Raw genomic sequence first — 57,671 nt, 5'->3', positions numbered from 1 at the left:
ACCCCGTCGCGCCGACCGAGGGTGGCAGCCCATATCGGCTGCTTAGTGCCCCAATTCGGCCATTCGCGATGCTGGACCTAAATCCCGTAACCGGTCGCTCGCTGCGCCGACGACGACAAGCCAGTGTCTTTGTACAACCCTTGTCGTCCAAGTCTGACGCGAACAAACTACGCTGCTGAATCCAGTGAAGATTTCAAATCGTGATTGTTCAACCTGACTGGATATACAATGCTGTCTGATTTGTATTTGACTGCTGCTGACTTGCGATGAGTTGGGTGGCATCCGCTCCGCTCATGGGCCGTCCGAACAGGTATCCCTGGATGAGATCCGGCTTGAGGGCCGCAAGCACAGCCATCTCCTCACGGGTTTCGACGCCCTCGAGCACGCAGCGCAAGTTGAGCTTGGAGCACAGGGCAATGATCGCGGCGACGATTTCGCGCGATGTGAGGCTGTGGGCAACCTTGCGGATGAAGCTCCTGTCGATCTTGACCTTGTCGAGCGGAAGCTGATCGAGATACTGGAAGCTCGAATAGCCAGATCCGAAATCATCGAGTGCGACCCTGCAGCCGCTACTTCTCAACCTGTCGAGAACAGCGCTCGATGTTGTGAGATCGGACATCACCGCTGTTTCGGTGATCTCGAATTCCAGACGACCCGGCGAAATCTCCTCCTTCATGATCTGACCTAGAAGCGAGAGGACAAAGGTCTGATCCGAAATGTCCCGTGCTGACAGGTTGAAGGACAGACTGATGTCGTCAGGCCATTTCTTCAGCTCCGCCAGGCCCTTGCGGAACAGGATGGCGGTGACCTTCTGAATGAAGCCGGAGCGTTCGGCGACACGGATGAAATCGTCAGGACGGACAAGCCCGAGCCTGGGATTTTGCCAGCGGGCCAGTGCTTCGAAACTGACGATACGCTGCCTGCTTGGCGAGTATTGCGGCTGAAACAGCAGGAACAGCTCCTGCTCGAGGTTGCCTTCGCGCAATTCCCGTTCGATGGCGATGGCGTTCTCCATCTCCTTGCTGTCGGTGGTGTCGAAAACGATGCACTGTCCGCGGAACCGGGCCTTGGCTTTGTAGAGAGCAAAGTCGGCCTGCTCGTAGAGCTGTGTGCTCGCCATTCCCATGTCCGGATAGTGCGAGAAACCCGCGGAAGCGCCGACCGAGAGCTCCTGGTTGTCAATGATATAGGGCGCAGTGATCGCCTTTAGCCAACTGCCGGCAAGCGCTCTGACCTGCGATTCTGTGACGTTGCCGGTCAGAACGACGGCAAACTCGTCACCACCGATCCGGCCAATCATGGCCCCCTCGAAATGCAGCTCCGTCGCCCGCGCCACGGAGGCGCGCAACAGGCGGTCGCCCATCGAGTGACCGTACACATCGTTGATGCCCTTGAAGCCGTCGAGATCGAATATGCCCAGCCAGAATGGCGTACGCTGCTCGATCAGCCGGTCGATCTTTTCGAAGATGGCGCGCCTGTTCGGGATCCCGGTCAGCATATCGGCATCCGCAATGGCCCGCGCCTTCACCGTCAGCTCATCGGCCAGCAATCGTGCGTCGATCTGGCGAATGATCGCATGCCTGAGCAGTCCCGTCATGCTCACTGAAGCGAAGGCAGTCGCAACGACAATGGAAACATACTCTGCGTAGAGGTCCTCAGGGAGAGACGTGGAGAACCAGTAAAGGGTGGCCAATGTCAGTGGAACGCTGATCATGACCGTGCGCGTCGTGGCGCCGGTGATTGCAAAAATGAAGGCGAGCAACACGAAGTATATGTAACGCGTTTCCACATTGTAGACGAGCAGGTAGCTCAAGAGGTTGAGGTACATGAACAGATGCATGGCCAGATTATGCAATTCGAGCTTGGCCAGAGACATTGTCCGGTTGTTCGCTAGAAACTTGTGAAACAGATAGAAGCCGAAAGCCGTCGTCATACTGATGAGGGAGAACGCGACCAGCATAAGGCCGGTCTGCGTCTGCCAGTGCTCCCAGGTGACGAAGAGATAGTAGCCGCAGGCGGGGATCAGGATCGGTCGCAGGATCGGGATATAGGCATCCACCATTGCCTGCTGTCGTGCCGGGTCGGTCGATATCCTGAGCTGATTGAGCAGATCGGCAATTTTCATGGAGAGAGTTTTTTGTTTTCGCCTGATCCGGAAGTTTGGCGCTCTGATGGAGATAAACGCATAGATTTTCCCCGTTTATTGTCTGCCGTCAAAGCGTGTAGTCGCGGTCCAGCCCGACTTCGTGTGATTGTCGGGATATATATCAGTGAGATTTAAAACAGGTTTACGGCATGCCCATTTTGGAGCAGCGCGAAATTTTCCCAAGCCAATGCGTGCGCGATGATCGAGATCGTCAGTCTCAGCAAGGCCTATGGCGCCAGCACGGTTCTGGACGATTTCAGTCTGACCTTTCTTGCCAAAGGCGGGTTGACGGCGATCATCGGACCGAACGGCGCGGGCAAGTCCACCCTCCTGTCGATCATCGCGCGCCTGATGCTGCCTGACGCTGGCACGGTTCATCTCGAAGGGCTCGATGTCTTCCAGGCCAAGGGCGAGCTGCTCGCCCAGCGCCTTTCGATCCTCAGGCAGGATAACCACATGGCCGCACGGCTCACCGTCAGCGATCTCGTCGCCTTTGGTCGCTATCCCTATTCGAAGGGACGGCTGACGGTTGCCGACAAGGCAAAGATTGACGAGGCGCTGGCTCATCTGAAGCTGCGACCGCTTGCCGATCGTTATCTTGATGAACTCTCGGGCGGTCAGCGACAGCGCGCCTTCGTCGCGATGATCCTGTGTCAGGACAGCGATTACATGCTGTTCGATGAACCGCTCAACAATCTCGATATTCCGCATGGCGTCGCCATGATGGCGCCCTCAAGCAGCCGAGCCGGGATCTCTGCAAAACCCGCAAACGTTGGTGCGCACAAGCTCTTCCCGTTGATCCTCGAGCCTGTCGAGCTCCTCGTCAAACCCTGAAATCCGACAGCGGCCTTCCGCCACCCTCTGTCATATCCGGGCGATGATGCTCCCTTGCAATCTCGCCGGTTCTGCTCAGGCTTTGTGATCGAGGAGAGCTTCAGCGAGACGAACTGATCCACCGAGCCCAACAGCCACACATACTGAGCCAGACAGAAGATGGGGTCACGCAGACGCATCTCGACACGGCTGCGAATGGTGTGGAGCATGGCTTCATGCCGATACCGATGAGCAGTGACCTCATACAAGTCGAGATCCAAATACGGGGTCCTCGATGCGTCGATGATCAGCCAGATGAAGGCTCTGGAGGATGAGAGCCATCTGATGAGGAAGATGTATGCCGAGATGAGCGTGCAGGCCGAGCTTCTGAAGGAGGCTCTTGGGAAGTAACGCGGCTATCTCAACGACGGGAGATGGCTGGGCAAGCAGTGGTGGGGGTGCACGGGGTGAGCATTGCGGTTGCCTGCCGTTGCTTCCATGTCAGTAAGACCTGCTCTCTTTATAGCGCCAAGCTGAACGACGATAACGAGGAGGTCGCCGATCTCTCCGTCGGGCTGACGCGGGCGAAGAAGACCTGGGGCTTCGGCCTGTGCTTCCTTTACCTGCGCAATGTCCGGGGACATCGCTGGAACCACAAGCGTGTGTACGGCATCTGTCGCAAGTTCGACTTGTATCTTAGGATCAAGCCACGCTGGCGTTTGAAGCAGGACAAGCCCGATGCGTTGACTGTGCCGGAAGCAACGAGTCTGGTCTGGTCCAGGGGTTTCATGGCGGATCGTTTGGAGGATGGTCGGCAATTCCGACTGCTGAAAGTCTTGGATAACATCAACCGCTCGGGCCTGGCATCCAAGTGAACTTTTCGACGCCTGCAGAACGCGTCATCCGGACACTGAGCCAGATCGTAGAATGGCGCGGTAAACCGACGATGATCCACCGTGACAATGGCTGCGCGCGCCGTCGGCAATGTTAGAGCAAGATTGCCGATAACGAACGGCCGAATATGGGCATTGGCAGTTCGGAAAAAGTCGGCAATGAACTTGATGTCGGCGAATGCTGCGATCGCTAAGGGTAGCCAAGCTTATTCAGGTCAAAGACAGCCTAGCTCGTCATGGAATTTGATCGGTAAAAACATGATAATAGAACTCATGTTTAAACTTGACTCCTTTGGTATCCTTTAATACGACCCGCTCTGTCCACTAGTTCTGAGGGGTTGAACCATGAAATTCCGGGCCATAGCGACGCCTTGCGCGTCCACGCGTCACCGTGTCCAATTTCTTGCTGCAAGTGTTGCAGTGATAGGCATTTGCTTGCCGAGTGCCGGTCAGGCCGACGATACGATCCTTGATCAGATCGTGGTTTCGTCGCGATCGGACAAGAAGCTCCTCGATGTGCCGCAAAACATCACGGTCGTGACCCAGGAGCAGTTGGACGATTACAACATCCGAGACATTCAGGATCTCGTGCGGCGGGAGCCCGGCGTATCGGTCTCAAGACAGACTTCAAGCGTCAATCCTTGGGGGCAGCTGACTGGCTTTACGATCCGCGGCATGGGCGGTAACCGCGTGCTGACCATGGTCGACGGTTCGCGCGTTCAGGAACTCATCACCGACGGCAGCCGCGACTTCTTCGACATGAGCAATTTCAAGGCGGTCGAGATCGTCCGTGGGCCCAATTCGGTCCTGTGGGGTGCCGACGCACTCGGTGGGTCCGTCATGTTCCGCACGCTCGATCCCTCGGATCTCCTTGCAGATAGCGACAAGCCCTGGGCGTTGGAGATGAAGACCAGCTATGACAGCTTCGACGATAGCTGGAACAAGCAGGTGACCGGCGCCTATGATTTCGGAGACCTGCAGATCCTAGGCAGCTACGGCCAGACCTCTTCGCATGAGGCCGAGTTCAGCAATGCGCGTGCCGACGGCGGGATCTGGGGCTGCAGCCGGCTCTATCTGGGATGCAACGAGCTCTTCCCCGCGGACACAGATGTCGACAACGCACTTCTCAAGATGGTCTGGGCGCCGGATGCCCAGAACACGGTGAAGCTGACGGGAGAGCTCTTCGGTCGCGCGACGGAAGTTCTCCAGCTCTACGACATGAGCGCATCGGGCACGGGCATCCCGTCCACCAGCGCCTATATCAACGACCCCTATGTCCGCGATCTCGACATGAGCCGCAAGCGGTTCGCGCTTGAACACGAGTGGCTGGCGGATCTGCCCTGGCTCGACAGCCTGAATTGGCGTCTGTCTTATTCGCCCCAGGAGCGCGTAACCGACAGCGATCAGCGCCGCGTCTATTCGAACCGCGTCGAAGTGCGCAATCAGTATCGTGACTACAGCGAAACTTTCCTGGAAGGCGACATTCAGCTGAAGTCGAGCTTTGATCTCGGGCCAACCCGTCACAGCCTTACCTACGGCTTCGATGGCGATCATACCAAGGGTGATTACGCGGGTATCAACACCACCTACAACTCCCTGACCGGGACGACGACGGTGGCCACCAACCAGGGTTTCAGCTTCCCCCGCGTCGAGACACAGCGCGCCGACGTCTACATCCAGGACGAAATCGCGCTTCTTGATGATCGCCTGACCCTGACGCCGGGCCTCAGGCTCGCCACCTATTCGATCGACCCGACAGGGGATGCGACATATCCCGGGCTGCCCGGCTATGCGCCCGCGAAAAAGGAAAGCACCGAGCTGCTGAAGGCCTTCAGCGCAACCTACAAGCTCGACGAGACCTACTCTGTCTATGCGTCCTACGGAGAGGGCTTCAAGATGCCGACCTCGGCGCAGCTCTTCCAGTCGAGCACGGACCTCTTCAGCGGCTCCTCCATCATCCCTAATCCCGACCTGCGACCAGAATCGGTTCAAAGCTACGAGATTGGACTTCGTGGTGAGTATGAGCGTGGCTTCTTCAGCGTGAACGGCTTCTATGCCGACTACAAGGACTTCATCCGCAGCCTCCAGGCAACAACGATCCTCAATAGCAGCGGCACGCCCGTCACGGCCTATACCTCGAACAATGTCGAGGATGTCAGGCTCTGGGGCATCGAGTTCGGTGGCGAATACGAAGTTCTGGATTACACCACGCTCTCGGCCAATCTGAGCTGGAGCAAGGGGCGCCAGAAAGTCAGCGCATACTCTGCCGAAACGGCCTTCGATGGTGCGGCACCGTTTACCGCGGTTCTCGGGGTGAAGCACGAACTGCCGGAATACCACCTGCAATTCGAGCTGTTCGGCACCTTCGCTGCCGGCCGAACCGAGGCAAGCAACAGTGCCTATTACCTGCCCTCCGGCTACGCGGTCTTCGATGCCTATGCCAAGTGGACCCCGCGAGAAAACCTGGAAGTGACCTTCGGGATCGAGAACATCTTCGACCGCCGATACTTCCCGAACACGCTGACCGGCTACAACACCGTCGCCGGCTCGGCGGCGGTTGCCAATGTCAATCCGCTGGAACTGCAAACGGGGGCCGGTCGCACATTCAAGGTCGGCGCGACGGTCAAGTTTTGAGCCATACCGGTGCCGGGCAAGCAACCGGCACCACCCTTTTCAGAGGGAGCATCATGTCGACCCTGTTTCAACAGTTCAAACGTCTGATCGTCATTTGCATCTCGGCTCCGGGAGGCAAGTTCAGCGTTGCGCTTTATGCCCTGGCCATCGCTCTCAACCTCGGCAGCGTCTACGCTGCAGTTCGTCTGGTCGAGTGGACGGGTCAATTCTATTCTGCCATCGAAAAGGTGGACGGACCCGAAGTGCTCCGGCAGATTGGTATCTTTGCCCTGATCATCGCTTTGAATTCCGCGCGCGGCTTATCTTACGAATACCTGCGCAAGGTGCTGGAGATCCGCTGGCGGAAGGCTCTGACTGACCATGCGATCGCCTTGTGGACCCGCAACAAGGCCTTCTGGCATATGGCGGCTGACCCGGTCGATCGCATCGACAATCCCGACCAGCGAATTGCGGAAGACTGCCGCCTGTTTGCGCGCGGCCTGCTCGGCGAGACATTGGATTTGATCGGCGAGATCGTCGGCCTGTTTTCCTATCTGACAGTGCTATGGGGACTGTCCAACTTTGCCCTGTCGCTGGCTCCCCTCGGGCTGGACCTCGAGATCCCGCGCTACATGGTCTGGGCGGCCTTCCTCTATGTGGCGATCAGCAGCCTGATTACCCATCAGCTGGGTAAGCCGCTTAAAGGTCTGCTTGCCGAGCAACAGCACAAGGAGGCGAGCTTTCGGTTCGGCCTCGCTCGCTGGCGGACGGCTTTCGACGAGGTCGCACTTTCGAATGGCGAGGCGGCCGAACGGCGAAGCTTTTCGGCGCGCTTCGACGAGCTGGCTGCCAACTGGCGGCGACTGATCCGCGCTGAGCTCGTTCTGGGCAGCTTTACCTTCCCGTTTCGGCATTCCGTGCTGCGGATCCCGCTCTTCGTGGCGCTGCCGGGCTATCTGGCCGGTCATGTTGCTTTCGGTGGCTTGATGCAGCTCAGCATGGCCTTCTCCCAGGTAGTCACCACACTGTCCTGGTTCATCTTCTCCTATCGGGATCTCGCCGAACTTGTGGCCACGGCATCGCGCCTCGACGGCTTCCTTCAAGCCGCCGAGCGCCACGGATCGCATCCTTCGCCACTATCCAGGATAAGCCAATCACAGTCTCTCACGCTGCAGGACATTAGGGTTTGCTCGGCCCAAGGTGAGCTTCTCCTGAAACTGCCTGATATCTCGCTTGATCCCGGCTCTACCTTGCTTCTTCGGGGGCGATCTGGAATCGGCAAGACGACGATGGTCAAGCTTCTCGCCGGTTTCTGGCAGCATGGCTCCGGTTCAATCACGCTTCCTTCGGACAAGGTGCTTTTCCTGCCGCAGAAGGCCTATATGCCGCTCGGCTCCCTGGCCGATGCCGCCGCCTATCCCCGCACAATCGTTGATTTTGGACAGGAGACTGTGGCAGCGGCCCTGCACGCCGTTGGTCTCGAACGAATGACGGAACGTGCCGCGATCGAAGCCGAACGCGACCTTGCCTCACTGTCGGGCGGTGAAATGCAGAGGCTCGCACTGGCCCGTATTCTGTTGCAACGGCCGGATATTGCAATCCTCGACGAGGCAACCAGCGCGCTCGACCAGGCGGCCGAAACCGAGCTTCTGGCACGGATCCGCGAGCATTTGCCCGACATGATCCTGATCCTGATCTCGCATCGCGTCCCCCAGACGCCATCAGACATGCAGATCCACGATATCGACACCCATCCGAAAGTGCTGGCTGTCGCCAGCTGACGCCATCCTCCATCGAACCCATGACGGAACAGACATGACCATCAACGAACCCGTAACCCGACACCACCTGCAGGCAAAGGCAGAAGATATCATCCGGCGGCTCCCCGACATGGGCAAGTTGATGATTATCGGAAAGGGCAAGGGCGCCACCCACGAACGCATCGGCAAGGTCGAGATGGTAGGGGAAGTCTCTGGCCGCTTCGTCTGCGGTGGCGCCCATCACAAGTCCAGTATCGATCCGACCCTGGTCTGCGAGATCGTCTTCGATATCTCCAGCATCATGCAGAACCAGGTTTATCCGCGTCTGGAATTCAACAAGGCTGACGGCGGCACGCTTTTCGCAGTGGTCGGCTTCGAAGGGCTCGAACCTTTCGCAAATGTCTTGTCGGATCTGCAGAGGACTGTCGATCCGAATAAGCGGGACCTCACCCGGCCTGACAGACCGGATCTGGACCCTGCCGATCCGGGACGTCTGCCACTGGATCTAGCCCTGGCCGAGGGCTCTGCGATCACCATTCGTTATGACGAGCCCGGCTTCAGCCAGAGCTGGACGGGACCGGTTACCAAAGTCAGCCCCGGCATGGGCTTCATCAACATCATGACCGAGGATTTTCATCTGCATCTGCTCGGCGGCACGGTCGCACGCTGGGAAGAGACAGAGGTGGCCGAGGGACGGATGCAGCTTGCCGCCATAAACCACGAAGGGCAGCTGGTCGGCTTGACCCTACTGGTTCCAGCATTTGAAGATGCAGTTTGACGGTGGAGAAGGGCATGGTGGAACATCAGCCGGGCAGTTGGCGGGACGGTCATACGGGCGAGATCCTGCAGCATCAGGCGCTAATGCAGACGCTTGCTGAAAAGCAGGCGGTCTTGCTGGGCGAGACCCATGACCGATATGATATACATCGTTGGCAGTTGCATGTCCTTGCAGCGTTGCATGCTTACAAGGCTGATATCGTCGTCGGTTTCGAGATGTTTCCGAGACGCGTTCAGCCGGCGCTGGATCGCTGGGTTGCTGGTGCGCTCACCGTTGAGCAGTTTCTCGAGGAAGCGGAATGGGCAACGGTCTGGGGCTTCCAGGCCGAACTTTACCTGCCGATCTTCCACTATTGCCGGCAGTTCCGTCTGCCGATGAAAGCGCTCAATTGCCACCGACAACTGGTGACGGAGGTTGGCAAGCTCGGGTGGGAGGCGATCCCGGATGCGGAGCGGGACGGGTTGACGCCGGCACAGCCAGCGACCGCAGCCTATCGTCGCTTTCTCTTCGAGTATACGGGAGGTTCAAGGCCGGAACGTGCGGCTCAACATGCGGACGATCCTCAGTTCGATCGATTTGTTCGGGCCCAGCAGACCTGGGACCGTGCGTTTGCCTGCAATATCGCAACTGCGCTTGAGGCAGACCCGTCGGCTCTGGTCGTCGGCATCATCGGACGTGGGCATCTGGAATATGGTCACGGTACTCCAGCGCAGCTTGCCGATCTGGGGATTGAGCACGTTGCGGTTCTGTTGCCCGAGGACAGCTTGGAATTCGAGATTGAAAGAAAGCCCGGCATGGCCGATGCCCTCTTCATGCTTGCTCGACTCGACGCACCTGAATGAATCGCCAAATTCCACGGTGCTTCTTTGCGCAGCACTCGTCTCTTGGCGATGTTCATCTCAACTGGCGCTCATCTTTTGGCTCTCTAGACAGAGATGGTCCGTAGAGGCGAGAGGTCGTTGTGGGGCCGAGCCGGCGACGTCTCATGTCGCTCAATCCTCAGTTGGACGACATGTCCCTGGGAACTGTCGATGGTGTCGACATGTTTCCGTCGGTGCCACTTGGCACTCCCACCCAATCGAGGGGACGGCCCCAATTTTCCAAGCGCATCCTGCCCTTCGATCTAGCTACTTCTCAATTCCAATCCGAACTGATGGTTTGCTCGGGTATCTTGGAATGCAATTGGCACTGCTTGTGGCTATACTGCAGGCACCGCGACGGCAAACAGCCTCACGATCGCAAACCGCAACATAAGCCCTTTCGAGGCTGTTGCGCTGAAGGTGATCAATTCCTTGTCCGCATGTTACTCTTCTCTAAACGCCCTGGTGATCTGGTCGGTAAAGGGCTTCGCGAGGAACGAGATGACAGTCCTTTCCTCGGTCTCGATATAAACCTCGACGGGCATGCCGGGTGTGAGCTTGGCCGCGAGGTCGCCGAGGTCATTTGGGGAGAAGGTCACGCTGGTCTTGTAGAAGGGCAGGTTTGTTGCCTTGTCGACGATGGTTGCGCCTGGGATCATGTCGACGGCACCAACGATTTCCGGCGTGGTCTGCCGATTGAAGGCCGTGAAGCGCATGCGCGCGGTCTGGCCCACGAAGACACGATCGATGTCGGTGGGGGCGACCTTGACATGGACGTTGAGGGCACTGTCCCTCGGTACGATGGCCATGATCACCTGGCCCGGTGCCACAACGCCGCCGACGGTATGCGCCTGCAGGTCGTAGATCGTGCCGCTTTCCGGCGCCTTGACCACCGTGCGGTCGAGCCGGTGGGTGAGCTGAAGGGCACGTTGCTCCAGTTCTGAAAGCCGGGCTTCGACCGAGACGATCTCCTTTTGCAGTTCCGTCCGGCTGGTCTGGTCGACCGACATCAGTCGGACCTTGAGTTCGCTGATCTGGCCTTCGGCCTCGGCAACACGGGCGAGAAGATCGCCGATCGTGCCCTCGATGCGAACCATCTGGCGGCGCAACCCGCGCAGTTCAGCCGCCTTGGCGAGGCCCTTCTGCACAAGACCTTCCTGCATGGCGAGTTCTTCGGCGAGCAGTTCGCTCTCGGAGTGGTTCGCCTTTTCCTGTTCTCTCAAGCCGTCGATCTGGTTGCCCAGCTGCGAGATCTGCATTTCGATCTGCTGCTTCTGGTTTGCCCGCATGTCCCGGTTCTCGGCAAACAGCTTGCTCTCCTCCCGCGTGATGTCCGGGGAAAGATCGAGACCGTCAAAGGACAGGACGTTTTTACCGTCGCGCTCGGCAACGAGGCGCGCGCGCATCGCCTTCAGCTGGGCGACCTGCGATGTGACTATACCGAGCTCAATGCGCAGCTGCGTGTCGTCGAGGCGCAAGACGACGTCGCCCTTGTCGACCAGAGAGCCTATCTTCACCGGGATCTCGACGATTGTACCACCATCCACATGCTGGACCTGTTTGGTCTCGCCGATGACGACGAGTTCGCCTTGCGAGATGACGGCGCCCGCGAGCTTCGCCTGGGCGGCCCAGCCGCCAATCCCGACCGTCAGGGCAAGACCGAGTACGGTCGCTGCGAGCATGCGTCCCTTCAGCCCCTTGCCGGAGAGCGAGACTTGCGTGTTCTTGTCATCAAGGCGCTGTGTCATGGTGTGTCCCCTTACGCAGTTTACAGGTTCGGCCCGAAGCGGTGCCGATCACGAGCTTCAGATCAGGCCACGAGGCCCTCGACCTGGCCCGGCAGATGGAAGGCCGTCAGGATCAGGTCGTCTTCATCGAGGTCGTGCGCACTGATGATGACGATCTCGTAGTCCTGATCACCGTCGATGTCCGTCACGAGCTGCAGCACCTGATGGCCCGCATCGTCGTCGTCGATCATCTTCTTGTAGAGTTTGACCAGGGTCTTGTGGTCGTGGCGGTCGAGTTCCAGCGAGTTCTCGCCATCGTCGAAGTAGAGCCGGCCCAACTCCCGTTCGAGCTTCGACAGGTCGACCTTGTCGCCGACGTCGAAGTCGCGGATCTCGTCATGCCCTGCACCGTAATTGCTGATTGAGGCGACGGAGCCGAAAACGAAACTGTCCTGACCGCCCCTGCCATAGAGAATGTTGACTGCAGAACTCGCGGTGATCGTGTCATTTCCGGCCCCACCGACGGCATTCTCGATCGAGGTCAGGCGATCGCTGCCGATCTCCGCCCCCGCTGCGACGCCCGCCTCGAGATCGATCCCGACCGCCATGGTCGCGGAAGATGCATCATAGGTGTCCGCACCTTCACCACCATGGATGACGTCGTCGCCGTCATCGATGCCCGGTGTCGGCGCATCCAGCGGCATCTGGGCCGAGGTGCGCGCTTCAAGAACGGTCTGGACACCTGCGACGAACACATCGTCGCCCTCATCACCGACCATGACGTCATCGCCAGCACCGCCGGCAAGCGTGTCGTGGCCCGTGCCGCCGTCCAGCACGTCATTCCCTGCGTCTCCCGTCAGGACATCATCTCCAGCCTCGCCGAACAGCCGGTCGTCGCCGTCACCACCGGACAGAATATCCTGCCCGTCGCCCCCCATCAGTGTGTCGCGTCCGGCCTCGCCGAACAGCATGTCGTTGCCGGCGTCGCCGAACAGGACATCGTCGCCCTCGCCGCCGAAGATGCGGTCATCGCCATCACCACCATGAATGACATCGCGGCCTTCGCCACCGATCAATACGTCGTCACCCAGGCCGCCGAGGATCAGGTCGTCGCCCTCGCGCCCATAGACCGTATCGTTGCCGGCTCCGGCGTCGATCAGATCCTTGCCCGGTTTGCCGAGGAGAATGTCGTCTCCATCGGTTCCGGTGATCTCGGTTTCGGCATGCGCACGCAGATCGAGAAAGCCCTGGCCCTGGACCGAGGCCTTGCCGTCGCTCAGCGTAAAGGTAAGGTTTACCAAGCCTTGGCTGTCGCGTTCGGGGACATAGATCCAGGCATCGTCGCCATAAGCGCGGATCTCGCCCGATGTCGCGCGGATGGCGGAGATCGTCAGCGGATCGCCGTCCGGATCTACGGCTGCGCGCGCAAGGTCGGCCCACATCAGGAGCATCGACAGGTTGACGAGGCCCGTTCCCAGATAGATCGGCCCACGGGACAAGGGGGCACGATTGGTCGGCGCCGGCGGGTTCCCGGAAGTGCCTCCACTCGAGGAGCCCCCGCCAGACGAGATATCGACCGGTAGACCGCCGTCATCAGGCGCATCGCTGTTGCCGTCTCCCGCCTGACCAGCGGCCGGGGCATCGTTTGCAGCACGCGGAAGCCCGAAGGCTGCAAGCTTCGGCTTGGCCACGCTTGGCGTGACGAAGCGGAAGTCGTTGGCCGCGACATCAATCGATACTCCCTGGAACGGGCGTCCGGCATAGCCGCCTTCGAGCGTAAAATCCTGAGCGTTGAAGCGGATCGAGGAGTAGAGCCGGCGCGGTGGCTCGATCTGCTCGACCACGTCCTCATAAGCCCGCTGGATCTCCTGCCAGAAGGCGGCGATGTCCAGCCCGGCCTCGGGCGCATCCAAAACCGGTGCTGTCGTGCCGTCGTCGAGAGCCACGGGCTTCTGTTCGTCCGGGGCTTGTGCATTGGGCGACGGATTGACGATCTCGCGCAGCCGCCCGAGATAGGCGCCGAGCCCCATGGAAAGCACGGCGAAGATGCCCGGCGACCAAAGCGTGCGATCAGGCGTATCGGGCAGAGCAAACCTGCGCGCCGGCGCCTTGGCCGATTGGGCATCGCCATGGCCGAGCTTCAGGGCCTCGTCATGATCGGTAATGGAGCTTGCCATGACCCCTTACTCCGCCGCGATCGGCATCAAGCGGGTCGGCCGCAGCGGCTTCTCCTGCGTGTTGGCCGGGACCTTGATGATCTCCTCCTTCGGACCGAAGGAGACGAGCTTGCCGCCCTGGACCACGCCGACCATGTCGACAGCCTGCAGCACGCTCGGGCGATGCGCAACTATGACGACGATGCCGCCGCGTTCGCGCACCTTGACGATCGCCTTCATTAGCGCCTCTTCGCCCTCGGCATCGAGATTGGAGTTCGGCTCGTCAAGCACCACCAGGAAGGGATCGCCGTAAAGCGCGCGGGCAAGCGCCACGCGCTGCCGCTGGCCGGCCGAGAGCGATTGGCCACTCGGGCCGATCTGGGTCTGGTAGCCGTTCGGCAAACGCACGATCAGATCATGAATGCCGGCGGCGCGTGCGGCCCGGAAGATCATCTTGGAATCGGCATCCGGATCGAAACGGGCGATGTTGTCGGCGACCGTCCCGTCGAGAAGGGCCACTTCCTGGGGGAGATAGCCGACATTCTCGGTGAAGAAGCTGGTCGGCCACTGCTTGAGATCGGCGCCATCGACGCGAACCGAGCCGCGCAAAAGCGGCCAGATACCGAGGAGCGAGCGCGCGAGCGTGGTCTTGCCGCCGCCGGACGGACCGATCAGCGCCAAGGCCTGACCGGCCGAAAGCCTGAAGGAGACGTCGCTCAGAAGCACGGTACCGGTCGTGGGGGCAACCGTCGTCATGCCTTCGACGACAAGGTCCTCGCTCGGCGCCGGCAGGTCGAACTGTGTCGGCGGACGGTCGAGCACGGCGAGGGTGTCCTTGATCCGCGACCAGGAGCGGCGTGCCGAGATCACGCCCTTCCACTGGGCGATCGCCTGGTCGACCGGGGCAAGGGCACGGCCCGTGACGATCGACGAGGCGATAATGGCGCCGGCTGACATCTCGCCCTGGATGGTGAGATAGGCGCCAAGGCCAAGTGTTGCCGACTGCAGCATCATGCGCAGGACCTTGGAAATGCCGGCAAAGGTGCCGGCGATGTCGGAGGTCGCCGTCTGGGTATCGAGGTGACGGCGGTTGGCGCTTTCAAAGCGGTCGATCGCGCGGTCCGTCATGCCCATCGAATGGAGGATGTCACCGTTGCGGACATGATTGTCCGAGACGTTGTTGCGCTGGATCGCGGCCCGCGTCATCTCCTTGGCGTGGCGGCGCGAGAGAAGCTCTGCCGCGATTGTCAGGCATGCGAGGAAAAGCGCGCCGCCGAGTGTCATCATTCCGAGCACCGGATGCAGCATCCAAACGAAGACCAGGTAGACCGGGATCCAGGGCAGGTCGAACAGAGCGACCGGGCCTGCACCCGACAGGAAGGAGCGGACCGTATCGACGTCGCGGCCGCGCTCAGACGCTTCCGCCGAGGAATAGCCGAAGCGCGGCATGTCGATCACCACCCGGTGGACGAGCGGCGCGATCTGGCGATCGACATTCGAGCCGAAACGCACCAGCATCTGCGATCGCAGGATGTCGAACATACCCTGGAACAGGTAGAGGCCGACGGCGATCACCGAGAGCCAGATCAGGGTCGGTACGCTGCCGCTGGTCAGCGCCCGGTCGTAGATTTGCAGCATGTAGAAGGCGCCGGTCAGCGCCAGAATGTTGATAATGCCCGAAAGGCCGAAGACGAAGCCCGTCACGAGGCCGATACCGGACAGTTTGTAGCTTGACTGCTTGTTCATGGCTTCCCCCACTCAACGTCTGTCTGCCGGCCCGGGCGGGCCGGCAGTGCTGCCATGTCGTCCTCAGGATACGCCGAGGAAGTCGTTGATCGTCAGGTTGTGGCGGCCTTGCAGCGAGAGTTCGAAGTCCGCCGCATTGTCCCCTTGCGTATTGCCCCTGATCACCGTGAACTCTTCGCCGTCGCGCATCTCATGCGTGATGGTCACGTCGCCGATCGCATCGATGGTCTGGCCAGCCTCGAGCTTCATCGCACCCATGCCGGAGAAGTCGATCCGGTCGCCGGTCTGGAAGCCGTAGATCGTGTCGCCATTCGCATTGGCTGCCGAGGTGAACTTGAAGATATCGTCGCCAAGCCCGCCATCGATGACGTTGACCGCCGAAGAGGCTGTGATCGTGTCGTGGCCGGAACCGCCGATGAAATTCTCGAAGCCGTAGAAGGTATCCGAGCCCGTTGTCCCGCCGCTCACCGAGCCACGCTGGTTGAAGCCATTGCCGAGATCGACCGTCAGGTTGGCGCTGGTCGCTGCATAGTCCAGCGTGTCGGTGCCGTCTTCGCCATAGTAGACGTCATTGCCGTCATTCAGCGTCGCAATCACCGTGTCGTCGCCGGCACCCGCCCAGACACGGTCGTCGCCTGCTCCACCCTCGATCACGTCATTGCCGGCATCGCCGAAGATGAGGTCTGCACCGGCCCCGCCGAAGACGATGTCGTTGCCACCGCCGGCATGCACCTCGTCATCGCCGAGCCCGGCATTGATGACGTCATTGCCGTCACCGCCCGACACCACGTCGTCGCCGTCCTCGCCACGCAGAATGTCCGAGCCGCTCTGACCGACCAGAACATCCGTCCCAGCACCACCCAGGATCGTGTCGTCACCACCGGCGCCAACAAGTGCATCCGCAGAGGCTGTGCCGATCAGCGTCAGTGCTGCAATCGGAACCGGCGTTGGCGTCGTTCCACCACCCGTGCCTGTGCCGCCGCCTGTACCGCCGCCTGTGCTGCCACCAGAGCCACCACCTGTGCCAGAGCCGGCGCCATCGCCGTCCCCTTCGCCTTCCGAGGCGCCGTCGTCCTCATCTTCACCGTCTTCACCACCGTCGTCTTCATCGTCGTTGTCGGTCTGGCCGTCATCGCCGCCGTCACCGTCGTTATCACCGTTGTCTTCCCCGCCATCGGTGGGGCCATCCTCGAGATCCGACGAGAAGATGTCTTCCGGCAGGCCGGTGAGACCGGTGTTGCGGGTGACGATGTCAGAGAAGCCCTGGCCATCGATGAAGTTCTCATAGAGGTCGAAATTGTCGAAGCGCTCCAGATAGTAGAGGCGATCCGCTTCCTGCAGGCGATCGAACTGCTCATGCAGGACGACCCAGAAGGTATCGCCGGCCATGCCGCCGTTGAAGTGCCTCTCGGCAAGACCACCGACCCAAAGGTCGACGCGATCAATGCCCTTGACCAGACCGGTGCCATCGGGCTGGACCGCGACGACATTGCCGTTGATTGCCTTGAAGGCTGCGATCTGGTCGGCCTGCAACACGAGATCCGGATAAGCTGCGATGAACTGCGCAAGTACGACATCGCTGAGCCCGTTGCGCTGCTGGAAGTCCTGCCAGCTGGAGTAGGGGTTCATCGAACCGCCATTGGCTTCGAGGAACTCGACAGCGAACTTGATGTAGGGATCGGTCGAGGCCTGCAGATCGGCCTTGACCTGATTGAGCGTGCCGAGACCGACGTCGCGTCCACGCGCCACGTTGAAGGCGAAGAGATCGGCGCGGATACGCACGAGGTCGTTTCGAACCGCATCGACGATGTTGAAGTCTACGTCTTCCGCCGGTTGCTCGACGATGCCAGCAAGGATCGCGCCGGTGCCAAGCTGCTCATAGCCGGGCTTCGGATCGTAACCCATGGCCTGCAGCTGCGCGACCTGTTGCGGTGTGAACACATCGTTGGTCGGGTTCAAGAAGGCATCGAACAGATTGACCGAGACGTTTTGCCCATCCGGCCCCTTGACCGTGATCGTGTCGCCGATCAGCGAGTGGCCGATACGGTAGACCGCAGCCGCAAACTCGTGGCTGATGCCGGCGTTTGCCGTGTCGTTGTACCCTTCGAAGCCATGGCTGCCGTTGCCCTGGATGCCGCCGATGAGCGCATCGGCGAATTCCGTGAAGACGACGCGTTGATACTCGGCTTCATTGACCATCTTGGCCGCCTGGAAGAGTTCCTCCGGGGTGCCCTCAAAACCTGCAGCCTGCAGCTTCTCGACATGGAAGTTGTGGTTGCGGGCCCAGATGGTGTGCATCGAGGTCAGCGTGAAGTTTTCGTTCGCACGACCGTCACCGCCGATATAGTGATCAAGCGGGCTGATCATCGGGTTGGCGTCGAGCAGAAGTGCGTGGCTCGAGCCCATGAAGTCACCCGCGAGCTGCCGGACGACGGTCATGTTGTAGCCGTCCGCCTGCGTCCACAGGGTCGGATAGTACTCCATCAGGGTCTTGCCAGTGCCGAGGCCCGGCCCTTCGAACACGGTTGCGGCCGCCCGGTGATGGTCGAGCAATTCGCGCAGCGTCGACATCAGGTGGAAGCCAGGTGCCGAGGGATCTTCCGGACCCATCAGGATATGCGAACCGACGCCGCCATTGCCGTCGCTTTCGCGCAGGAACTGCCCGACGATCACATTCGAACCATAGACCTGGTTCTGGTCGACGTAAGGTGAGGTCTTGTTGGTATGCTGGGGCGTATCGCTCGCCGATTGCAGCGGGCTCGCCAGAGAGCCACGGGTGAGATCGGTGAAATTGGCCGCCGTCGGTCCGGGGATGTCCGCACCGTCGATGATCACCTTGCCGGCCCCACCCTTTGGCAGGAAGTCGAGACCGTGGTCGAAATACTGACCGAAGGCCATGAAGAAGATGTTGGCCTCATTCGGCGCCTTCGGCAGGTTTGCCTCCTGCGCACCGATGGCATTGGAGATCGCCCGTGGATCGAGCCCGTCGAAGATCGGGTTGAGGGCCCGGTTGATGATGTTGCCCTGGGCATCCAGCTCGACGCCGGCTCCATAGCGGGCTTCGGTCAGGCGGAGGAAGGGCTCGTCGGCGGAGCCGAACGTCGGATTGTCGATGTTGTTGCCGTTGCCCGAGAGATCACGGATGCCGCCAGCACCTGCCGTATCATCATCTCCCTCGAAGGCGGGCAAGCCCTTGAGGAGGTTGGTGATGCCCTGGATATCACGCGCCGTGTATTCAAAGGCGCCTGCGGGACCGGGAATTGTACCGGGGTTCTCGACCCCATGTTCGCTCGGGACAGCAAGCTGTGGCACCTCGCCCGAGAAGGTTATCGAGTGCGGCCCATTCGAAAGCGTTTTCGTGCCGTCGCCGTTCTCTGTCAGCGCATAGTCTGTCGGATTCGCGCCTTCGGGGATCTCAACGACATCCTGTGCACGCAGGGTACCGATGATCGTGTCCTGGCCCCCGGCGCCTCGGAATAGAATTCGATGCGCGGACTCCAGATCCGCAATGTTGACCGTGTCGTCTCCCTCGGAACCTTCGATCGTAATCGTATTGAAGTTGAGGTTGGTCGGGTTGAAGTTACCGATCGGGATGACAAGATCGTTCCCCGGACCGGTGTTGATGATGATTTCCTCGATATTGTCGAGCTCGGCGATCACGTTGTTGTTGGCCGTACCATTGCGAGTGATAACGATCTCGGTGTTGGCATTGAGAGTCCGGCCAGGCAGCGCGAGCCAGTCGGCTCGGGCATAGATGCGATAGGTTTCTGCTGTATTGTTTCCGTTGACGATGAAGGTGTCATTGGTGCCTGCGCCACCATCGATGAAGTCGCGACCATCTGTACGGGTAAAGACCGGTATGCCCAGTACCAAGATCGGATTATCCACCGTCCAGCTAATGGTGTCATCGCCAGCGCCAGCGTTGATTGTGTCATTGCCACCATTGCCTGCGATGATATCGGCCCCATTCGTGCCGTTGATGCTAGTGCCGAGACCACTTCCGCCGATCGTGTCACCGACGGGAGTGGTCGGTGCGGAGGTCACCGTCGTCAGCGCACCAGCGCCATCGGTATATGTCACTTGAACCCGCAGCAGATTGCCGACCTGTGCCGCAACTGGCGTAAACGTCGACGCGGTGGCAGCTGCGATGTTACCCCAGGTCGCCCCATTGTTGGTCGACACCTGCCACTGATAGGCAAATGCACCGAGGCCATCCGGATCTGCAATGCCTGCCGTATTGACGGACAGTTGCTGGGGCCGCGTGGGCGTCAAATCGGAAATCACGGGAACACCGCTCTGACCTTCCTGCGCGTTCGTTACGGTGACCGTGAGAGCCTGGGTGTCGACTGCAATTCCGTCCGAGACCTGGACCACTACGTCATAGACGTTGTTGCCGCCGGCATCCGTCGGTGCTTCGAAGTTCGGCGCAGAAATGAACGACAGAACACCAGTGTTCTCATCAATCGAGAACAATCCGGCATCTGCCCCACCGCTGATCGAATAGGTCAGCACCTGACCCGCATCGAGCTCCGTTGCGGTTACGGTGGTAACGACGGTCAAGTTTTCGGGACGAGAGACTGCGGCCGTATCACCGCCGCCGTTCGACGTGATGACGGGTGGCCGGTTCAGCAGATCCTCGAGCAAGACCGTTGAACCGTCTCCGAAGCGCAAGGCTTCGATGTTCGAAAGGCGGTCCGTTCCGTCAGACGTAACCAGCCCAAGCGTACCGTCTGGATCGACCGATACATGGGTGACAGTGACGCTACCGTCCGTGTTGACTTCAAACGAGTAATTTTCGCGCACATCAGAGTAGACTGCGACGTCGACATCTCCCGATTTGCCGCCGTCGACGATTTCGCGAACGATCTTCATCTGGCCTGGCGTGATCGTACGCTCAAGCAGAAGGTCGGAGAGAGCCTTGCCGCCGAAAGCCGGCGCCGTATTCGCCGGGATTTCACCATTGACGAGCTGCGACTGCAGATAGACGGGACCTGCGAGGCTGTCGGCCGTATAAATGGGTCCATCTGGCGTTGGCGAGATCCTGATCCGCACATTCAACCAGGCGTCGCCATCAATGACGTCGTCGCCACCGCGGCCTTCGATGAGATCGCTGCCGCCGCCGCCGAGCAGGATATTGCCGTCGTCGAAGGCGATTTCGGCTTCGCGGGCGGCTTCGCCTACAGTTGTGGATGTCTGGACGAGGTTGCCCAGCAGTTCCCGCAGGCCGGCGATGCGATCGATGCCTGCCTGGCTGAGGTGGTGCTTGACCATGGTGTTTTCGGCGCCGGCAAGGTTCGCACCCGGCTCGGCCTCGGGATCCGGCGTTGACGGGAAGGCCGTCGCGCGATTGTCACCGCGAAGCACGTCGTTCTGCTTGTAACCCGAAAGACCTTCGACAGCGTCGAAGCGGTTGCGCAGGATGTCTTGCTGGTCGGTCGTGAAAATCGGCTTGGTCAGATCCGCATCGGCATTTTCGCTGTTGCCCTTGTAGATCGCCCAGTCATAGCCCCACATGCCTTCATTGCGCATGACGCTTTCGCCCTGCACCATGATGTCGTCGCCGGACTCGGCGTCAAAGTCATGTTCGTTCTCGCCGGCGAACATGACGTCGTGGCCGAGGATAGTCGAGTTGAAGAACAGTTCGGAATTGTCGCCGGCTGTCGTGTCGAAGCCGTTGCCGCCTTCGATCCAGTCGTCGCCTTCGTTGCCGAGCAGGAAGTCGCCGCCTTCGCCGCCGAGCATGAAGTCGTCGCCTTCGCCGCCGAACATCTCCTTGCCATCAGGGCCGGCGATCAACACGTCAGAGCCCTGGTTGCCAAAGACAAGCGCCAGGCCGGAGCCGCCATGGATGACGTCGTCTCCTTCCTCACCCATGAGGAAGTCGGTTTCGCCGATGTCGGTGCCGGAATTGGTGATGATATCGTCGCCTTCACCCCCGTGGATCTTGTCGACACCATAGCCGGCTTCGATCCGGTCATTGCCGCCACGGCCCCAGACGGTGTCGTCGCCGCCACCAGAAATGATGATGTCGTCACCGTCAGTGCCCTGGATCAAGGCGTGATCGAGACTGTTGAACTGGAGGAAATTGGTGCTCGCATCCCGCTTCACCATGGGCGACAGCGCGTTCTGGAAGAGATCGGTACCCGTCGGATCGTCGTACCCCCACTTCTCCTGCTCTTCGAGGTCGACGTAGAGCACATGATCCGGGACGGAGAAGATGTCGCCCGGCACGGCATATCCGGTCTCGCCGATATCGGTGTTGCGGATGACCATTTCGGCGAAGGAATTGGCTTCCAGTTCGTTGAGAAGGTTCAGACCCTGGGTGCGCGACAGATAGTAGAAACGGTCGCCGTTCTGCAGGTTTTCAAGCTGGAGTTCGAAGACGAAGGAGAAGGTCGAGCCCAGCATGCCGCCGAAGGCCATCTTCTTCTCGGCCAGACCGCCAATCCAGAGATCGACGTCGTTGAGGCCGCCAAGGCTCTGCGCATATTGCCCTGTGCCATTGAGGAAGGCCTGGCGATCCGTCTCATCCAGCGTGCTGTCACCGAAGACGAGCTTCATCGCTGCATCACGTTTGGCCTCAGCAGTCGTGGCACCGGTAATCGTCGCATGCGTTCCATAGGCAGCGATAAAGTTAACGATCGATGCCGGGTTTTTGAGGTTCATGCCGAAGTCGACCCAGTTCTTGTAGGGGTCGAGCTGTGTGTCGCCGTTGGCGATTTCCTTGAACTGGGCGCGCGCAGCATTGAGGCCCGGAAGACCGGTCTCGCGGCCGCGAGCGATGTTCAGCGCCGCAAGGTCGAGCGGAATGCCAACCAGATGGTTGCGCAGAACGTCCGTGACGAATTCGTCGATCTCGTTGCCGATCTGACCGGTCATGCCGCGAATGACGGCGCCGGCGCCCTGATCGGCCGTGATCTCACCCGGTGCGTAAGCTGTCGGGTTCAGGAAGGCGGTGAACAGGTCCATCGACGACTTGGCACCTGAGGCGCTCACGCTGTCTACCGTCTCATTCAGCATCGAATGGCCGAAGCGATAGACGACATGGGCGAACTCGGCGAAGATCGCCGGATTGATATCCATCGACGGATTGAAGACGAAGGCGTCGACATCCGGCTGGACCTTGCGGGCGAACTCTTCGAAGACCAGATGCTGGTACTGCATTTCGGTGGTGAAGCGGGCTGCCTGGAACAGACGCTCGCCATCCCAGTTCAGCGTGGCAAGGTTACCCGGCAGAGCCGTCACGTCCGTCGCGAGCCATTCGTTCAGGAAGGCGAAGTTGCCGCTTTGGGCCGCAGCGATCGCCTGAGCCTTCACCTGCTCGACAATGCGGTTGTGCTCGGAGTGAAAAATATGGTGAACCGCCGTCAGGCCGATGTTTTCGTTGCCACGCCCGTCACCCGTGACGAAATGCGCGTCGAGCAGTTCGTTGTCATAGGTGGTGGCCTGACCGAACTCATTGAGCGGGATGGCATTGTTTGCGACAGCATCGGTATCCGCCGTCTTCATGATGGCGGGGGTGGCCGGGTTACGGTCGTGATCGACCAGGCCGGGCACAGCATTATGCGCGATGTCGTCGAGGAAGGCATGGCTGGTCAGGACGGCATTTGCGAGGCTTATCGGCGTCGTGAGGTTGCCTTCAACCCAGACGATGTTGTTCGGAGTGCCAGTGGCGACCATCGGAAGGCCATTCGGGCCGCGGACGAATTCGCCGTAGGCGTCCATCTTGAACAACGGCACGGCCCCGACGAACTCATCCGTCAGGTTAATGCCAAACATGTCACGCGCCTGTTCCTTGACTTCCCCCCATGTCGCGATCCCCTTGGCCCCTTCGAGCAGGTGACCCGTCGATACGGGCTTGCCGTCGACCAGCTTGTATTCGCGCAGGAAAAGTTGCTTCGAAGCGACGGAGGAGTAGGTCTGGTTCTGATCGACGAACGGCGTGGTCAGGTTGAGCGGCTGTTGTGGCGCGCGTGTCAGCACCATGTAGTTGGTGAAACTGCCGGGCACGTAAAGCGGGTCATCAGGGGCGAGCGGAATGTAGATCTTGTCGTTGCCGCCCTTCTGGACCAGATCGAGGCCGTGATCGAAGAACTGGCCGAACAGCGTGAACCAGGAATTGTAGGGCGCCGATAGGCCTTCGTCCGGCGCCACGTTCTCGATCAGTATGGAAGGGCCATCGAAGGTGATGCCGTAGGTCGTCTCAAGCGCAGGCGCCACCGTCTTCGTGACGTCAGCAATGAGCACTGCAACAGTCTTCTGTTCGGCTGCCGGAAGCAGACCGTTGGCCGTCTTGGCCGAAGCCAGAAGCCCATCGAACTGCGTCTTGATTGCCGTCACAGCGTTGAGGACATTGCCTGTGAAGCCGGCCTGCAGGAGGGCCGTGTAGATCGCAGCGGGGTTGGACAGCGTCTGATCGACGATGAGGTTAGAGATCAGTCGGGGATCCGCATCGGCCACGGCGCCGGTCGGGTTGTAGGCGCCGCCGATCGTTGTGAAACTGTTCTGCCCGGTCCGGATCTGAAACGTGTCCCCGTCGCTGACGCGCCACTCGTCGCCAAGCAGGTCGAGGAACGGCTGATCGACGGCGCCCCAATTCTCGCGACCGGCGCCCAGATTGTTGTAGCTGCCGTCGACGGTGCGCAGACCGTAGGGTACGTGCTCGGCGCTGATCGCGAGCGTTGCGCCGGCAGTGCCCGCCGGCACCAAGTTGCCGAGCTCATCGACCCAGATGTTCATCAGGGCCTTCGCATCGGCCCCAGAATGAGCGATCGAGTTTGCTTCGGCGATCTTGATCTGCCGCAGGATGAATTCGAGATCGTGCTGGTTGACCTGGACCATGCTTTTATCGGGGAAGCCCCCGCCTCCGATGTTCGCCCCTGTACGTCCTGTCAGGGTTTTGTCAGGAGAGCAGGGTCTCACAGCCACGCGGAATGGTAAGGGTACTTGGTCTCGCGAAATCATGGATCAAAGTCCAAACTTAGTTCAGACCTTGGTCTGAACTTCTGCAGAACGCAGTCGACAAGAAGACTTAAGCGTGCATCAATTCGAGCCCAAGTGTAGGCAGGGAAACTGCATCACTATACTGGGTGCCTCTGGAAGGCGCGGGGGAAGGGAAAACCGATGCTTATGCCCTGGGCAGAACTCGGCCCGGTGTGATGAACACCAAGTCGAAGAAGATTGCACATGAAATTGCGCCGCTATCCTTGGTCCAGAGCGCCTGGACAAGGCTGAAATCCCTGTCGCTGTCGGCACAGTTCCTGATTGCGGCATCCCTGATCGTCTTTGGCCTGATGACCGGCGTGAGCCTGTTTGTCGCCGCACAGGTCGAAAAGGCGGCCCGGAATGCGGCGGGCTCCGCAGGAGGCGTCAGACTGCAGACCCTCGTCGCCCCCCTGTTGGAGCGCGCCGAAGACGGGGAGTTTCGCTTCGATGAGAAATTTCAAGCCAATGTTTCGAGCCTGATCGGGACCGGGCCTCCGGGACAGCGGATCATCAACATCAAGATCTGGTCTGCCGATGGCCGACAGGTCTATCCACCTGATGCCTCCGGGGAGCCCCTGCTGTTTGACGAGCTCGAACAGGCCCTCGCCGGAAGGACGATCGTCTCCCGTACCACGGTTGCCAAACACGCCTATACGGACGAAGAGGAAGCCCAGTCTCTTCTCGAGGTTTATAGTCCTCTCGTCAGGTCGTCCGAAGGTGTGGTTTTGCTGGCGGGTGAGATCTACGAAGAATCCGAAGTGCTCGAACGGCAGATTGCAGAGACCCGGCAAACGTCGATGGCTGGCGTCTTTCTTCTGTCTGTGCCGATGCTGTCAATGCTCTATCTTGTGGTCAGGCGAGGCGCGCAGCTTATCGAACAACAGCGCCGAACTCTGAAGGAAAGCCTCCGCAACGCCATCGAGCTGTCGGTTGAGAACAATCGCCTCCGCCTCCTCGCCGACAATGCGCGGACAGAAGCCGGCAAGCTGAATGAGCGCATCCTGGATCAGATCGGTGCGGACCTGCATGATGGTTCGGTTCAGCTTCTCACGCTCCTGAAGCTGCGTTTGAGCGATCTGGTCACGCCGCGGCCGGATGTCTCCCCAGAGATGCGGGATGCCCTCACCAAGATCCTGGATCTCGTGGGCAGTGTTCTCGATGAGGTACGTAACCTGTCGGCCGGGTTGGTGCTTCCCGAGCTTGAGCATGCCACCATTGACGAGGCTCTCCAGTTGGCAACCAAGCGTTACCTTGAGATCACGGGACGTGAAACGGTCTTGACTGGGGGCGCGGGCACGGATCTGCGCATTCCTGATCTGTCGATCTGCCTCTACCGGTTTGTTCTCGAAGGGCTGATGAACAGCTACCGTCACGCCCACGGTAATTCTCACATGGTGCGCTGCAGCTTCAAACGCGGACGTCTGTTCGTCGCGGTGGTGGATATTGGCCAACGCCCGGTCTTGTCGTCGAAACGTGAGGTGCAGAGGGCGCGATTGGGCAAGGTCAGCCAGAAGCGACGCGTTCGCACATTTGGTGGTCGGGTACGCTATTTCCCTCGCCGAAACGGTTCATTTGTTGTGGCGAGCTTGCCGATTGGAAACGTCGACTGATACCAAGTGTTGATGACAAGAAGCCATCCTATCTGTTCCTATCATCGACACTTGGTACGATCGTCAGCTTGCGATCCGGTCCCGCGGCGACGTCCGGTTCCTCACGGCAATCACGAGTTCGACGCGATTGCGGACGTTGAGTTTGCTCATCAGTGAAGTCATGTAGTGTTTGACCGTCTTTTCGCTGATGTTCAGGCCGACGCCGATTTCCCTGTTCGTCATGCCCTTGAGCAGGCCGCTGACGATCTGCTCCTCGCGATGGTGTAGCTGCTCACGCGGCTGTGCCTTGCGCCGCAGCTCCGACGTCTTCATCGACACGATGACTTTGGTTGCAAAGCCGGGTGTGATGTAGGTCTCGCCGCTGTGAGCACTGATGATGGCGTGATGCAAATCCGAAGATGATGCGCCCTTGAGGACATAACCGCTGATGCCAGCTTCGATGAGTTCGACGGCGGGCTGGATCGCGCTGGAAGCCGTGAAAACGATAACCTTGGTCGCGGGATAGGAGGCCAGCATAACGTCGATCGCTGCGAAGGCATCTCCCGGCATGCTCAGATCCATGACGATTACGTCCGGATGATGGTTTTCCAGGATGTTCAGGGCATCCACGCTGTTATGGCCCATCGCCACGACATCAAGATCAGCCTTGGTCCTGTACAGGCTGACCAGTCCCTCCAACAGTATCGGATGATCGTCTACAAACGCGACACGTACAAGCATTACCCCTACCCCTCTAGGGATATATTTACCATGGCAAATACCTTTCAGGAAGCAGTTGTTTAAGTTTCAGTTAATACTGGCGCGGCCTTTTCTGGTAGAGTCGGCGAGCCGGCGCCTCGGCTGCAGTTGCTGGTCTGCGCTGGGCCACGACTACTGTGATACCAGTTTGACCCTCAAAGCGATTTACGGCGGGCCAGCTTATATTCTAAACCGTATATGTTTATTATCTAATATTGACTTCTTGGAAGCCTTTAGTTGGCGAGTGATGAGCTTGGCGTTTGCGCTTACTGTCGGGTTCGACCAGACAATCTGGAAAGCCCGTCATTGGGAATTGCGCGCTGTCGGTGGACGAGCTTCAACGCAGCCTAACGCGCAATCGCCAGAGGTTTCCGCGTTGGCTCGTGGATCATGACGTCCATCGGCAAACCATAGATGCGCTGGAGTGCTTCAGGCGTCATGATCGTCTCTCAGGCTCCCTGCATGATCACGCGGCCTGAATGGAGCGCCGTGATGGTGTCGCAAAAGCGGGACGCCATGTTGATGTCGTGCAGCACGATGATGATGCCGAGACCCTTCTCCTGAGACAGCTTGCGGACCAGTGAAAGGACCTCGATCTGATGGGAAATATCGAGGGCCGAGATCGGTTCGTCGAGCAACAGGTATTCCGTATCCTGAGCCACCAGCATGGCGAGCCAGGCGCGTTGTCTTTCACCGCCCGAGAGCGTGTCGACGAGGCGGTCGGCGAGTGGGGCGACACCGGTCAATGCAATTGCTTCCTCTGTCTTTTGTCTGTCCACCTCGCCGAAACGACCGAAGGCGCCTTGCCAGGGATAGCGTCCAAGCGACACGAGTTCGCGGACGGTCATTCCGGCAGCCGAGGGTAGGTGCTGCGCCAGATAGGCGACCTTGCGCGCCAGCGCCCGGTCGCCCCAGGTGTCGAGCCGTCGTCCGTTCAGGGTGATGCTGCCGCTCGTGGGCATTTGCTGACGTGCCAACAGTTTCAGAAGCGTCGATTTGCCTGAGCCGTTGTGCTCTATCAGCCCGAGAACCTGGCCATCCATCGGGATATCGAGCGTCAGCGGTGCAAGAATGGGCCGCTCGGCCACATCGAAGGCGACGTCGCAAAGAGAGAAGGTCGATCTCTGTCTGTTCAAGATTTCATCCTTTTTACTCGATCTGGGCAGAGACTGCGGCAATCCTCGATGCCCGGAATGCGATCCCTCAGACAGCAGACTTTCCGGCGACGCACGCGCATCCGTCTTCCTCGACGTAGCGGATGGCATCCGTCATCGGGGCGGGTAGGTTGAAGGCTGGGTTTTTCCCGGGAAGCTGCCGGACAATCCACTCGAGATAATGCGCCGCATTGCCCCAGAATACTTTTCTCGACAGGCCGCTCTGCCTTGCCAAGGCATCAATGAGCGGGTTCAGGTGCGTGGACACCAGCAGAGAGGCTGCCTGGTCTGCCTCTTCTGCCGTGAAAGCGTTGGGGAGACGCAAGGCGACCGGCTCGCTGTCGTCGTCGACGACGATCGCTGTGTTCTCGATCTCGGCATGAACGGCTTTTCCCCCGATCAGGGACAAGGACATGATGGGGATAATCACGGTCGCCAGATATTTCTGCGACCATAGGGAAACCAGATAGCCATCGGGTTTGACGCCAAAGCGACGTGCGTAGTTTTGCATGAGACAAGCAAAGGCATCGGCTTCCAGCACCTGTGCGGATGGCTCCACCCTGCGGATTTCCGTTCCATGGGACAGTCTGTCCCTGATCGGCGACAGCAGGCCGCTCAATCGTGCGAGCAGATCCTCCGGGCGGCTGAGGCCTTTCATGGGTGCCTCCGGTAAAGGAGCCAAAGGAAGTAAGGTCTACCGACGAAGGCTGTGAGGACGCCTGCGGGGATTTCGTAGGGGAAGTGAATGCTGCGACCGAGCCAGTCAGCCGCGGTCATCAAGGTTGCCCCGATGGCTGCGGCGCACAAGGCCCGGTTCAGCGGTTTCGGAGGCGTGGTCATCGCCGCGATATGGGGCGCGATCAGTCCGACAAAGCCCAAGGGGCCGACGATCAAGGTTGCCGCGGCGGTGAGGACGGCTGACAGCGACCGGAGCCACGTTCGGCACCGTCGTGGGTGAAGCCCCAGTTCGCGCGCCGCCTGGTCTCCGAGTGGCAGGATTTGCAGCCAGCGTCGAAAAAGCGGAAGCAGAGCAAGAGCGACCAGCAAGATCGCCAATCCCGCCAACCCGGTGATTGCCGTGGCGCGGTAGGTCGGCCCCATCGACCAGGCCAGCACATAGCCCGCACGCGGATCGCCGCTTGCCAGCACGACAGTGATGAGCGTGGCGGAAAAGGTGCCGATGGCGGCACCTGTGAGCAAGGCCGGTCCGGGCGCATGGGCGGATTTGGCGGTGATGGCCATCATCACCAGAAATGTCGCGAGCGCCCCGCCAATGCCGCCGAGCAACATGACCAGCGGAGAGGACAACACTCATGGCGGTGCGGGTCACAAAGAAACATGTCTTGAAAACTCATGTTAAACTTTTGCGGGCGCTGCATGCAAGCACAAAGCCCAAGCCGCGAGCCGGTATCGCCCAAAGGAGTTGGCGTGAGCCACTGTCGATCCTCTCGCAAGCAGACAGCCAACGCCCAGCAGGACCTGATATCGGTTGGAACAAAGTCGGGTCGGGTGGCTTTTGCAAACTTGGCGCGGCTGTGGCTGGTCGAGTGTCGGTCGCATCCCGGCGAATAGGCCGGAACCGTTCCCGTGGGGACGCGATAACGAGGTGAGTTGATGAATGAGACTAGCAAGGTTCGCCTGACGGTGAACCGGATATCCCGCGAGATCGACCTCGACAACCGAACCACATTGCTCGACCTCTTGCGAGAAAACCTGCAGCTCACGGGCACCAAAAAAGGCTGCGATCATGGCCAGTGCGGCGCATGCACCGTCATCGTCGACGGACGTCGGATCAATTCGTGCCTGACACTCGCCGTCATGAACGAGGGCGCTGAGGTCACTACGATCGAGGGGCTGGGCGCGCCCGGCGATCTGCACCCGATGCAGGCCGCTTTCGTAAGGCATGACGGGTTCCAGTGTGGTTATTGCACGCCCGGCCAAATCTGTTCCTCCGTCGCGATGCTCGAAGAGATCGCGGCCGACGTCCCCAGCCACGTTACCGATGACCTGATGAACAAGGCACGACCGACCGCCGAGGAGATCCGCGAGCGGATGAGCGGCAATATCTGTCGCTGCGGTGCCTATTCCAACATCGTCGATGCCATTACCGAGGTCGCGGAAACACGCTCATGAAAGCCTTCACCTATGAACGCGCGGCCTCGGCCGAAGCGGCAGCGCAAATTGCCGCGTCAAATCCGCATGCCAAGTTTATTGCAGGCGGTACCAATCTTCTCGATCTGATGAAGCTCCAAATCGAGACGCCGACCCATCTGATCGATGTCAACGGGCTGGACCTCGACGAGATTGAACCGACGGCGGAAGGTGGCCTGCGGATCGGGGCCTTGGTGCGCAATACAGATCTGGCAGCCCATGAGATTGTCCGTCGAGACTACCCGCTGCTTGCGCGGGCGCTGCTTTCCGGTGCTTCCGGGCAATTGCGCAACCGCGCCACGACCGGCGGAAACCTTCTGCAGCGGACCCGCTGTCCCTATTTCTACGACACCAATCAACCCTGCAACAAGCGGCAGCCGGGCAGCGGCTGTTCGGCCATCGGCGGCTTCAGTCGGCAGCATGCGGTCCTCGGGGTAAGCGACGCCTGCATCGCGACCCATCCCAGCGACATGGCCGTTGCGATGCGCGCGCTCGATGCCGTCGTCGAGACTGTGAAGGCGGATGGCAGCCGGCGGGTCATTCCGCTTGCCGACTTTCACCGTCTGTCGGGAGACACGCCGCATATCGAAACGGTCCTGGAGCAGGGCGAGATCATCGCGGCAGTCTGTCTGCCGCCGCCGATCGGCGGCACCCAGATCTATCGCAAGGTTCGCGACCGCGCATCCTATGCCTTCGCGCTCGTGTCTGTCGCAGCCGTGATCCAGCCGGACGGGTCCGGGCGGATCGCTCTCGGGGGCGTTGCGCACAAGCCGTGGCGGATCGAGGATGCGGAGGCACAATTGCCGAACGGTGCTCAAGCGACGGCGGCAGTCTTGCTCGCTCGCGCCCGACCCACGGACCAGAACCGTTTCAAGCTCGCTCTCGTGGAGCGCTTGCTGAGCGCCGTCATTGCGCAAGCCAAGGATTAAAGCTCATGAAGTTCGACAGGCCAGAAACGACCAATCCCATCGACAATCTGAAGGTGATCGGCCGGCCGACGCACCGGATCGACGGCGAGCTCAAGACGACGGGTGGCGCCACCTATGCCTATGAGCACTGGGATCTCGGTCTCAAGATCGCCTATGGCTATCCGGTGGCTGCCGGCATCGCCAAAGGGCGCATCATTAAGATCGACAGCGAGAGCGCCCGGCAGGCACCTGGCGTCATTGCCGTGGTCACCACACTTGACGTCGGAAAGCGCGAGAAGGGTGAGCACAATACGGCAACGCTCTTTGGCGGAGATGTCGTGCAGCATTATCATCAGGCAATCGCGCTTGTCGTTGCCGAGACATTCGAACAGGCGCGGGCAGCGGCTTCGCTGATCGACGTTTCCTACGAGCGCGAGGAGGGGGCTTTCGACCTGTCCGAGGCCATGAAAACGGCAGAAAAGCCTTCGGAAGATGAGACGCCCGACACTGCCTTCGGCGAGTTCGATGAAGCCTATGCTCGCTCGCCTGTGACGCTTGATGCCGATTACAGCACGCCGGACCAGTCGCATGCGGCGATGGAGCCGCATGCCTCGATGGCAGTCTGGGACGGTGATGAACTGAAGATCTGTACCTCGAGCCAGATGATCGACTGGTGGCGGACGGATCTTGCGACCTTCCTTGGCATGGACAAGGAGAAGATCCGGCTGATGTCACCCTTCATCGGCGGAGGCTTCGGCGGCAAGCTGTTTCTCAGGGCGGATGCGGTGCTTGCCGCGCTGGGTGCCAAGGCTGCTCGATGCGCGGTCAAGGTCTCCCTGCCGAGGCCGGTGATCATGAACAATACCACCCATCGGCCGGCGACGATCCAGCGTGTCCGGATCGGTGCCGATACCCATGGAAAGATCGAGGCGATTGCACATGAGAGCTGGTCTGGCAACTTGCCGGAGGGAAGCCTCGAAACGGCGGTCAACCAGACGCGACTTCTCTATGCGGGCGAAAACCGCATGACCTCCATGCGCCTGGCGATGCTCGACCTGCCCGAGGGCAATGCGATGCGCGCGCCGGGCGAAGCGCCGGGTCTGATGGCACTCGAAATTGCCATGGACGAGATGGCCGAAAAGCTCGGCATCGATCCTGTCGACTTCAGGGTCATCAACGACACGCAGGTCGATCCGGAAAACCCGGATCGCCCCTTCTCGAAACGCGACCTGATCGGTTGTCTGCGCCTCGGTACGGAACGCTTCGGCTGGAGCGACCGAGGAAAGCCTGGAGCGCGGCGCGACGGCAACTGGCTTGTCGGAACCGGGGTTGCCGCAGCCTATCGCGACAACTTGCTGGTTGAGTCCGGTGCCCGGGTCCGCCTCGAAAGCAATGGTCGGATTACCGTCGAGACTGACATGACCGACATCGGCACGGGCAGTTACACCATCATTGCGCAGACCGCAGCCGAAATGATGGGGGTAACGTTGGAGGATGTCGACGTCCGGCTCGGCGATTCCAGCTTTCCGGTATCCGCCGGCTCCGGCGGTCAGTTCGGTGCCAATTGTTCGACGGCTGGCGTCTATGCCGCCTGCGTCAAGCTGCGCGAGGCCGTCGTCAAGAAACTCGGTCTCAATGCTCAGGACGTTCGCTTCGAAGGCGGTCAGGTTCGCTCGGGCAATCATGCGATCCCGCTGTCGGATGCTGTCGGTGCTGATGCTCTGGTCGGCGAGGACACGATCGAATGGGGTGATCTCTCCAAGACCCATCAGCAATCGACCTTCGGCGCGCACTTCGTCGAAGTGGGTGTGGATATCGTCACCGGAGAATGCCGAGTTCGCCGTATGTTGGCCGTTTGCGCCGCCGGCCGCATTCTCAACCCGATTACCGCGCGGAGCCAGGTGATCGGTGCGATGACCATGGGCATTGGGGCCGCGCTTTCGGAGGAGCTTATCGTCGACACGAGCCGAGGCTTTTTTGTCAACCACGATCTCGCCGGATATGAAGTGCCCGTGCATGCCGATATCCCAAGCCAAGAGGTGATCTTCCTCGACGAAACCGATCCGATGTCGTCACCGATGAAGGCCAAGGGTGTCGGCGAACTGGGGCTGTGCGGCGTATCCGCGGCGATTGCGAATGCCATCTACAACGCCACGGGTGCTCGTATCCGCGACTATCCGGTTACGCTGGACAAGCTGATCGGACATCTGCCCGCCGATTTTTGATCTCGGACCGCTAGAGGGCGCGCGCGGCATCGATGTCGGGCGCGCCTTTGCTCCCCGTGTGAGGGTGCCGCAGTTGGGGTGCCCAGAGGCTGAACAACGCACCATCCTGCAGCACTGCGCCGCGCTGATCTCGGGAACTTCACCACGTTCGGGTGCCGCCTATGGAAGGCGGAGCGTTGCGATCCTGTCGAGTTTGAGGATAGCATCGCCGCCTCGGAACTGGCGTACTTTTCGCGGTGCGTCGGCAAACTACGATGGCGAGGTCACAGGGCCGCCTGTTCGCGAATGCCTTCGGGAGAGGCCAAGTGCATGATCGAAAGACCAGAATTTTTCCTGCGCCAGCTGTTCGACCGTGCCGTCGAGGTGGCGGATCCGATGCGGACGCTCAAGGATTTTCTGCCTGAAAAGCCGAAGGGTCGGGTGATCGTCGTCGGAGCTGGCAAGGCGAGTGCGCGGATGGCGGAAGCGGTCGAGGCGGTCTGGGGTCCCTGTGAAGGCCTCGTCATCACGCGTTATGGTTATGGCAGGCCATGTCATGGCATCGAGATCGTCGAGGCGGCCCATCCGGTTCCCGACGAAGCAGGCCTGAAGGCGACGGCGCGTCTGTTGGATCTGGTCGAAAGTGCCGGCGAAGGTGATTTCGTGCTGGCGCTGATCTCGGGCGGAGCCTCGGCGCTGCTGGTCCAGCCGGTGCCGGGCGTCTCGCTTGCCGAAAAGCAGGCGGTCAATCAGGCGCTGCTCGCGTCAGGCGCTCCGATCGACCGGATGAACACTGTTCGAAAACATCTCAGCCGGGTGAAGGGTGGGCAATTGGCCGCCGCAGCCTGGCCGGCTCAGCTCTTCGCCTTGGTGATCTCGGATGTGCCGGGAGACGATCCGGCCTTCATTGGCTCCGGTCCGACCGTTGGCGATCCGTCGAGCCCGGACGACGCTCTGGCCGTGATCGATCAATGGAAGATAGCGCTTCCTGGCGGGGTTCGCGAGGCATTGGCACGGGGCTCCGGGGTCGTCAGACCCGGCGATCCGCGCCTCGCCCGCGTGCGCAACGTTATCTATGCCGCGCCCCGGCAATCGCTGGAGGCGGCTGCGGAACTCGCCCGAGAGGCGGGTTGCGATGTTCGCATTTTCGGCGATGCCCTGGAAGGCGAGGCGAGGCTGGTGGCCGAGGCCCAGGCGAAAGAGGCTATAACCTTGCAGCACTCCCTGCGTGCCGGGGATCCGCCGATCCTTCTCCTCTCCGGCGGCGAACTGACGGTCACCCGGCGCGGCGACGGCATTGGCGGGCCCAATGCCGAGTTCTGTCTGGCGCTTGCGCTGGCTCTGGATGGCGCCGCAGGTATCCATGCGCTCGCTTGCGACACGGATGGCGTCGATGGTGCCGCCGAAGTCGCCGGCGCCGTCATCGGTCCCGAACTTCTGAAGAAGGCTGCCGAACTGCGTTGCGACCCAGAGGTCGCTCTGCAACGAAATGACGCCCATTCGTTCTTCGCAGCGTTGGACGCGCAGGTTGTCACCGGCCCCACCCTGACCAACGTCAACGATTTCCGCGCGATCCTCGTGCAGCCGCGTCCGACCCCATCAAGGCTTTAGCCGAAATTTCCGTTCACTGACGAAACCCGACGCGTGATGGGGGCTGGTGCTCGCTGCATTGGTGTGCCTGCGAGAAATCCTGTGGTTGATATCTATCATGATAAATTATTGCATTCGAGTTATCTATGTGAATTAATAGCGCACATAAAGGATGCCAAATCGAAAGGATTTCCCCATGAAGAGGCTGTTCCGGAGCGCATTTGCCGCTGCCGCCTTGAGTGTCGCCATGATCGCCGCCCAACCGGCGAGCGCGCAGACCCCGCCCAATGTCCTCGTCGTCGGGCAGATCGCCGAGCCCAAGTCTCTCGATCCGCATACGGTCACTGCCACCAATGATTTCCGCATTCTGGTGAATGTCTATGAGGGTCTTGTGCGCTTCAAGGACGGGACGCTGGAGATCGAGCCGGCGCTCGCCGAGAGCTGGGACATCTCGGAGGATGGCAAGACCTATACGTTCAAGCTGCGTCAGGGGGTGAAGTTTCACGACGGTTCGGACTTCACCGCCGAGGCCGTCAAGTTCAACTTCGACCGGATGCTGAAAGAGGACCATCCTTTCTACAATACCGGCCCCTTCCCCTTGTCGTTCAACTTCGCCTCTGTCGAGGCCGTCAACGTGATTGACAGCCAGACTGTCGAGTTCAAGCTGAGCGAGGCTTTTGCGCCCTTCCTGTCCAATCTCGCCTATCCCACGGGGCTGATCGTTTCTCCGGCTGCGGTGGAGCAGCATGGCGCCGACTATGGCCGGAACCCCTCTGGTACCGGACCCTTCAAGTTCGCCGAATGGCTGTCCAACCAACGTGTGGTCGTCGAGCGCAACCCGGACTACTGGGGTGAGGCTCCGGCCCTCGAAGCCGTCGTCTTTCGACCCGTGACAGATGCAAACACGCGTGTTGCCGAAATGCTTTCCGGAGGCATCGACGTGATGGTCGAGGTGCCGCCGGACAATCTCACGACCTTCCAGCAGGATGCCGCGTTCTCTGTCGCCGAGCAGGCGGGGCCGCATGTCTGGTTCGGCATCCTGAACACGAAGAGCGGTCCGTTCGCCGACAAGCGCGTTCGTCAGGCCGCCAACTACGCCGTCAACAAGGAGACGCTGGTCAACGATGTGCTCCAGGGCACGGCAACAGTGGCCGCTGGACCGATTCCGCCTGCCTTCAACTGGGTGGAAAGCTCGGTCGAGCCCTATGCCTACGATCCAGAGAAGGCCAAGGCCTTGCTTGCCGAGGCAGGTGTCGAGGCGCCGGAACTGACATTCTATGTCACTGAAGGCGGCTCGGGCATGCTCGATCCGGTGACGATGGGCGCAGCCATTCAGGCCGATCTGCAGGCTGTCGGCTTCAACGTCAAGATCGAGACCTATGAGTGGAATACCTTCCTCGGTCGCGTGAACCAAGGTCTCGACGGTCAGGCTGATATGGCCGAAATGGCCTGGATGACGAATGATCCCGACACCGTGCCCTATCTCACGCTGCGCAGCGATGCGATGCCGGATAAGGGAGGTTTCAACTCGGGCTACTATTCCAATCCTGAGGTCGACGCTTTGCTGGAGAAGGCGCGCACATCGACGGATCAGGCTGAACGCGGCAAGCTTTACGCCCAGGTCCAGCAAATCGTGCATGACGATGCGCCCTGGCTGTTTGTTGCCAACTGGAAGCAGAACGCGGTCACGACGGCTGCTGTCCAAGGCTTCAAGCTTCAGCCCTCCTTTCTTCTCAACCTGCACGGTGTGACGAAGCAGTAATCCTCCTGCGACTGACGCCAGCGGGTAATCCGCTCGCCGGCGTCAGCCTTGAACGTTCCCGGAGGTTGCGATGTCGGCCTATATTCTCAAACGTCTGATCGCGCTCGTGCCCGTGCTGTTCGGCCTGTCGATCATCGTCTTCCTGGTGATGGCCCTCATTCCCGGGGATACGGCGACCGCCATTCTTGGCGCCTATGCAACGCCTGAAAATGTCGAGCGGATCAATCGCGACCTCGGTCTCGATCAGCCTCTGTTTCAGCAATACCTGGTCTGGATCGGCAATGTGCTGCAGGGTGATTTCGGCCGCTCCTATGCCCTGAACCGACCCGTGCTGGACGAGGTCCTCGAGCGTTTCGGCGCGACCCTCATCCTTGCCGGCGTCTCTCTCGTCTTGTGCACGGTCATCGGCCTTTTCGCCGGTGTTGTCTCGGCTGTCCGGCAATTCGGATGGGCGGACCGCGCGATCACCTTCTTCGTGCTGGCCGGGATCTCCATGCCATCCTTCTGGCTGGGGCTCCTTCTCATCTACCTCTTCGCGGTCAAGTGGCGCATGCTGCCGGCCTCGGGCATGTATGCCGTCTATGGGGGAGGGGACATCAAGGACCTTCTGCTTCATCTGGTGCTGCCCGCCGTCACGCTGTCGGTCGTCGCGGCAGGCGTGATCGCGCGTCTGACGCGGGGCGCCATGCTGGAAGTGCTTCGGCAGGACTTTGTCCGTACAGCCCGTGCCAAGGGACTATCGGAACGGCGGGTCATCTATGGTCACGCGTTTCGATCGGCACTGGTCAGCATCATTCCGGTGATCGGCATCCAGTCCGGCTTCGTGCTCGGCGGCGCCGTCTATATCGAGACCGTGTTCCAGTGGCCGGGTGTCGGGGCCATGCTGGTGAAGGCCATTTCAAGTCGCGACATCCTGCTGGTCCAGGGCGGTGTGCTCGTCGTTGCCGCGAGCTACGTGCTCTTCAACCTCGTCGCCGACGTTCTCCAATCCATGCTCGACCCGAGGATCCGCACGTGAGTACCGTATCCGAAGTTGCCCAGCCCAAAGTCGCTTCCAGCCGGATCACATCCTGGCGGCTGCTTCTCAACAACCGTCTCGCGGCGGCAGGTCTCGTGCTGATCGGGTTGATCGCTCTCCTGATCCTGCTTGTGCCGATCTTGCCTCTGCCCGATCCCGATGCCACCGCGCCGGCAGAACGGCTGAAGCCGGTTCTGACGGCCGGGCATCTTCTCGGTACGGATCAGCTTGGCCGCGATATCCTGAGCCGGCTTTTGTGGGGCGCGCGTCTGTCCGTCACGGTCGGCTTCACGGCGACGCTGATCGCCGCGCTGATCGGGTCGGTCATCGGCATTGTCGCTGGCTATGTCGGTGGACGCACGGACAATGCCATCATGCGTGGCATCGACATGCTGATGGCCTTTCCCTACATCCTGCTGGCGCTGGCGATCGTTGCCGCGCTCGGGCCGGGCCTGATGAACGCGCTCTATGCCATCGCCATCGTCAACATCCCCTTTTTCGCGCGCAATGTGCGCGGCGTGACGCTCGGATACGCCCATCGCGAATTCGTCGATGCTGCGCGCCTTTCCGGCAAGGGGCACCTGTCCGTCATGTTCACCGAGGTGTTGCCGAACGTGGCGCCGGTCATCGTCATCACGATGTCGACGACGGCCGGCTGGATGATCCTGGAGACGGCGGGCCTCAGCTTCCTCGGTCTGGGCGCGCAGCCGCCCCAAGCCGATCTCGGGTCGATGCTGGGCGAGGGGCGGGCGCAGCTCTTCACCGCTCCGCATGTGTCGATCGTGCCGGGCATCATGATCTTCCTCATCGTCATCAGCCTGAATGTGCTGGGTGATGGCATTCGCGACGTTCTTGATCCGCGCCTGCGCTCCGGCGCGCTTGCGCGCCCGGGGCCTGTCACGGAAATTGCGACCGATCGAAGCGTTCCGGAGAACTCAGCCCAGGACGCTGCTCTTTCCATCGAAGGTCTCGAGACCGGTTTCCGCAGCGGAGACGACATCATTCCGGCCGTGCGTGGGGTTTCCCTGCATGTGAAGCGCGGCGAATGCCTCGGGCTGATCGGTGAAAGCGGATCGGGGAAGAGCGTTACGGCACTATCTGTGATGGGGCTCGTTGCTTCCCCACCGGGCATCATCCAGAGTGGCGCCATCTATGTGGGCAATGAAGACGTGCTGGCGATGCCGCAGACACGATTGATCTCCCTGCGTGGCAGCCGCGTCGCCTATGTATTTCAGGATCCCCTGACCACCCTGCACCCCATGTATCCCGTCGGACGGCAAGTCGAGGAAGCGATCGCCGCGCATCAGTCACTCGGCACACGTGAGCGCCGTGAACGGGCGATTGCGCTGCTTGAAAAGGTTGGCATACCGGAGGCCCGGGAAAGGGCGAAACACTATCCGCATCAGCTTTCGGGCGGCCAGCGCCAGCGTATCGGCATTGCCATGGCGCTTGCCAACGATCCCGATGTGATCATCGCCGATGAGCCGACGACCGCTCTCGACGTCACCGTGCAGGCCCGCATTCTGGAACTCTTGCGTGATCTGCAGCGAGAGCGCGGGATGGCGCTTCTCTTCATCACCCATGATTTCGGCGTCGTGTCGGAGATCTGTGACCGCGTCGCGGTGATGAAGGACGGCGAGATCGTCGAGACCGGAGAAACGAGCACGGTTCTCACCAACCCGCAGCATAACTACACGAAGAGGCTGATCGCCTGCGTGCCCGAGCTCGGGACCGGGGCGCAATTCCTGGAGCGTGTCGCCAGGCTCTTCCCTAAGCAGAACGCGGAGGCGTCATGACGAAGTCTGCGATCCAGGTCCGTGAGCTCACCAAGTCCTTCGGTGGCGGGCGCAGCCTGTTCGGCAAGGAACGGCACGAGGTCAGGGCCGTGAAATCCGTGTCGCTGGATCTTATGCGCGGTGAAACGCTTGCCGTCGTCGGGGAAAGCGGATCGGGAAAGAGCACGCTTGCCCGCATGCTGGTCGGGCTCGAGACGCCGACCTCCGGCAGTATGCTGATCGGGGGCAAGGATGCGGAGGCGCTTCGGCGGGAAGGGCCGCGGGCCTTTGGCAAGACGATCCAGTATGTCTTTCAGGATCCGGTTGCTTCGCTGAACCCGCGCAAGACGATCAGAAACATCCTCGACACGCCGCTCAAGCTGCTCTGCAGATACGAGGCGCCCCGGCGCCGCGAACGGATGAAGGAATTGCTGGACGCGGTGCAGATGCCGGAAAACACGCTCTCGCGCTATCCGCACGAATTTTCCGGCGGGCAAGCACAACGGATCGCGATCGCCCGGGCACTCGCTGCAGAAGCGGAGATCCTGGTGTTCGACGAGCCGGTGAGCGCACTCGACGTAGGTGTGCAGGCACAGGTGCTGCTGCTTCTCAGCGATCTCAAAGCGCGGTTTAACTTGTCCTATCTGTTCATCAGTCATGACCTTGCCGTTGTCGAGGCAATCTGTGACCGCGTTGCAGTCATGTATTTCGGTGAGATTGTCGAGCTTGCACCCGCTGCAAGGCTTTTTGCCGATCCTGAACACGCCTATACAAGGCGGCTCGTGGCCAGTGCGCCTCGCATCAGGAGAGAATGACGCGCGATGACGGATACTGAGGAGAGGGCGAAGACAGGCAGCGAAGACGGTAAGCGCCTGTTTACCCCGGCGGGAAAGCCGAAGCGCCGACCTGACGCCATCGCCGATCTGATGAAGGACTTCATCCGTTTGCAAGGGCTTCAGCCCGGCGATCGTCTACCGCAGGAGCGCGAGTTGATGGACCGCTTCAAGGCCGCCAAGGGTACGGTGCGCGAGGCGATGAAGGCGCTGGAAACCCAGGGCCTGATCTTTACACGCAGCGGCCCCGGCGGCGGTGCCTTCGTCGCCGCTCCCTCCGCCCGGCACGCCATGGAGCTCTTGTCCACCCACTTCTTCTTCAATACGCCCACCCTCTCCGACATCTATGCAATCCGCAAGGCGCTGGAGCCTGAGGTTGCCGCCTCGCTTGCGGGCCTGATTTCGGGCCAGCAACTGGCGCTGCTCGAACGGACGATCCGCCTCTACGATCACCCTCCGGTCGATCCTGACGATCAATATCGTCAACGCGTCGCTGAACTCGATTTCCACTCGCAACTGGCTCAGTTCTGTCCCAACCCGCTTCTCGGGTTTCTCTGCGGCCTGATGCACAATCTGTTGCGCGATCTGCCGCTAGCGAGGCAGATCTATGCCGACCCGGCGCCCAGCTCGCGGGAGGAGGGGCTCTCCTACCAGTACCGGCTCATGGCGGCCATGAAGGACGGACGGACGGAGGATGCGCGCGCGATCGCGGCCGAACACATGGCATTCGCCGAGGCCTATATGCTGGGGCGGGCAAAAACGATCGGATAGTGGCGGGGCAGGCGAGGAGATCGAGCTATGGATTGCACGTGGCACGTGCAAAGTGCAGTGGGTCACTTCGCCTTCGATATTTTTGCGAGCCGGTGGAGCCAGATCGCGTGTCGCGCGTTTATTCCCGCGGTCAGTCGGGGGCTTTTCGAAATAACATGATGCAATTCTTCTCGGGCTACGAGGCTCAGATCTCTCTGGGTCTGGTGATCTTGCTGTTTGGTCTGTTCGTCTGGGAGAAGTATCCCGCAGAGGTGACCGCATCCGCCGGTGCGGCAGTCTTCATCGTGCTCGGCTTCGTGCCGACCGACAAGGCGATGGCGGTGTTTTCGAATTCCGCGCCGCTGACGATCGGAGCGATGTTCGTTCTCACCGGGGCTCTGGTGCGCACGGGTGTCCTGGAACGGGTGGCGGCCGTGGTTCTCGAACGATCGAAGAAACGGCCACGGCTGGCGCTTGCCGTGTTCCTGCTGACGGCACTTGTCGCGTCGGCTTTCATGAACAACACGCCGGTAGTCCTTGTCCTGATCCCGATCGTGATCCGGCTCGCCGCCTCGCTCGACATTGCCGCGACAAGGCTTCTCATTCCCGTGTCCTATGCCGCTATCCTGGGCGGAACCTTGACGCTGATCGGCACGTCTACCAACCTGCTCGTCGATGGTGTCGCGCGCGGGCAGGGCCTCGAGCCCTTTTCGCTTTTCGAAATCACGCCGATCGGTCTCGCGGCAGTCGTAACGGGCATGCTCACCATGCTCGTGCTCGGAAAGTTTCTTTTGCCGGATCGCCGCGAGGAAGGTGGCGAGCTGGATGACCAGGACGACGCCGAATTTCTCTCGGAAATCACCGTGCTCGCAGATGGTCCCTTCACCGAAAAACCGATCGGCGAAATTGCGGAATTCAAGCAGCCGGGCCTGCGCATCGTCGGCCTGCATGCCAATGGCGAGGTGATCCGCAAGGATGTCGAGACCATGACCCTGAAGAAGGGCGATGGGCTGATCATTCTCGCCAGATCGACCGATCTCTTGACTCTGAACGATAAGGAAGGGTTGCGTGTCGGTCAAAGACGCGGAGCCGCGCCCAAGGGCGAGGTCATCGTCGTCGAGGCGGTCGTTGCCCCCGGCCGCTACGGCAATCGGACGCGTCTTTCCAGTCTGACCCTTGGCCGCCGTTTCGGCGTGCGCATCATCGGTGCCCACCGACACCGGCATGTGCCGGGTCCGGACCTTGCCAATGTCCGTCTTCGGCCGGCAGACAAGCTGCTCATCGAGGGTACCGCCGAAGCGCTGGACGAACTCTCGCAGCAGAATGAGCTGATATCCGTCACGCGTTCGTCCGCCCGTGCCTTCAGGCCGACCAAGGCGCCTTTGGCGTTGCTTGCTCTCGGTCTTGTGGTGCTGCTTGCTGCATTCAATGTCATGGACATCGGCATCCTGGCGATGATCGCCGTGCCGGCTATCTTGATCTTGCGCTGTATCGACGCCGATGAAGCCTGGGGCTCGATCGAAGGTGGTATTCTGATCCTGATCTTTGCGATGCTGATTGTGGGGCAGGGATTGCAGGAAACCGGAGCCGTTGCACTGGTTGTTGAAACGGCAATGCCGCTGATGTCGACCGTCTCTCCCTTTGTGCTGGTGCTTCTGGTCTACACGCTGTCGTCGACGCTCACCGAATGCGTGACCAACAACGCGGTGGCCGTCATCTTGACGCCAATCGTCATCGGTCTCGGTCAGCAATTGGGTATTGATCCCAGGGCCCTTGTGGTGGCGGTCATGTTTGGTGCAAGTGCAAGCTTCGCCACGCCGATCGGCTATCAGACGAACACACTGGTCTATGGCGCCGGGAACTACCGCTTCAGCGATTTCGTCAAGATCGGCTTGCCGATGAACATCATCGTGGGCTTGGCGTCCTGCTACGCCATCTATCTTTATTATGGTCTTTGAGGAGTAGACGCATGGATATCATCACCGGATTTTTCGGACTGGTCGAGGATCTCACATGGGGATGGGCTTTGATCCCCATGCTCGTTGTCTTCGGTGTGTTCATCACGGTGATGACTGGGTTCGTGCAGGTCAGGTTCTTCAAGCGAATGTTTCGCGTGCTGTTCGCCAAGAACCAGACCGGCGATCCGAATGCGATCAGCGCACGTGAGGCTCTGCTCGTGTCGGTCGGTGGACGCGTCGGTGGCGGTAACATTGCAGGTGTTGCGGTCGCGATCACGCTCGGAGGGCCGGGTGCGGTCTTCTGGATGTGGGCGATTGCGGTCATCGGCATGGCGACGAGCCTCGTCGAATCGACGCTTGCCCAGCTTTACAAGCGTTCCAACGGTGACGGCACCTATCAGGGCGGGCCTGCCGGCTACATCATCTATGGGCTCGGCGCGAAGCACAAATGGCTGGCCGTGGTCTATGCCGTGTGCCTGATGCTGGCCTTCGCCTTCGGTTTCAACGCCTTCCAGGGCAATACCTTTGCCGGTGCCGTCTATGACAGCCTCGGCGTCGAGCGTGTCTGGAGCGGCATTGGTCTTGCGATCATCACCGGCTTCATCGTCTATGGCGGCATCCGCCGTATCGCGAAGGTCGCCGACGTGATCATTCCGATCATGGCCTTCATCTATATCGGCCTGACACTGCTGGTCATCCTGTCCAACATCACGGAGATTCCGGGCGTCATCTGGTCGATCATTGCCAATGCCTTTGGCCTGGAAGAGGTCGTCGGCGGCGGCTTCGGCGCTGCCCTGGCGCAAGGACTTCGCCGTGGGCTGTTCTCCAACGAGGCCGGCCTCGGATCCACCCCGAACGTTGCGGCGACGGCCGATGTCCGCCACCCTATCAGCCAGGGTATCACCCAGTCCTTCTCGGTGTTCATCGACACCATCGTGATCTGCACCTGCACGGCCTTCATAATCCTGCTCAGCCCCGTCTATCAGCCGGGCGTGGAAGGCATCGACGGCATCGTGCTCACCCAGCAATCGCTGGTCAGCCAGGTCGGCGAGTGGTCGCAGTATTTCCTGACTTTCGCCATCCTGCTCTTTGCCTTCAGTTCGATCATCTACAACTACTATCTCGGTGAGACGGCCCTGAAGGTCATGACCGCACGGCCGGGCGCCTTGCATGTGCTGAGGTTTGCCATCGTCATCGTCGTCTTCCTGGGGGCAACGGCTCCAGGCGCAACGGCGGTCTTCTTCTTCTCCGACCCGCTGATGGGCGTGCTCGCGGTGGTCAACCTCACCGTAATCCTGATGCTCTTCCCCGTCGCCTTGCGGATCCTCGACGATTTCCGCTCGCAGCTGAAGGCCGGTGTGGAGCGGCCGGTCTTTGAGCCGACGGCGTTTCCGGATCTCGATCTTGATCACTCCGCCTGGCCTCATGCGCAAAGAGTGGCGGGACCGAACGGGGGCGCTCTCGCCAAGGCTTGAGCATCTTTGTGGGGCGGCGGCAACGCGGCCCCCGGGAACGTCTCGAAGCGGTTGATGACATTGTCGGCTGATTGAAGCCGCCTCGGTGTTCCGGGGCGGCATCTTTGTGCTTGCCTCGCTGATAGGACCGTTCCCATCATTTCCGTTGACACGCTTTGGGCGCGCTACTAGCCTGTGTGGAAACGTTACCACATCGGGAGGAGATAACGATGAAACAGGCGCGGTTGAACCGCCTTTTCGGCACGTCTGGAAACTGCTTCGACGTGGCCATCGATCACGGCATGTTCAATGAACGCACGTTTCTCGCCGGTATCGAGAACATGCGCAAAGCCATCGAGGTCATCGCTGCGGCGGCCCCCGACGCAATCCAGCTGCCGCCGGGCACCGCCCCCATGCTGCAATCGATCCCTGGCAAGGCCCGCCCAGCCCTGGTGCTGCGCACCGACATCGCGAACATCTACGGCAATCCGCTTCCAAGCGCCCTCTTCTCGGAAGTCATCGACCGCCCGGTCGAACAGGCAATCGCGCTTGATGCAGCCTGCGTCGTGGTCAATCTGCTGATGCTGCCGAACCAGCCGGAGGTCTATCGGGCCTGCGTGCGCAACGTGAACAGCCTGAAGCGCGAATGCGAGATCTACGGCATGCCGCTGATGGTCGAGCCGCTGGTGATGCAGGACAATTCCAAGGGCGCCTATATGGTCGATGGCGCGATCGACAAGATCCTGCCGCTGGTCCGCCAGGCTGCCGAACTCGGCGCGGACATCATCAAGGCCGACCCCTGTGACGACGTGGCAGAATACCATCGGGTGATCGAGATCGCTCAGGGGCTGCCGGTGCTCGCGCGCGGCGGGGGCAGGGTCTCCGATGAGGAAATTCTATCGCGTACCAGGGTGCTGATGGAACAGGGAGCCCGCGGCATCGTCTACGGCCGCAATGTCATCCAGCATGCCAATCCGGGCGGCATGACGCGGGCGCTGATGGCGATCGTGCATGACGGCGTAACGGCAGAGGAAGCGTCGCGCCATCTCGCCTGAGATTGCGTGACGGGAGGAGGACCCCATGAAGACCTTTCGTTTCGGCGTCATCGGCTGCGGCCTGATGGGGCGCGAATTTGCCAGCGCTGCAGCCCGCTGGATGCATCTGACTGACGCCAAGGCGAGGCCGGAAATCGTCGCCGTCTGTGACACCAACACGGAGCTGATGGCGTGGTTCCAGACCCACGTTCCCTCCGTTCGACAGGCAACCACTGACTACCGCGAACTTCTCGCCAATCCGGAGGTCGACGCCATCTACTGCGCCGTTCCGCATGTGCTGCACGCCGAGTTTTACACCGACATCATCAAGGCAGGAAAACATCTGCTGGGTGAAAAGCCCTTCGGGATGGACCTGGCGCAGAACAGGGCGATCATGGCCGTTCTTGCCGAGCATCCGGAAAGCATCGTCCGCTGCTCATCGGAAATGCCTTTCTTCCCCGGCGCGCAGAAGGTCATTGCTATGGCGGCGAGTGGCGAGATGGGCGACATTCTCGAAGTCGAAGCCGGCTTTCTGCATTCTTCCGACATCGATCCCAACAAGCCGATCAACTGGAAGCGCATGGAGCATGTCAACGGCGCCTATGGCTGCATGGGGGATCTGGGCATGCATGTGCTGCATGTTCCCTTGAGGCTTGGCTGGCGGCCGGAAACGTTGCATGCCAACCTCGTCAAGCGGATCACCGAGCGGCCGGATGGCAAGGGCAACAGGGTACCCTGCACCACCTGGGACAATGCGACTATCAGCAGCCGCGTGCGCACCGCTGACCAGGATTTCCCTCTGGTTTTCAAGACATGGCGCATCGCACCGGGCGAATCCAACACCTGGTACATCCGCATCCTCGGCATGAAGAAGAGCGCCTTCTTCTCGACCAAGCAGCCGCGCCAGTGGCAGTGGATGGATTACCAGGGCAGCACCCAGTCCTGGAACACGGAAGACCTTGGCTATGGCTCTGTCTTCCCCGCCATCACAGGCAAGATCTTCGAATTCGGCTTCGCCGATGCGATCCAGCAAATGTGGGCGGCCTTCGTCGACGAATTGGCGGGTGGCACTGCGAATGGCTTCCCCTGTGCAAGCCCCGCGGAAGCGGCTGCCCATCACGCCGTGCTGACGGCCGCGCTGCAATCCGGTCTGGAAAACCGGGTCGTTTCTGTCGACTACGATTGAGGTGGGACCATGCGACGCTCCGAGATCAACGAAGCCCTGCGGTTTGCCATCGGGATGCTCGAGACCTGGCGCTGGTCCCTGCCTGTCTGGGGGCAATGGGGCGCTGCCGACTTTGCAGCCCATCCCGAGGCCTCGCGCTATCTGGCCAGCCGACAGCTCGGCTGGGACGTTACCGACTTTGGCTCCGGCCGCTTTGTCGAGCAGGGGCTCGTGCTCTTTTGCCTGCGCAACGGCATCCTCGGCATGGAGGGCGAGCGCAGCTATGCGGAGAAGCTGCTCTTCATCCAGGAAGGCCAGTTGACCCCGGCCCATCTGCACAAGGCGAAGCAGGAAGACATCATCAACCGGGCGGGTGGCGATCTCGTCATCGAATTCTGTGCGGCTGATGCGACGGGCAAGGTCACCGAATCCGAGGTCTCTGTCCTTGTCGACGGCATCGAGCAGCGTCTCCAGACCTGGGAGCCTCTTGTCCTGCATGCTGGCCAGAGCGTAACGATCCCTACGGGTCTCTATCACCGCTTCTATGGCACGAAGGGCAAGGGCCCGGTGCTGGTCGGCGAGGTCAGCCAGGTCAACGACGACAGGACCGACAACTATTTCCTCGAACCCATCGGCCGTTTCGCCGAGATCGAGGAGGATGAGCCACCGCTGAGACCTCTCTGGAACGAGGGGACTGTCTGATGAGAGCCGGGGAGGAGGTTCAAATCAGACACGACACCGGAACGGCTGGTGGCATCGTCTGCGTCGGCAACTTTATCGTCGATCGTATCCACACCCTGTCCTACTGGCCGGAACAGGGCAGCCTCGCGCATATTCTGCACCAGGACATGGGCGTCGGCGGCGGTGCGGCCAATGTGGTGACCGACCTTGCTTCGCTTGGGTTCAAGGGACGACTTTCGGTGGCGGGTGCGGTGGGGGACGATCGGGACGGCGCCTATGTCCGGGATCGTCACGCGGCCCTCGGTATCGATGTTGCCGGTCTCCGTGTTCTTGATGGCCAGGCGACTGCACATACCCATGTCATGAACGTGCCCGGCCAAAGCCGCACCTTCTTCTATCACGGCGGCTCCAACGACCTGCTGACGGACGATCTTATCGACCCTGCTGCCTTTGCAGCCAGAGGACACAGGATCTTCTATCTTGGCTATCTCATGCTCCTGCCGGCTCTCGACCGGAAGGATGCAAGCGGCTCTTCCGGGGCGGCGCGGCTTTTGAAGGCGGCACGCGAAGCGGGGCTGACGACTTGCGTCGATTTCGTCTCCAGCGAGGACCCTGCCTTTGCCGATCAGGTCGCCGTTGCACTACCCCATTGCGATTATGTGATCGTCAACGAGACCGAAGCCGGACGCGCAACGGGTGTGGCCGTCCGCGACAAGTCGGGCACTCTGCTGCTGTCAGCTGTGGAAGAGGCTGGTCAGCGGCTTCTGGACGGCGGGGTGGCGCAAGGCGTCGTCATTCATGCGCCGGAGCTCTCCATCTGGCTTTCGCCCGACAAGGCCCCGGTTGTCACGCCTGCACTTGCCGTCGATCCGGCCGCCATCGTCAGCCCCGTGGGGGCCGGAGATGCCTTCTGCGCGGCGGTGCTCTACGGTCTGCACGAGGGCTGGCCGATCCAGACCATTTCGGCTGTCGCCCATCGCGCGGCCGTCCATTGTCTCGGCGGCGCGACTGCTACCGACGGCATACCCGACATGTCGGTCCTGCTCGCCGAAATCTGAACGACTGCAATCAGATGTCTGCAGGGGCCGGCCCGGTCGATTCCCGGATGATGAGGTCAACGGGCATGCGCGTGAGCGAGGCGGGCCGGCGTTCCAGATCCTGCCTGTGGTCCTGCAGGCGCTCTTCGAGCCTGCGGGTCGCTTCGAGTGCGACCGCGCGGATCGGCTGGGCGACCGTTGTCAGCCGTGGCAGGACATAGGCTGCCTCCGGCAGGTCGTCGAAGCCGATAACGGAGCAATCGTCCGGCACGATGCGGCCGCTGTCGCGGACGGCGTGGATCGCTGCAATGGCTGCGATGTCCGTGGTTCCGATGATCGCGGTGATGTCGGTGTGATCTTGCAGAACGGATTGCGCCAGCGCGTAGGTGGCGGCGAAGCTGTGATCCTCGCCGATCGCTTCGATGGCCGGTGCAAGTCCATGTTCGCGCAGCACGGCCCGAATGCCTTGCATGCGAAGCCGGATCGGCTGGCTGTGTCCCGGCGCCCCGACGACCGCGATCTTCTGATGGCCGAGATCCACAAGGTGCCGGGTCATCATGCGTCCGCCTTCCACATGATCGGCCATCACGGTATCGTCTGATATGCCGACGAGTTCGCGGTCGATCGCGATGACCGGGATTCCGGAACCAACCAGCGGCTGGAGATGTGCCGTGCCGCCATAGGCGCTGGCGACAATGACACCCTCCACTCTTTGTGCGCGCAGCATCGCGACATAGCGTGCCTCGTGCTCTTCGTTTTCCGCCGAACTGCAGATCAGGGTGTGGTAGCCGCGTTCGAAAAGTTCGCGCTCGATGGTGTTTGCAAGAATGCCGAAGAAGGGGACATCGATGGAGGGCAGCATCAGGCCGATCATTCGGCTCGCTTCGCCGCGCAGCATGCGAGCGCCCTTGCTGGGCGCATAGTTGAGGTCCCTGATCGCGGCTTCGACGCGCTGGCGCACCTCTGGCGAGACATAGCCACTGTTGTTCAGGACGCGCGAGACTGATGATACCGACGTTTCGGCAACCTTCGCGATCGTCCTGATACTGGCAGCCATTCCGGTATTCCCGCATCCGTTATGGTGATCGGAGTACGCAGAATTGCGGGCCCCGGCAAGTCGCGATTGTATCGTCGGCCAAGACTACCAGAGAGGGGCGCTCGCCTCGTCTTCGAGTATGGTGTCTCTCCAGCTATTGCTTGGGGGCCGCACCGGTGTCTCAAAGAGCGTTTGCCTGATCATTCCCTTCCGGCCGTATCTGTCATGCTACATCGTCCCTTTGCTTTGCAAAGAGAGGCGCATTTTACTTAAGATTCACGATAATTCCGAACGTTCGCTTGCCGTTAATCTGCCTTTCGTGGCTGTTTGGTAGGGATCGGTGCATGGTTATTGCAAGCGATCCACGTCTGACTGAGGCAGGCCACGCCGATGCGGGGGCAGAAACGTCGTTCGTCGTCGAGGCCGTGACGGAAGCCTTCTTCCAGTCCGCTGACTATGCGGCCCTGCATGCGCGCTCGAATGCGTCGGCTTTCCAGCATCCGCTCTGGCTCCAGGCTTTCCACCGTCATCTTGCCCCGTCGCGGGGCGCGCAAGGCGTGACGCTCGTGGGACGGCCGGGACCCGGCAAGCCTCCGTGTTTCGTTCTGCCGATGATAGCCCGGAAGCTCTCCGGCGTAACGATCCTTGAAAGTGCGGATCTCGGCGTCAGTGACTACGCGGCGCCGCTGGTTGATCCTGACTGGTGGGAGCGACAGCATGATCATGCTGCGGTTCGCGCCTGTGTTGCCGCTGCCTTTCCATCACATGACATCTTGCGGGTGAAGCCGATCCGCGATGAGCATCTGGCCCTCTGGCAGGCGTTCCTGCCGGGAAGCACGAAGACACTTGGATTTTCCGCCCATGCCACTTCGCTCGTAGCGTCGGTAGAGCATTGGCGAGAGCAGGCGCTGACCGACAGTTTCGCACGCTATCTTGCCCGCAAACGCAAGCGCTTCTTCAAGACGGAAGGGGCAAGGCTTGTTGTCGTTCAGGGAGAGCAGGCGATCGCTCATGCGATGGAGCGGCTGGCTCAGCTGCGCGAGGGCCGTTTCGAGCAGGACGTGATTGCCGCGCCCGCAGCGCGAGCCTTCTACAGCGCCGTTGCGCAATCCGGGGAGCAGGCAGGTTTTGCCCGCGTCTATGCGCTCGAACTGGGCGGCGAGGCGATCGGTTATACCTTCTGTCTCGCGTTTGGCGGACGGCTCCACTACCTGCTGATCGGCTGCGATTACCAGGCCCATGGGCGTCATTCGCCGGGTCTTCTGCTCTATGATGGGATGATCGGCGACTGGATCGAGGCCGGTGGCGAGATCTTCGACTTCACCATTGGCGATGAGCCCTTCAAGGCAGATTTCGGCACGGTGGCCACCCCCCTTCATGTGTTGACGCATACGCCGACCGTGCGCGGCGCATTGGCGCTGGCCGCGATGCGTTGGCGCGAGCGGTGGCGCGAGGCTTCTGCTGCCACAACCACGACACCTTTTGCCCGCCGCCAGACATCCGGGGAGGACAATGGATGAACGCGCGCCCAGCATTCCTCGAGAATTCGGTCATCGTTGCAGCGCATCCGGACGATGAACTGCTGTGGTTCAATGCCATTCTGCACGACGTCGATGAGGTGATCGTCGTCTACAGGGATTTCTGGGCCCAGCCGGGGCTCGGCGAAAAGCGAGCTGCCGCTCTTGCCGATTTTCCCCGCGCGGGCGTCAGCTGCCTGAATATCGCGGAATCCGGTGCGGCTGGCTGCGCAAATTGGGATGACCCGCGAGAAAGCCCGGATGGTCTCGTCCTCAGCTTCGAAAGCCAGCGACGGGAACTGACGCGCATGTCGCGCCTCGCGCTTGGCAAGGTCGGCATGGGTGAGCGGCGCGTGGCCGAATATAGTGTGCTGACGGCCTATCAGAACAACTTCGTGAAGATACAAACCTTGCTGCGGGAGCGCCTGCGTCCGGGCATGAATGTTTTCACACACAATCCCTGGGGCGAATATGGACACGAGGAACATGTCCAGCTCTTCCGCGTGCTCCAAGGGCTGAGGGATGAGATCGGCTTCAATCTCTGGATGTCGAATTATTGCACCAATCGGTCTCTGCCTCTGGCGATGCGATACTTCCAGACATCTCCCGGACAGCCGATCCGTCTGCCGACCAACAAGGCATTCGCGGAAGAGGTGGCCTCTGTCTACAAGAGGCATGATTGCTGGACCTGGGCGGACGATTGGCAATGGTTCGATGACGAGTGGTATCTGCCGGCACCCCGTCAGGGCGCGACGCCACAGCCACATCAGCACCTGTTTCCGCTCAATCTTTTCACCATCGATGTCGCGCAGAAGCGACCCTGGCTCTCGATGGCCGTCGGCTCGGCTGCGGCGGCCTCGGCGCTCATGGTTGCCGCCGACTTCTAGCTGTGCGCGGAAGGGTAACGATCAACGCCGGCAGAATAACAAACGTCAGTGACACGGGCTTAATCTTGAACGGTGTTCCAGTGCAAACAACGCATGAAAACTTCAACATCGCCGCACCCTTCTGGCAAGGCGCGCATGCTCATCCCGGTGCGACTGCCCTGGTCGTTGCGCGGCGCGAGTTTACCTATGAGGCCCTCGCGCAAAAGGTTGCGCGCCTCGCCGGCCATCTGGCGCCGCGTTTGAAGCAACGGCGCGTCGGGATTTTCGCCACCCGAAGCCTCGAGGGTTATGTCGGCATACTCGGCGCCTGCATGGCGGGTGCGACCTATGTGCCGCTTAACCAGAAATGGCCGCCGGAGCGGCTGGTCACGCTGCTGGGGCTGCTCGAGCTCGATGCGCTGATCGTCGATCGCAATGGGATCGGCCTTCTGACGCCGGAGGTGCTGGCTGCCGCGCCCGCCATCATCATCGGACCGGAGCAGGCCGATATGCCGGCAACGGCGGATGCCGCGATCACGCCGCTCGACGCCCTGACTGACCCGCCGCTTGGCGAACCCGCGATAGTGGGGCCGGATCATGAGGCCTATATCATCTTCACCTCCGGCACGACCGGGCTTCCCAAGGGCGTGGTGATCTCGGCCGCTTCTCTTGCGTCCTATCTGGTGCAGGCGCGCCCATGGACGACGCTTGGGAAAGAAGACCGGGTCGCCGAAGCGCATGACCTTACCTTCGACCTCAGTGTCCACAATCTGTTCCTGACACTGGAATCGGGCGCCGCACTGCATGTGATGTCGGCGCTTGAGCTATCGGCACCGCAGCATTTCATTCGCAGCCATGGCATCACGGCTTGGATGTCGGTGCCGACGATCGTCAACATGATGCGTACGGCGGGTTCACTGAAGCCCGGACTGTTCGAGACGATTCGTCTGTCGGTCTTTTGCGGCGAGCCGCTGCCGGGCGTGACGGTCGAGGCCTGGAAGGTTGCCGCGCCGAACAGCGCCATCGAGAACATCTATGGGCCGACGGAATGCACCGTCGTGATGCTCAGGCAAAGCGTGGGTGCCGAGATGCCGCTTACGCCAGGGCGCGGGGTGGTGGCGATCGGCACACCCTTCAGCGACGGCAAGATCGCCATCCTCGGTCCTGACCTGCAGCCGGTGGCCCCGGGTGTGCCGGGAGAAATCGTGCTGGGCGGGCCGCAAGTCGGCATTGGCTATTTTGCGTCGCCGGAACAGACGGCGGACCGTTTCCGCGACATGAATGGTGAGCGCTGGTACCTGACGGGGGACCTCGGCCTGTGCGATGCCGAGGGCATCTACCACCATCTTGGCCGGACGGATAACCAGGTCAAGGTCAAGGGTAACCGGATCGAGCTGGAAGAGGTCGAGGCGCATCTGCGGCTGGCGGCGGACAGCACGGTCGTTGCGGTCGTGGCCTGGCCTCATGTCGATGGCGCTTCCACCGGACTGGTCGGATTCGTCGCCGGCAGCGATGAAACGGCTGCATCGATCCAGGCGAAGATGTTGCGGTCGCTGCCGCGCTACATGGTCCCGGAAGCCATTCATCTCCAGGATACGCTACCCGTCAACATCAACGGCAAGGTGGATCGGCGCGCATTGCGTGACATCCTTGAAGGGGGCGCGTCTTGAGCATCGTTTTCGAGCAAGAGCCACTTCGCCCGCTCAGCCGCCTCATGCAGTGGCGGCGTGCCTGGTTGACGATCGACGCCAATCCAGCGGCGCGCAACTTTGCCGGGACCATCCGCGGGCTGCTTCTGATACACGGGCTTTTCCTCGCGGCTCTTGCCGTGAGCCTGCAGATCAGTCTGTCGGCACTTGCACTGATCGGATTGACCCTTCTTGCTGCCGCGCGCTGGCCAGAGCGCCGGCTCACCATTCTGATCACGTCGAGCCTGGTCTTCCTGTTGCTCCGGCCCTTCCGAACCGCTGACATGAACACGCTTGTCGTCGACTTGGCTGCGGTGGTCGGGAACGGCGTGTCCGTGCCTCCGCTCGCCCTCCAGGTGTTCGGTGTCGTCCTTTTCCTCGGTTTTGCGCAGCTCATGATCGCAGGCCAGCGCATGAGCAGCGGCATCTGGTCCCGCCGTCCTGTGTTGGTGCAGCTTGTCGGCTTCCTCGCGGTGCTTGCTGTTGCCGCCTTCGTGCCGCCGGGGGACTACGGGCATGCCATGCTCTGGGCTTTCCTCGCTGTCTGGGCATCCTGCTTCTGGTTTCTCGCCTATGCGGCCGTTGACCTGAAGGCCAAGGCTGCAGCACCGGACGGCGTGCGGGCGCTCTACATGCGTCCGGTCTGGGGCGGTGACGTCGCGCCGTTCGGCAAGGGCCTGTCCTTCCTCAAGCGCTTCGAAGCAAAGGATGACGACGCCCTGGCGGTGACGCGTCTGAAGGCACTGAAACTCGCCGTCTGGACGGCCATTCTCAGCTGGACTGCGCTTGCGGCCACGACACTGTTTCATGAGATGCTGGGTGTGCCGAAACTCGGCTTCATGATCCTCAATCCGCAGGATACTGCGGCCATGCCCCTTGGCCTGCAATGGGCAGGTTTGATCGTCAACTACGGTGTGGATCTGCTGATCATTGCGGCCTGGGGCCATGCGATTGTCGCCGTGGCGCGGATGATGGGTTACAATATTCCGCGCAACACCGTGAACCCGCTGGCATCCCGCTCGATCGCCGAGTTCTGGAACCGCTACTACTATTACTTCAAAGAGGTTCTGGTCGATTTCTTCTTCTATCCGGCCTTCATGCGCTGGTTCAAGACATCGCCACGCCTGCGGATCGCGTTCGCGACCTTCTGTGCGGCCGGATTCGGCAATTTCCTCTACCATCTGATCTTCGTCTCCCATGTCTTCGCAGACGGGACGCCGTTCGACGAACTCGATCGTTTTGCAACGCTGGCCTTTTATGTCGGTCTGCTCTCGGCGGGCCTGATCATCTCGCAGATCTGGGGCCGCAAGACCTCGCCGACGGATGGCTTCTGGCGTCACGATGTTCTGCCCCGGATCAATGTGGCGCTGTTCTTCTGCTTTCTGAAAATCTTCGACAGCGTGTGGCTCGAAGGCCAGCTGTCGGATCGCTTCCACTTTCTGTTTGGCCTGTTTGGAGTTTGACCTGCCATGACCGTCGACAAGATTGCATCCATCCGTGCTCGTGTTCAGGGACTGCTCGAAGAGCGCGGCGACAGGCAGCCGCTTCTGGATACGGATTCGCTCTTCTTCAGCGGACGGCTGGATTCGCTCGCGGCCACGCATCTGATGATGCTGCTCGAGGAGACTTTCGGGATCGATCTGGCTGCTGCCGATTTCGACGTGACCCGTCTCGACAGTCTCGCCGAGATCGAAGCCTTTGTCAGCGAGACGCAAGGATAAGGCTTCACGGCGGATAAGATTTCCCGGCAATCCACGTCGTCGTGTCTCGTCAGGACGGCGCTCTGCATAGGTCCGGTCCGTCTTCAAGGAAGTGCTTGTATCGATCTCCGCAGTGGCCTAGTAAATATTTTCCTGAGGTTTACTGGTTTCCTTGGGAAACAGGTGGAGGAGGGACAGGCCGCCGTGGTGACGATCAAGGAAATCGCGAAGGCCGTCGGCGTTTCGTCGGGGACCGTCTCCCGTGTCTTGAACTACGACCAGACGCTGTCGGTCTCCGAGGCCAAGCGGCAGGCGATCATCGAAACGGCCGAAGCGCTGAACTATGCGACGCCACGCGCGCGCAAGAGCGCTCATCTTCCTCCGCTCAATATTCCGATGGCCAGCCATGCGGACGTGTCGGCGCATGTCGCCATCGTTCACTTCCTGGCGCCGCAGGAGGAGCTGGTCGATCCCTATTATGTCGGTGTGCGGCTCGGCATCGAGGCCCGCTGCCGCGAGTACAAGATCGAGATCGCACGGGTGTTCAATCCCGATGTGCCCGTCGATCTTGCGCTGTTGACGGGTATCTCCGCAGCGATCGTGGTCGGGCATCATCCCAAGGCCGAGATCGAGGCGATGGCCAAGGTCTGTCCGCATCTGATCATGGCCGACTACAATCCGCGCATGCCGCAATTCGACTGCGTTCGCGCTGATCTGGGCGAGGCGACGACAACTATCCTCGACAGTCTGGAACAGGCGGGATATCGCCGGATCGGCTTTGTCGGCGGCTACGAACTGATGGACAATGATGCGCTGATGCATGGGGAGCAGCGCTGCAAGGCCTTCATCGAATGGCACGAGGCGCGCGGGAGCTACCAGCCCGAGCTCATGGCGCTTGGCCAGAGCGAGCGCTTCGGCCAGAACCTCCGGCTTGAGACCGGCTACCAGCAGGCGAAATCGCTGCTCGCACTCGATACGCCTCCCGATGCCATCGTTGCGGCGAACGACAATATGGCGATCGGTACCTACAGGGCCATCCAGGAGGCCGGGATGTCCATACCGGATGATGTCGCTGTGGTGGCCTTCAACGACATTCCTGTTGCGCAATTTCTCAACCCGCCGCTGTCGACCATGCGCATTCCCGGCGAGCTGATCGGCGAAGTGGCTGTCGACCTGCTTGTCGAGCGGCTGAACGGGCGCGACTATTCCAAGCACGTCACCCTGCCGACCGAAATGGTCTGGCGCGGCAGTGCGAGAAAGCCTGTGCGCACTTAAGTCTTCGTGGAAAGGTTGTGAGATCCTCGTGACTTACCGCAGCGCACAAAATATTTAGTAAAAATTTTCTTGGCTGTCTTCCGATTTTCAGGAATAGTGACCGTGAGGCAGGGGATGGAGCTGCCGCGTTCAACGACACAATGGGAGGAAGACATGGATTATTCTCGCGCATTCAAGCGCTCGATTTCGGCCACCGTCGCCGGCGCAGCACTTCTCTGCAGCACCGCCGCCTTTGCCGGCGAAGTCACCATCTGGTGCTGGGACCCGAACTTCAACGTCGCAATCATGAAGGAAGCGGCGGCGCGCTATACCGCGAAGAACCCCGACACGACCTTCAATATCGTCGACTTCGCCAAGGCCGATGTCGAGCAGAAGCTGCAGACGGGTCTGGCTTCCGGCATGACTGACACGCTGCCGGATATCGTGCTGATTGAGGACTACGGCGCGCAGAAATATCTGCAGTCCTTCCCCGGCTCCTTTGCCGCCCTGACTGACAAGATCGACTATTCCGGCTTTGCCAAATACAAGGTCGACCTGATGACGCTCGAAGGTCAGGTCTACGGCGTTCCCTTCGATTCCGGCGTGACCGGCCTTTACTATCGCACTGATTATCTTGAGCAGGCCGGCTACAAGGCCTCCGATATGGAGAACCTGACCTGGGACCGCTTCATCGAGATCGGCAAGGACGTGAAGGCCAAGACCGGCCATGAGATGATGGCGCTCGACTCGAATGACGGCGGCCTGATCCGCATCATGATGCAGTCCGGCGGCCAGTGGTATTTCAACGAGGACGGCAGCCTCAACATCACCGGCAATGCTGCGCTGAAGGCCGCACTCGAAACCCAGGCCCGCATCGTCAACGAAGGCGTTGCCAAGCCAACCAGCGGCTGGAATGACGGCATCAGCGCTCTGACTTCGGGCGATGTGGCCTCGGTTCTGATGGGCGTCTGGATTACCGGCACCGTCAAGTCGCAGGCCGACCAGGCCGGCAAGTGGGCGCTGACCGCGATCCCGAAGCTCAATATCGAGGGTGCGACGGCTGCGTCGAACCTTGGCGGTTCGAGCTGGTATGTGCTGGAAGCCTCCGCCGAGAAGGATGAGGCGATCGACTTCCTCAATGAGATCTATGCCAAGGACCTCGATTTCTACCAGAAGATCCTGACCGAACGTGGCGCCGTGGGCTCGCTGCTCGCTGCCCGCGCCGGTGAAGCCTATCAAAAGCCCGACGAGTTCTTCGGCGGCCAGACGGTCTGGCAGAACTTTGCCGATTGGCTCGTGCAGGGACCTGCC

Annotated in this window: 37 protein-coding genes and 2 pseudogenes; 29 read left to right on the top strand and 10 right to left on the bottom strand. The window is 60.8% G+C overall.

All coding sequences use genetic code 11. The features are described from left to right. Positions 1-208 precede the first annotated feature (208 nt). Positions 209-2,125, bottom strand: coding sequence for an EAL domain-containing protein (locus IP85_RS10085; protein WP_054149556.1), 1,917 nt, complete (start codon positions 2,123-2,125; stop codon positions 209-211). Positions 2,126-2,344: 219 nt separating this feature from the next. On the opposite strand from IP85_RS10085, the gene IP85_RS10080 reads away from it, so the two are divergent. The 6 genes and pseudogenes from IP85_RS10080 (at position 2,345) to IP85_RS10050 (ending at position 9,845) form a co-directional block, all read left to right on the top strand. Further along, positions 2,345-2,980 carry an ATP-binding cassette domain-containing protein gene (locus tag IP85_RS10080; protein WP_054149555.1) on the top strand — a complete coding sequence of 212 codons (636 nt, stop codon included), beginning with the start codon at positions 2,345-2,347 and terminating at the stop codon, positions 2,978-2,980. A gap of 237 nt (positions 2,981-3,217) precedes the next feature. After that, positions 3,218-3,926, top strand: a pseudogene (locus tag IP85_RS10070) (IS3 family transposase); the annotation flags it as partial. A 361-nt stretch (positions 3,927-4,287) separates the two neighbouring features. Then, positions 4,288-6,486 carry a TonB-dependent hemoglobin/transferrin/lactoferrin family receptor gene (locus IP85_RS10065; RefSeq protein WP_054149554.1) on the top strand — a complete coding sequence of 733 codons (2,199 nt, stop codon included), beginning with the start codon at positions 4,288-4,290 and terminating at the stop codon, positions 6,484-6,486. Between the two features lie 53 nt (positions 6,487-6,539). Next, positions 6,540-8,246 carry an ABC transporter ATP-binding protein/permease gene (locus tag IP85_RS10060; protein ID WP_054149553.1) on the top strand — a complete coding sequence of 569 codons (1,707 nt, stop codon included), beginning with the start codon at positions 6,540-6,542 and terminating at the stop codon, positions 8,244-8,246. Positions 8,247-8,280: 34 nt separating this feature from the next. Continuing rightward, a complete protein-coding gene (locus IP85_RS10055; protein WP_054149552.1) occupies positions 8,281-9,003 on the top strand; it encodes a hypothetical protein in 723 nt (240 codons plus the stop codon). Between the two features lie 14 nt (positions 9,004-9,017). Continuing rightward, a complete protein-coding gene (locus tag IP85_RS10050) occupies positions 9,018-9,845 on the top strand; it encodes a ChaN family lipoprotein (RefSeq protein ID WP_054149551.1) in 828 nt (275 codons plus the stop codon). Positions 9,846-10,306: 461 nt separating this feature from the next. On the opposite strand, the gene IP85_RS10045 is transcribed toward IP85_RS10050, so the two are convergent. From IP85_RS10045 to IP85_RS10030, 4 genes are all read right to left on the bottom strand, one after another. Further along, positions 10,307-11,611, bottom strand: a complete 1,305-nt coding sequence (locus IP85_RS10045) for an HlyD family type I secretion periplasmic adaptor subunit (RefSeq protein WP_054149550.1) — start codon at positions 11,609-11,611, stop codon at positions 10,307-10,309. 62 nt (positions 11,612-11,673) lie between these two features. Then, positions 11,674-13,767 carry a cadherin-like domain-containing protein gene (locus IP85_RS10040; protein ID WP_054149549.1) on the bottom strand — a complete coding sequence of 698 codons (2,094 nt, stop codon included), beginning with the start codon at positions 13,765-13,767 and terminating at the stop codon, positions 11,674-11,676. Positions 13,768-13,773: 6 nt separating this feature from the next. Further along, on the bottom strand, positions 13,774-15,492 hold the full coding sequence (locus IP85_RS10035) for a type I secretion system permease/ATPase (RefSeq protein WP_054149548.1): 1,719 nt from the start codon (positions 15,490-15,492) through the stop codon (positions 13,774-13,776). Between the two features lie 63 nt (positions 15,493-15,555). Next, on the bottom strand, positions 15,556-24,333 hold the full coding sequence (locus IP85_RS10030; RefSeq protein WP_054149547.1) for a peroxidase family protein: 8,778 nt from the start codon (positions 24,331-24,333) through the stop codon (positions 15,556-15,558). Between the two features lie 317 nt (positions 24,334-24,650). Here IP85_RS10030 and IP85_RS10025 point away from each other — a divergent pair, with 317 nt between their 5' ends. Beyond that, positions 24,651-26,087 carry a histidine kinase gene (locus IP85_RS10025; RefSeq protein WP_054149546.1) on the top strand — a complete coding sequence of 479 codons (1,437 nt, stop codon included), beginning with the start codon at positions 24,651-24,653 and terminating at the stop codon, positions 26,085-26,087. 63 nt (positions 26,088-26,150) lie between these two features. Here the strand turns inward: IP85_RS10025 and IP85_RS10020 are convergent, their stop codons facing one another. The 4 genes and pseudogenes from IP85_RS10020 to IP85_RS10005 form a co-directional block, all read right to left on the bottom strand. Continuing rightward, positions 26,151-26,807 (bottom strand): response regulator transcription factor, encoded by a 657-nt coding sequence (locus IP85_RS10020; protein WP_054149545.1) that lies wholly within the window; start codon positions 26,805-26,807, stop codon positions 26,151-26,153. Positions 26,808-27,172: 365 nt separating this feature from the next. Continuing rightward, positions 27,173-27,961 (bottom strand): annotated as a pseudogene (locus IP85_RS10015) (ATP-binding cassette domain-containing protein). 67 nt (positions 27,962-28,028) lie between these two features. After that, the gene (gene fhuF / locus IP85_RS10010) at positions 28,029-28,637 is read right to left on the bottom strand and encodes a siderophore-iron reductase FhuF (protein WP_054149544.1); all 609 of its coding nucleotides are present in this window, start codon (positions 28,635-28,637) and stop codon (positions 28,029-28,031) included. Continuing rightward, a complete protein-coding gene (locus IP85_RS10005) occupies positions 28,634-29,290 on the bottom strand; it encodes an iron chelate uptake ABC transporter family permease subunit (protein WP_245280848.1) in 657 nt (218 codons plus the stop codon). The genes fhuF and IP85_RS10005 overlap by 4 nt, the downstream gene beginning before the upstream one ends. Before the next feature lie 303 nt (positions 29,291-29,593). Here IP85_RS10005 and paoA point away from each other — a divergent pair, with 303 nt between their 5' ends. The 15 genes from paoA (at position 29,594) to IP85_RS09930 (ending at position 48,320) form a co-directional block, all read left to right on the top strand. Next, positions 29,594-30,112, top strand: a complete 519-nt coding sequence (gene paoA / locus IP85_RS10000) for an aldehyde dehydrogenase iron-sulfur subunit PaoA (RefSeq protein WP_082347642.1) — start codon at positions 29,594-29,596, stop codon at positions 30,110-30,112. Then, a complete protein-coding gene (locus tag IP85_RS09995) occupies positions 30,109-31,059 on the top strand; it encodes a xanthine dehydrogenase family protein subunit M (RefSeq protein ID WP_054149542.1) in 951 nt (316 codons plus the stop codon). Before paoA ends, IP85_RS09995 begins: the two co-directional genes overlap by 4 nt. A 5-nt stretch (positions 31,060-31,064) precedes the next feature. Continuing rightward, positions 31,065-33,263 carry an aldehyde oxidoreductase molybdenum-binding subunit PaoC gene (paoC, locus tag IP85_RS09990; RefSeq protein WP_054149541.1) on the top strand — a complete coding sequence of 733 codons (2,199 nt, stop codon included), beginning with the start codon at positions 31,065-31,067 and terminating at the stop codon, positions 33,261-33,263. Positions 33,264-33,572: 309 nt separating this feature from the next. Beyond that, positions 33,573-34,853 (top strand): glycerate kinase, encoded by a 1,281-nt coding sequence (locus IP85_RS09985; protein WP_054149540.1) that lies wholly within the window; start codon positions 33,573-33,575, stop codon positions 34,851-34,853. Positions 34,854-35,028: 175 nt separating this feature from the next. Next, positions 35,029-36,594 carry an ABC transporter substrate-binding protein gene (locus IP85_RS09980; protein WP_054149539.1) on the top strand — a complete coding sequence of 522 codons (1,566 nt, stop codon included), beginning with the start codon at positions 35,029-35,031 and terminating at the stop codon, positions 36,592-36,594. A gap of 70 nt (positions 36,595-36,664) precedes the next feature. Beyond that, positions 36,665-37,612 carry an ABC transporter permease gene (locus tag IP85_RS09975; RefSeq protein WP_054149538.1) on the top strand — a complete coding sequence of 316 codons (948 nt, stop codon included), beginning with the start codon at positions 36,665-36,667 and terminating at the stop codon, positions 37,610-37,612. Beyond that, positions 37,609-39,408: a dipeptide/oligopeptide/nickel ABC transporter permease/ATP-binding protein gene (locus IP85_RS09970; protein ID WP_054149537.1), complete on the top strand. Its 1,800-nt coding sequence runs from the start codon at positions 37,609-37,611 to the stop codon at positions 39,406-39,408. The genes IP85_RS09975 and IP85_RS09970 overlap by 4 nt, the downstream gene beginning before the upstream one ends. Continuing rightward, positions 39,405-40,202, top strand: coding sequence for an ATP-binding cassette domain-containing protein (locus IP85_RS09965; protein ID WP_054149536.1), 798 nt, complete (start codon positions 39,405-39,407; stop codon positions 40,200-40,202). The genes IP85_RS09970 and IP85_RS09965 overlap by 4 nt, the downstream gene beginning before the upstream one ends. 6 nt (positions 40,203-40,208) lie before the next feature. After that, on the top strand, positions 40,209-40,991 hold the full coding sequence (locus tag IP85_RS09960; protein ID WP_054149535.1) for an FCD domain-containing protein: 783 nt from the start codon (positions 40,209-40,211) through the stop codon (positions 40,989-40,991). A gap of 155 nt (positions 40,992-41,146) precedes the next feature. Further along, positions 41,147-42,928: an SLC13 family permease gene (locus IP85_RS09955; RefSeq protein ID WP_054149534.1), complete on the top strand. Its 1,782-nt coding sequence runs from the start codon at positions 41,147-41,149 to the stop codon at positions 42,926-42,928. An 11-nt stretch (positions 42,929-42,939) separates the two neighbouring features. Beyond that, positions 42,940-44,403: an alanine/glycine:cation symporter family protein gene (locus tag IP85_RS09950; RefSeq protein WP_054149533.1), complete on the top strand. Its 1,464-nt coding sequence runs from the start codon at positions 42,940-42,942 to the stop codon at positions 44,401-44,403. Between the two features lie 209 nt (positions 44,404-44,612). Further along, positions 44,613-45,437, top strand: coding sequence for an aldolase (locus IP85_RS09945; protein WP_054149532.1), 825 nt, complete (start codon positions 44,613-44,615; stop codon positions 45,435-45,437). A 25-nt stretch (positions 45,438-45,462) separates the two neighbouring features. Continuing rightward, positions 45,463-46,602, top strand: a complete 1,140-nt coding sequence (locus IP85_RS09940) for a Gfo/Idh/MocA family oxidoreductase (protein ID WP_054149531.1) — start codon at positions 45,463-45,465, stop codon at positions 46,600-46,602. Positions 46,603-46,611: 9 nt separating this feature from the next. Beyond that, positions 46,612-47,283: a D-lyxose/D-mannose family sugar isomerase gene (locus tag IP85_RS09935; protein ID WP_054149530.1), complete on the top strand. Its 672-nt coding sequence runs from the start codon at positions 46,612-46,614 to the stop codon at positions 47,281-47,283. Next, a complete protein-coding gene (locus IP85_RS09930; RefSeq protein WP_054149529.1) occupies positions 47,283-48,320 on the top strand; it encodes a carbohydrate kinase family protein in 1,038 nt (345 codons plus the stop codon). Before IP85_RS09935 ends, IP85_RS09930 begins: the two co-directional genes overlap by 1 nt. Positions 48,321-48,330: 10 nt before the next feature. On the opposite strand, the gene IP85_RS09925 is transcribed toward IP85_RS09930, so the two are convergent. Next, positions 48,331-49,356: a LacI family DNA-binding transcriptional regulator gene (locus IP85_RS09925; RefSeq protein ID WP_054149528.1), complete on the bottom strand. Its 1,026-nt coding sequence runs from the start codon at positions 49,354-49,356 to the stop codon at positions 48,331-48,333. Between the two features lie 323 nt (positions 49,357-49,679). Between IP85_RS09925 and IP85_RS09920 the strand changes: the two genes are divergently transcribed. The 7 genes from IP85_RS09920 to IP85_RS09890 form a co-directional block, all read left to right on the top strand. After that, positions 49,680-50,855: a GNAT family N-acetyltransferase gene (locus IP85_RS09920; RefSeq protein ID WP_054149527.1), complete on the top strand. Its 1,176-nt coding sequence runs from the start codon at positions 49,680-49,682 to the stop codon at positions 50,853-50,855. Then, positions 50,852-51,739: a hypothetical protein gene (locus IP85_RS09915; RefSeq protein ID WP_054149526.1), complete on the top strand. Its 888-nt coding sequence runs from the start codon at positions 50,852-50,854 to the stop codon at positions 51,737-51,739. The genes IP85_RS09920 and IP85_RS09915 overlap by 4 nt, the downstream gene beginning before the upstream one ends. An 80-nt stretch (positions 51,740-51,819) precedes the next feature. Continuing rightward, positions 51,820-53,388 carry an AMP-binding protein gene (locus IP85_RS09910; protein WP_054149525.1) on the top strand — a complete coding sequence of 523 codons (1,569 nt, stop codon included), beginning with the start codon at positions 51,820-51,822 and terminating at the stop codon, positions 53,386-53,388. Further along, a complete protein-coding gene (locus tag IP85_RS09905) occupies positions 53,385-54,869 on the top strand; it encodes a hypothetical protein (RefSeq protein ID WP_054149524.1) in 1,485 nt (494 codons plus the stop codon). Before IP85_RS09910 ends, IP85_RS09905 begins: the two co-directional genes overlap by 4 nt. Before the next feature lie 6 nt (positions 54,870-54,875). After that, positions 54,876-55,127, top strand: a complete 252-nt coding sequence (locus tag IP85_RS09900; RefSeq protein WP_054149523.1) for an acyl carrier protein — start codon at positions 54,876-54,878, stop codon at positions 55,125-55,127. 162 nt (positions 55,128-55,289) lie between these two features. Further along, complete coding sequence (locus IP85_RS09895; protein WP_236759268.1) at positions 55,290-56,381, top strand: LacI family DNA-binding transcriptional regulator; 1,092 nt, start codon at positions 55,290-55,292, stop codon at positions 56,379-56,381. A 153-nt stretch (positions 56,382-56,534) separates the two neighbouring features. Beyond that, the coding region (locus IP85_RS09890; protein ID WP_054149584.1) for an extracellular solute-binding protein at positions 56,535-57,671 on the top strand (1,137 nt) is incomplete at its 3' end.

This window comes from Rhizobium sp. AAP116 (genome assembly GCF_001295785.1).
Classification (GTDB): domain Bacteria; phylum Pseudomonadota; class Alphaproteobacteria; order Rhizobiales; family Rhizobiaceae; genus Allorhizobium.
The sequence above is the reverse complement of the archived record's forward strand: the minus strand, read 5'-3'. Positions and strand labels throughout refer to the sequence as shown.

Bases quoted from the DNA above. Each gene is read 5' to 3' on its own strand.
- IP85_RS10085 (WP_054149556.1), bottom strand. From the start codon at position 2,125: ATGAAAATTGCCGATCTGCTCAATCAGCTCAGGATATCGACCGACCCG.
- IP85_RS10080 (WP_054149555.1), top strand. From the start codon at position 2,345: ATGATCGAGATCGTCAGTCTCAGCAAGGCCTATGGCGCCAGCACGGTT.
- IP85_RS10060 (WP_054149553.1), top strand. From the start codon at position 6,540: ATGTCGACCCTGTTTCAACAGTTCAAACGTCTGATCGTCATTTGCATC.
- IP85_RS10055 (WP_054149552.1), top strand. From the start codon at position 8,281: ATGACCATCAACGAACCCGTAACCCGACACCACCTGCAGGCAAAGGCA.
- IP85_RS10050 (WP_054149551.1), top strand. From the start codon at position 9,018: ATGGTGGAACATCAGCCGGGCAGTTGGCGGGACGGTCATACGGGCGAG.
- IP85_RS10045 (WP_054149550.1), bottom strand. From the start codon at position 11,611: ATGACACAGCGCCTTGATGACAAGAACACGCAAGTCTCGCTCTCCGGC.
- IP85_RS10040 (WP_054149549.1), bottom strand. From the start codon at position 13,767: ATGGCAAGCTCCATTACCGATCATGACGAGGCCCTGAAGCTCGGCCAT.
- IP85_RS10035 (WP_054149548.1), bottom strand. From the start codon at position 15,492: ATGAACAAGCAGTCAAGCTACAAACTGTCCGGTATCGGCCTCGTGACG.
- IP85_RS10030 (WP_054149547.1), bottom strand. From the start codon at position 24,333: ATGGTCCAGGTCAACCAGCACGATCTCGAATTCATCCTGCGGCAGATC.
- IP85_RS10025 (WP_054149546.1), top strand. From the start codon at position 24,651: ATGAACACCAAGTCGAAGAAGATTGCACATGAAATTGCGCCGCTATCC.
- IP85_RS10020 (WP_054149545.1), bottom strand. From the start codon at position 26,807: ATGCTTGTACGTGTCGCGTTTGTAGACGATCATCCGATACTGTTGGAG.
- fhuF (WP_054149544.1), bottom strand. From the start codon at position 28,637: ATGAAAGGCCTCAGCCGCCCGGAGGATCTGCTCGCACGATTGAGCGGC.
- paoA (WP_082347642.1), top strand. From the start codon at position 29,594: ATGAATGAGACTAGCAAGGTTCGCCTGACGGTGAACCGGATATCCCGC.
- IP85_RS09995 (WP_054149542.1), top strand. From the start codon at position 30,109: ATGAAAGCCTTCACCTATGAACGCGCGGCCTCGGCCGAAGCGGCAGCG.
- paoC (WP_054149541.1), top strand. From the start codon at position 31,065: ATGAAGTTCGACAGGCCAGAAACGACCAATCCCATCGACAATCTGAAG.
- IP85_RS09985 (WP_054149540.1), top strand. From the start codon at position 33,573: ATGATCGAAAGACCAGAATTTTTCCTGCGCCAGCTGTTCGACCGTGCC.
- IP85_RS09980 (WP_054149539.1), top strand. From the start codon at position 35,029: ATGAAGAGGCTGTTCCGGAGCGCATTTGCCGCTGCCGCCTTGAGTGTC.
- IP85_RS09975 (WP_054149538.1), top strand. From the start codon at position 36,665: ATGTCGGCCTATATTCTCAAACGTCTGATCGCGCTCGTGCCCGTGCTG.
- IP85_RS09965 (WP_054149536.1), top strand. From the start codon at position 39,405: ATGACGAAGTCTGCGATCCAGGTCCGTGAGCTCACCAAGTCCTTCGGT.
- IP85_RS09960 (WP_054149535.1), top strand. From the start codon at position 40,209: ATGACGGATACTGAGGAGAGGGCGAAGACAGGCAGCGAAGACGGTAAG.
- IP85_RS09955 (WP_054149534.1), top strand. From the start codon at position 41,147: ATGATGCAATTCTTCTCGGGCTACGAGGCTCAGATCTCTCTGGGTCTG.
- IP85_RS09950 (WP_054149533.1), top strand. From the start codon at position 42,940: ATGGATATCATCACCGGATTTTTCGGACTGGTCGAGGATCTCACATGG.
- IP85_RS09945 (WP_054149532.1), top strand. From the start codon at position 44,613: ATGAAACAGGCGCGGTTGAACCGCCTTTTCGGCACGTCTGGAAACTGC.
- IP85_RS09940 (WP_054149531.1), top strand. From the start codon at position 45,463: ATGAAGACCTTTCGTTTCGGCGTCATCGGCTGCGGCCTGATGGGGCGC.
- IP85_RS09935 (WP_054149530.1), top strand. From the start codon at position 46,612: ATGCGACGCTCCGAGATCAACGAAGCCCTGCGGTTTGCCATCGGGATG.
- IP85_RS09930 (WP_054149529.1), top strand. From the start codon at position 47,283: ATGAGAGCCGGGGAGGAGGTTCAAATCAGACACGACACCGGAACGGCT.
- IP85_RS09925 (WP_054149528.1), bottom strand. From the start codon at position 49,356: ATGGCTGCCAGTATCAGGACGATCGCGAAGGTTGCCGAAACGTCGGTA.
- IP85_RS09920 (WP_054149527.1), top strand. From the start codon at position 49,680: ATGGTTATTGCAAGCGATCCACGTCTGACTGAGGCAGGCCACGCCGAT.
- IP85_RS09915 (WP_054149526.1), top strand. From the start codon at position 50,852: ATGAACGCGCGCCCAGCATTCCTCGAGAATTCGGTCATCGTTGCAGCG.
- IP85_RS09900 (WP_054149523.1), top strand. From the start codon at position 54,876: ATGACCGTCGACAAGATTGCATCCATCCGTGCTCGTGTTCAGGGACTG.